52 protein-coding genes, 1 tRNA gene and 1 pseudogene (1 of these 54 running past the window's edge) are annotated in these 57,342 nt (G+C 61.6%); 23 read left to right on the forward strand and 31 right to left on the reverse strand.

Annotation, left to right across the window (positions count from 1 at the left end; translation table 11 throughout):
- Nucleotides 1-152: 152 nt before the first annotated feature.
- From HX815_RS22295 to HX815_RS22310, 4 genes and pseudogenes are all read right to left on the reverse strand, one after another.
- A pseudogene (locus HX815_RS22295) lies at nt 153-1,097 on the reverse strand (aldo/keto reductase).
- 12 nt (nt 1,098-1,109) lie between these two features.
- A complete protein-coding gene (locus HX815_RS22300; RefSeq protein ID WP_177028930.1) occupies nt 1,110-2,489 on the reverse strand; it encodes an efflux transporter outer membrane subunit in 1,380 nt (459 codons plus the stop codon).
- Nucleotides 2,490-2,507: 18 nt separating this feature from the next.
- Complete coding sequence (locus HX815_RS22305) at nt 2,508-3,962, reverse strand: MFS transporter (RefSeq protein WP_177028898.1); 1,455 nt, start codon at nt 3,960-3,962, stop codon at nt 2,508-2,510.
- Complete coding sequence (locus HX815_RS22310) at nt 3,959-4,990, reverse strand: HlyD family secretion protein (protein WP_102368473.1); 1,032 nt, start codon at nt 4,988-4,990, stop codon at nt 3,959-3,961. Before HX815_RS22310 ends, HX815_RS22305 begins: the two co-directional genes overlap by 4 nt.
- Nucleotides 4,991-5,094: 104 nt before the next feature.
- Between HX815_RS22310 and HX815_RS22315 the strand changes: the two genes are divergently transcribed.
- The gene (locus tag HX815_RS22315; protein ID WP_177022143.1) at nt 5,095-5,718 is read left to right on the forward strand and encodes a TetR/AcrR family transcriptional regulator; all 624 of its coding nucleotides are present in this window, start codon (nt 5,095-5,097) and stop codon (nt 5,716-5,718) included.
- Nucleotides 5,715-6,230, forward strand: coding sequence for a G/U mismatch-specific DNA glycosylase (gene mug, locus HX815_RS22320; RefSeq protein WP_102368472.1), 516 nt, complete (start codon nt 5,715-5,717; stop codon nt 6,228-6,230). Before HX815_RS22315 ends, mug begins: the two co-directional genes overlap by 4 nt.
- Here mug and HX815_RS22325 read toward each other — a convergent pair.
- Complete coding sequence (locus HX815_RS22325) at nt 6,217-8,262, reverse strand: prolyl oligopeptidase family protein (protein WP_177028899.1); 2,046 nt, start codon at nt 8,260-8,262, stop codon at nt 6,217-6,219. The two genes, mug and HX815_RS22325, sit on opposite strands and share 14 nt — an antisense overlap.
- A 152-nt stretch (nt 8,263-8,414) precedes the next feature.
- On the opposite strand from HX815_RS22325, the gene HX815_RS22330 reads away from it, so the two are divergent.
- Nucleotides 8,415-8,678 carry an Ada metal-binding domain-containing protein gene (locus HX815_RS22330; RefSeq protein WP_177028900.1) on the forward strand — a complete coding sequence of 88 codons (264 nt, stop codon included), beginning with the start codon at nt 8,415-8,417 and terminating at the stop codon, nt 8,676-8,678.
- 65 nt (nt 8,679-8,743) lie between these two features.
- Here HX815_RS22330 and HX815_RS22335 read toward each other — a convergent pair.
- Nucleotides 8,744-8,819, reverse strand: a tRNA-Asn gene (locus tag HX815_RS22335).
- Between the two features lie 176 nt (nt 8,820-8,995).
- Here HX815_RS22335 and HX815_RS22340 point away from each other — a divergent pair.
- Nucleotides 8,996-10,378: a glycerophosphodiester phosphodiesterase family protein gene (locus HX815_RS22340; RefSeq protein WP_177028901.1), complete on the forward strand. Its 1,383-nt coding sequence runs from the start codon at nt 8,996-8,998 to the stop codon at nt 10,376-10,378.
- 42 nt (nt 10,379-10,420) lie between these two features.
- Here HX815_RS22340 and HX815_RS22345 read toward each other — a convergent pair whose 3' ends face one another.
- The 3 genes from HX815_RS22345 to HX815_RS22355 are packed head-to-tail and all read right to left on the reverse strand — an operon-like array spanning nt 10,421 to nt 13,997.
- The gene (locus tag HX815_RS22345) at nt 10,421-11,653 is read right to left on the reverse strand and encodes a CaiB/BaiF CoA-transferase family protein (protein WP_003216714.1); all 1,233 of its coding nucleotides are present in this window, start codon (nt 11,651-11,653) and stop codon (nt 10,421-10,423) included.
- A 26-nt stretch (nt 11,654-11,679) separates the two neighbouring features.
- Nucleotides 11,680-13,209, reverse strand: a complete 1,530-nt coding sequence (locus tag HX815_RS22350) for a 3-hydroxyacyl-CoA dehydrogenase (RefSeq protein WP_177028902.1) — start codon at nt 13,207-13,209, stop codon at nt 11,680-11,682.
- Nucleotides 13,210-13,211: 2 nt separating this feature from the next.
- Complete coding sequence (locus tag HX815_RS22355; protein ID WP_010175990.1) at nt 13,212-13,997, reverse strand: enoyl-CoA hydratase; 786 nt, start codon at nt 13,995-13,997, stop codon at nt 13,212-13,214.
- 263 nt (nt 13,998-14,260) lie between these two features.
- Here HX815_RS22355 and HX815_RS22360 point away from each other — a divergent pair, with 263 nt between their 5' ends.
- The 4 genes from HX815_RS22360 to HX815_RS22375 all read left to right on the forward strand — a co-directional run bounded on the left by HX815_RS22360 (nt 14,261) and on the right by HX815_RS22375 (nt 18,895).
- Entirely contained in the window at nt 14,261-15,118 is an 858-nt protein-coding gene (locus tag HX815_RS22360; protein ID WP_008433245.1) for an IclR family transcriptional regulator, read from the forward strand.
- Nucleotides 15,119-15,187: 69 nt separating this feature from the next.
- Nucleotides 15,188-16,342 (forward strand): acyl-CoA dehydrogenase family protein, encoded by a 1,155-nt coding sequence (locus tag HX815_RS22365; RefSeq protein WP_102605272.1) that lies wholly within the window; start codon nt 15,188-15,190, stop codon nt 16,340-16,342.
- Nucleotides 16,343-16,524: 182 nt separating this feature from the next.
- Complete coding sequence (locus tag HX815_RS22370) at nt 16,525-17,799, forward strand: MFS transporter (RefSeq protein WP_177028903.1); 1,275 nt, start codon at nt 16,525-16,527, stop codon at nt 17,797-17,799.
- 169 nt (nt 17,800-17,968) lie between these two features.
- Nucleotides 17,969-18,895 (forward strand): GGDEF domain-containing protein, encoded by a 927-nt coding sequence (locus HX815_RS22375; protein ID WP_003216729.1) that lies wholly within the window; start codon nt 17,969-17,971, stop codon nt 18,893-18,895.
- Nucleotides 18,896-18,916: 21 nt separating this feature from the next.
- On the opposite strand, the gene HX815_RS22380 is transcribed toward HX815_RS22375, so the two are convergent.
- The 7 genes from HX815_RS22380 to HX815_RS22410 form a co-directional block, all read right to left on the reverse strand.
- Nucleotides 18,917-19,678, reverse strand: a complete 762-nt coding sequence (locus HX815_RS22380; RefSeq protein ID WP_218166164.1) for a TenA family transcriptional regulator — start codon at nt 19,676-19,678, stop codon at nt 18,917-18,919.
- Between the two features lie 79 nt (nt 19,679-19,757).
- Nucleotides 19,758-22,220, reverse strand: coding sequence for an EAL domain-containing protein (locus HX815_RS22385; protein WP_008433239.1), 2,463 nt, complete (start codon nt 22,218-22,220; stop codon nt 19,758-19,760).
- A gap of 75 nt (nt 22,221-22,295) precedes the next feature.
- Nucleotides 22,296-24,116, reverse strand: coding sequence for an ABC transporter ATP-binding protein (locus HX815_RS22390; protein WP_177028904.1), 1,821 nt, complete (start codon nt 24,114-24,116; stop codon nt 22,296-22,298).
- Nucleotides 24,109-24,744 carry a DsbA family protein gene (locus HX815_RS22395; RefSeq protein ID WP_008433236.1) on the reverse strand — a complete coding sequence of 212 codons (636 nt, stop codon included), beginning with the start codon at nt 24,742-24,744 and terminating at the stop codon, nt 24,109-24,111. The genes HX815_RS22390 and HX815_RS22395 overlap by 8 nt, the downstream gene beginning before the upstream one ends.
- A 3-nt stretch (nt 24,745-24,747) precedes the next feature.
- The gene (locus tag HX815_RS22400) at nt 24,748-25,692 is read right to left on the reverse strand and encodes a rhodanese-related sulfurtransferase (RefSeq protein ID WP_003216738.1); all 945 of its coding nucleotides are present in this window, start codon (nt 25,690-25,692) and stop codon (nt 24,748-24,750) included.
- A 274-nt stretch (nt 25,693-25,966) separates the two neighbouring features.
- Entirely contained in the window at nt 25,967-26,260 is a 294-nt protein-coding gene (locus HX815_RS22405; RefSeq protein WP_003216739.1) for a BolA family transcriptional regulator, read from the reverse strand.
- Between the two features lie 6 nt (nt 26,261-26,266).
- On the reverse strand, nt 26,267-26,785 hold the full coding sequence (locus tag HX815_RS22410; protein WP_003216742.1) for a DUF2059 domain-containing protein: 519 nt from the start codon (nt 26,783-26,785) through the stop codon (nt 26,267-26,269).
- A gap of 193 nt (nt 26,786-26,978) precedes the next feature.
- Here HX815_RS22410 and HX815_RS22415 point away from each other — a divergent pair, with 193 nt between their 5' ends.
- Nucleotides 26,979-28,367: a class II fumarate hydratase gene (locus HX815_RS22415; protein WP_003216744.1), complete on the forward strand. Its 1,389-nt coding sequence runs from the start codon at nt 26,979-26,981 to the stop codon at nt 28,365-28,367.
- Here the strand turns inward: HX815_RS22415 and HX815_RS22420 are convergent.
- The 3 genes from HX815_RS22420 to pap all read right to left on the reverse strand — a co-directional run bounded on the left by HX815_RS22420 (nt 28,364) and on the right by pap (nt 32,312).
- A complete protein-coding gene (locus tag HX815_RS22420) occupies nt 28,364-29,320 on the reverse strand; it encodes a DMT family transporter (protein ID WP_003216745.1) in 957 nt (318 codons plus the stop codon). The two genes, HX815_RS22415 and HX815_RS22420, sit on opposite strands and share 4 nt — an antisense overlap.
- A gap of 187 nt (nt 29,321-29,507) precedes the next feature.
- Entirely contained in the window at nt 29,508-30,692 is a 1,185-nt protein-coding gene (locus tag HX815_RS22425; protein ID WP_177028905.1) for a thiolase family protein, read from the reverse strand.
- A gap of 102 nt (nt 30,693-30,794) precedes the next feature.
- Entirely contained in the window at nt 30,795-32,312 is a 1,518-nt protein-coding gene (pap, locus tag HX815_RS22430; RefSeq protein WP_177028906.1) for a polyphosphate:AMP phosphotransferase, read from the reverse strand.
- Between the two features lie 141 nt (nt 32,313-32,453).
- On the opposite strand from pap, the gene mnmC reads away from it, so the two are divergent.
- From mnmC to HX815_RS22455, 5 genes are all read left to right on the forward strand, one after another.
- Nucleotides 32,454-34,442, forward strand: a complete 1,989-nt coding sequence (gene mnmC / locus HX815_RS22435; RefSeq protein ID WP_177028907.1) for a bifunctional tRNA (5-methylaminomethyl-2-thiouridine)(34)-methyltransferase MnmD/FAD-dependent 5-carboxymethylaminomethyl-2-thiouridine(34) oxidoreductase MnmC — start codon at nt 32,454-32,456, stop codon at nt 34,440-34,442.
- 154 nt (nt 34,443-34,596) lie between these two features.
- On the forward strand, nt 34,597-36,369 hold the full coding sequence (locus HX815_RS22440) for an N-acetylglutaminylglutamine amidotransferase (protein ID WP_177028908.1): 1,773 nt from the start codon (nt 34,597-34,599) through the stop codon (nt 36,367-36,369).
- A gap of 3 nt (nt 36,370-36,372) precedes the next feature.
- On the forward strand, nt 36,373-38,118 hold the full coding sequence (ngg, locus tag HX815_RS22445; RefSeq protein WP_177028909.1) for an N-acetylglutaminylglutamine synthetase: 1,746 nt from the start codon (nt 36,373-36,375) through the stop codon (nt 38,116-38,118).
- Between the two features lie 170 nt (nt 38,119-38,288).
- The gene (locus HX815_RS22450; protein ID WP_003216760.1) at nt 38,289-39,473 is read left to right on the forward strand and encodes an osmoprotectant NAGGN system M42 family peptidase; all 1,185 of its coding nucleotides are present in this window, start codon (nt 38,289-38,291) and stop codon (nt 39,471-39,473) included.
- Nucleotides 39,474-39,532: 59 nt separating this feature from the next.
- A complete protein-coding gene (locus tag HX815_RS22455; protein ID WP_003192759.1) occupies nt 39,533-39,760 on the forward strand; it encodes a YheU family protein in 228 nt (75 codons plus the stop codon).
- A 3-nt stretch (nt 39,761-39,763) separates the two neighbouring features.
- On the opposite strand, the gene csrA is transcribed toward HX815_RS22455, so the two are convergent.
- Together csrA and HX815_RS22465 are read right to left on the reverse strand one after the other, a co-directional pair.
- Nucleotides 39,764-39,973 carry a carbon storage regulator CsrA gene (gene csrA, locus HX815_RS22460; RefSeq protein WP_134326019.1) on the reverse strand — a complete coding sequence of 70 codons (210 nt, stop codon included), beginning with the start codon at nt 39,971-39,973 and terminating at the stop codon, nt 39,764-39,766.
- A gap of 250 nt (nt 39,974-40,223) precedes the next feature.
- Nucleotides 40,224-41,045 (reverse strand): SDR family oxidoreductase, encoded by an 822-nt coding sequence (locus tag HX815_RS22465; RefSeq protein ID WP_177028910.1) that lies wholly within the window; start codon nt 41,043-41,045, stop codon nt 40,224-40,226.
- Nucleotides 41,046-41,374: 329 nt separating this feature from the next.
- Here HX815_RS22465 and HX815_RS22470 point away from each other — a divergent pair, with 329 nt between their 5' ends.
- A complete protein-coding gene (locus tag HX815_RS22470; RefSeq protein WP_003216767.1) occupies nt 41,375-41,527 on the forward strand; it encodes a DUF3309 family protein in 153 nt (50 codons plus the stop codon).
- 60 nt (nt 41,528-41,587) lie between these two features.
- On the opposite strand, the gene HX815_RS22475 is transcribed toward HX815_RS22470, so the two are convergent.
- From HX815_RS22475 to HX815_RS22495, 5 genes are all read right to left on the reverse strand, one after another.
- Nucleotides 41,588-43,675 carry an LTA synthase family protein gene (locus tag HX815_RS22475; RefSeq protein ID WP_003216769.1) on the reverse strand — a complete coding sequence of 696 codons (2,088 nt, stop codon included), beginning with the start codon at nt 43,673-43,675 and terminating at the stop codon, nt 41,588-41,590.
- Between the two features lie 396 nt (nt 43,676-44,071).
- The gene (locus tag HX815_RS22480; RefSeq protein ID WP_003172956.1) at nt 44,072-44,263 is read right to left on the reverse strand and encodes a PLDc N-terminal domain-containing protein; all 192 of its coding nucleotides are present in this window, start codon (nt 44,261-44,263) and stop codon (nt 44,072-44,074) included.
- A 68-nt stretch (nt 44,264-44,331) separates the two neighbouring features.
- The gene (locus HX815_RS22485; protein ID WP_177028911.1) at nt 44,332-44,862 is read right to left on the reverse strand and encodes a hypothetical protein; all 531 of its coding nucleotides are present in this window, start codon (nt 44,860-44,862) and stop codon (nt 44,332-44,334) included.
- Between the two features lie 41 nt (nt 44,863-44,903).
- Entirely contained in the window at nt 44,904-45,419 is a 516-nt protein-coding gene (locus HX815_RS22490; RefSeq protein ID WP_177028912.1) for an ankyrin repeat domain-containing protein, read from the reverse strand.
- Nucleotides 45,420-45,515: 96 nt separating this feature from the next.
- A complete protein-coding gene (locus tag HX815_RS22495; protein WP_102605281.1) occupies nt 45,516-47,342 on the reverse strand; it encodes a long-chain-acyl-CoA synthetase in 1,827 nt (608 codons plus the stop codon).
- Nucleotides 47,343-47,740: 398 nt separating this feature from the next.
- Between HX815_RS22495 and HX815_RS22500 the strand changes: the two genes are divergently transcribed.
- Nucleotides 47,741-48,019 carry a DUF3509 domain-containing protein gene (locus tag HX815_RS22500; protein ID WP_003216777.1) on the forward strand — a complete coding sequence of 93 codons (279 nt, stop codon included), beginning with the start codon at nt 47,741-47,743 and terminating at the stop codon, nt 48,017-48,019.
- A 54-nt stretch (nt 48,020-48,073) separates the two neighbouring features.
- Here HX815_RS22500 and HX815_RS22505 read toward each other — a convergent pair whose 3' ends face one another.
- The 4 genes from HX815_RS22505 to aroC form a co-directional block, all read right to left on the reverse strand.
- A complete protein-coding gene (locus HX815_RS22505; protein ID WP_003216779.1) occupies nt 48,074-48,358 on the reverse strand; it encodes a response regulator transcription factor in 285 nt (94 codons plus the stop codon).
- 235 nt (nt 48,359-48,593) lie between these two features.
- Complete coding sequence (locus HX815_RS22510) at nt 48,594-49,139, reverse strand: acireductone dioxygenase (protein WP_177028913.1); 546 nt, start codon at nt 49,137-49,139, stop codon at nt 48,594-48,596.
- Nucleotides 49,140-49,167: 28 nt separating this feature from the next.
- A complete protein-coding gene (locus tag HX815_RS22515; protein ID WP_168197526.1) occupies nt 49,168-50,319 on the reverse strand; it encodes an MFS transporter in 1,152 nt (383 codons plus the stop codon).
- Nucleotides 50,320-50,467: 148 nt separating this feature from the next.
- Complete coding sequence (aroC, locus tag HX815_RS22520) at nt 50,468-51,559, reverse strand: chorismate synthase (protein WP_003213122.1); 1,092 nt, start codon at nt 51,557-51,559, stop codon at nt 50,468-50,470.
- Between the two features lie 143 nt (nt 51,560-51,702).
- Between aroC and HX815_RS22525 the strand changes: the two genes are divergently transcribed.
- Complete coding sequence (locus HX815_RS22525) at nt 51,703-52,665, forward strand: alpha/beta hydrolase (protein ID WP_003213124.1); 963 nt, start codon at nt 51,703-51,705, stop codon at nt 52,663-52,665.
- 100 nt (nt 52,666-52,765) lie between these two features.
- On the forward strand, nt 52,766-53,569 hold the full coding sequence (locus HX815_RS22530; protein WP_003213127.1) for a hypothetical protein: 804 nt from the start codon (nt 52,766-52,768) through the stop codon (nt 53,567-53,569).
- A 147-nt stretch (nt 53,570-53,716) separates the two neighbouring features.
- On the opposite strand, the gene prmB is transcribed toward HX815_RS22530, so the two are convergent.
- Nucleotides 53,717-54,625 (reverse strand): 50S ribosomal protein L3 N(5)-glutamine methyltransferase, encoded by a 909-nt coding sequence (gene prmB / locus HX815_RS22535; protein ID WP_177028914.1) that lies wholly within the window; start codon nt 54,623-54,625, stop codon nt 53,717-53,719.
- A 240-nt stretch (nt 54,626-54,865) separates the two neighbouring features.
- On the opposite strand from prmB, the gene HX815_RS22540 reads away from it, so the two are divergent.
- From HX815_RS22540 to HX815_RS22560, 5 genes are all read left to right on the forward strand, one after another.
- Nucleotides 54,866-55,456: a cysteine hydrolase family protein gene (locus HX815_RS22540; protein ID WP_008433198.1), complete on the forward strand. Its 591-nt coding sequence runs from the start codon at nt 54,866-54,868 to the stop codon at nt 55,454-55,456.
- A 130-nt stretch (nt 55,457-55,586) separates the two neighbouring features.
- Nucleotides 55,587-55,907, forward strand: a complete 321-nt coding sequence (locus HX815_RS22545; protein WP_003213133.1) for a hypothetical protein — start codon at nt 55,587-55,589, stop codon at nt 55,905-55,907.
- Between the two features lie 75 nt (nt 55,908-55,982).
- Nucleotides 55,983-56,540, forward strand: a complete 558-nt coding sequence (locus HX815_RS22550) for a Smr/MutS family protein (protein WP_003213135.1) — start codon at nt 55,983-55,985, stop codon at nt 56,538-56,540.
- Between the two features lie 79 nt (nt 56,541-56,619).
- Entirely contained in the window at nt 56,620-57,165 is a 546-nt protein-coding gene (gene folE, locus HX815_RS22555) for a GTP cyclohydrolase I FolE (RefSeq protein ID WP_003204506.1), read from the forward strand.
- A 103-nt stretch (nt 57,166-57,268) separates the two neighbouring features.
- On the forward strand, nt 57,269-57,342 hold the 5' end (the start) of the coding sequence (locus tag HX815_RS22560; protein WP_063031984.1) for a glutathione S-transferase N-terminal domain-containing protein. Its footprint extends 298 nt past the window's final position; 74 of the gene's 372 nt are visible here — the first part of the coding sequence; its start codon is at nt 57,269-57,271; its stop codon lies off the right edge, out of view.

Consider the following 57,342-nt stretch of genomic DNA (forward strand, 5'->3'; position numbering starts at 1 on the left):
CACTCAGGTCGGCTCTCAGGCAGCCGTGCTCTTACTTTTGATCTTGATCTAACTGCCCCCTGCCGCTTTTGCAAAGTGACTCGCTGTAAGAGCGAAACCATAAGTAGCCATAACCTAAATAACGGATATGTACCCCCCTCCTCCGGCCAAACTCAACACTTCTCCCGCGAAATAAACCCCAACACCCCAGTATCCATCACCGGATTAAAACGAACCCGGGTCGTAATGTCCTGCTAAATCTCACGCATCGCCACCTGCGGCAACGTAGAAATATCCGCATCCTCCCGTATCCGCGCCGGCGTCACCGACGAGGTCAAAAACGCCACCCCACGCTGCACCGACCACGCCAACGCAACCTGAGCCGGCGTCTTCCGCACCCGCCGTGCAATCCCGGTAATCACCGGTTCATCCAGCACCCGCGGCCTCATCCCATGCCCCAACGGCGCAAACGCCAACACCACAATCCCATGCTGCCTGCAAAACTCCAACAGCTCCCACTCCGGCAGATAAGGGTGTGACTCAACCTGCACCACCGCAGGCTTTATCCGCGCCACCGCCACCAACTCCCGCAGCGTTTCCAGGCTGATATCCGACACCCCGATGGACTTGCAACGCCCCTCATCCACCAGACGCTCAAGCACCCGCCACGTCTCGATCAACGTCACCCCCGAGTCATACAACACATGCCCAAACGCATCCCGTGGGTGTAGCTCGTCACCCGGCAAAAACGCAAACGGCGTATGGATCATGTAGCAGTCGATCACCTCCACCTGAAGCCGGCGGCAACTGGCTTCGAACGCCGGCACCACACGCTCGGGCCGATGGTTGTTGTTCCACAGCTTGGTGGTGATGAACAGGTCCTCGCGCCGGACTTTACCGGCCGCCACCGCATCGTGAATCGCCGCGCCGACCTGCGCTTCGTTGCCATAACGCTCCGCACAATCGAAATGGCGAAAGCCCGCCTCCAACGCTTGCGTGACCGCCTGGGTGGTGGCCGTCAAATCCCTGAACAGCGTCCCGAACCCCACCGCCGGCATCGCGCCCGAACCATGCTGCAAAGGAAAACGGGTATCGCGAAGTGCATCGTAATAGCTCATGTGTTTGCTCCACTAGCGTTTGAAATCGTTGACCGAGCGACCACCGAGCGCCACGAACAACCGCACGGTGTCGAGATGTTGGGCGGTGCTCGCCCGGATCTGCCCGAGCAGGGCCTGCTCATAGGCGCGTTGTGCCTCCAGCACTTGCAACAGCCCGCTCTCCCCTGCCCCATAGGCCTGCTGGTTCAGGCGCAAACTGTTGGCGGCGGCCTGTAGCGCGGCGGTCTGTGCTTGGTACTCCTCGGCGTCGTGGTTGATCGCCTGCAAGGTGTCTGCGACCTGGCCGAAGGACTTGATGACGGTCTGCTGATAGTTGGCGAGCGCGGCGTTGTAGCCCTCCACGGCGGCCTGGCGCTCTGCCTTGAGAGTTCCGCCATCGAAGATCGGCCCCGCCAACCCGGCGGCAAAACCCCACAGCGCCGCACCACCATTGCCCGACGCGGCCTGGGCCAGTGACGCGGACAACTCCACACGGGGATAGAGATTGGCGGTGGCCACGCCGACCGCCGCGCTGGCCGCATGCAATTCGGCTTCGGCTTGCAGCACGTCCGGGCGGTCATGGGCCAGTTCGGACGGCAAGCTGACCGGCAGCGTGGTGGCCGAGGCAAATCCAGCCAGTTCAAAATCCGGTGCGCGCCAATCCGCCGGGCCCTTGCCCGCCAGGATCGACAGCGCATGCCGCGCCGCATCGCGCTGCTGGGCGAGTGGTGGCAACAGGGTGCGGTCCTGCGCCAGTCGCGTTTCGGCCAGGGAGACATCGAGCTGCGTCGTCGTGCCGCTGTGTTGCGCCGCGCGCACCAGTTCGAGGTTTTTCGCGTCGGTGGCGAGCAAGGTCTGCACCGCTTCCATCTGCGCGCTGGCCGAGGCCATCAGCAACGCCTGGCTGGCGACGTCGCCCGTCAGCGTCAGGTACGCCGCCTCGAAGCGATGCTGCTGGAAATCGGCCAATGCCTGCTGTTGCTCGACCCGGCGCTGATTGCCGCCGAATACGTCGAGGTCGAAACTGACCTGCGGCCCGACGCCATAGAAGTTCGTCACCGCTGGCCGCGCGGCGTTGTGCACGCGCTGGCGGCCCGCTTGCGCGGCGAAATCCACCTGCGGGAAAAGTGCACCCTCGGCCGCAGCCACCGAAGCGGCGGCCTGACGCAACGTCGCGTCCGCTGCCGTCAGCTCAAGATTGCCGGCAATCGCCCGGCGCATCACGCTGTCGAGCGTTCCGGAATGAAAGGTCGACCACCAGTCGACGCTGACCTTCTGACTGAAGGAAACGTGCTGCTCAGCCTGCACGTCATAGTGCGGCGAAGCGGTAACGGACGGCGCCTTATAGTCCGGGCCAACCGAACACGCGGACAGGGTCATGACGGCCGTGATAACAAGCCCATGGGATTTCATTACGCACACTCCGGAAAACTAGTGGGTCGTGACAGGTTTACGCAGCAGCAGCACCAGCGGGCTCACCACCAGCATTGCCCACAGCAGAATCTTGAATTGGCCGACCACCGCGATGAAGGCGGCCTGGCCGGTGATGGCTTCGTTCAGCGCGGCGAATCCCGCCAGGGGCGTCGATGCGGGGACCGAATGCACAGTCAGGTGGCCGGCCAGCGCCACGTGCATCGCCTGGGTGTTGTTGAAGAAGAACCACTGCACCACCGCCACACCCAGGGTGCTGCCGTAGACGCGGGACAGGTTGAACAGCCCGCTGCCTTCGGGGCGCAACGTCGGGTCGAGGGTGCTGAACGCCACCCGGGAAAGCGCCGGCATCAGCAGGCCCAGGCCCGCGCCCTGGATTGCGCCAGCCACTGCCACCGGCCAGCCGTCCATCAAGGGTGAATAGCCGAGCATCGAGTGGTTGGCGTAGATCACCACGGCGATCCCGGCGACCACAAATGGGCGGCCGTCGAGATGCGCAGGCACCTTGTTCATCAGCCAGAACGCACCCAGCAGCCCCACGCCACGGGGGATGGTGAGGAAGCCTGTGGTGTCGGGCGGGAAGCCCAGCAGTTCATCCAGCATCGGCGAGGTCATCGCCATGGTCGGCAGCAGCACGAAACCGACGGCGAAGAACAGGATGGTCGACAGCACGAAGTTGCGGTCGCGCAATAACCCCTTGCTGATGAAGTGTATGCTCGAGGTGAACCGGTGCATTGCGAACAGGTAGAACCCCAGGGCACTGGTGGCGGCTTCCAGCCAGATCTCGGGCGAGTCGAACCACTCCAGGCGCTGGCCACGGTCGAGGACCATTTGCAGGCCGATCACGCCGAGGGTGAAGCTGGCGAAGCCTGCGAAATCAAACGCAGCAGCGCTGTTGGCTTTCTTTTCCTGCTGCAACATCGCCACGATCAAGAAGGTGTACGCCAACAGCGGCAGGCTGGCGTAGAACATCCAGCGCCAGCCGAAATGCTCGCTGATCCAGCCACCAATCGCCGGGCCGCTGACAATCCCCAGCAACCCGATCGCCGTCCATAACGGGCCGAATTTTGGCCGTTGCAACGGGGCCAATGTCTCCAGGGCGATGGCCATCGACAGCGGCGCCAATACGCCGCTGGCAGCCCCCTGGATGATCCGCGCGCCGACGAATTGCAGTGAGGTGGTGGCCTGTGTCGCGAGCAGCAGGCCGAGGGCGAAGATCAGCATCGCCGCCTGGTAAACCGCCTTCACGCCGAAGCGCGCAGCAAGCCACTGAGCCACCGGCAATGTAATCGCGCTGGCCGCCAGGTACGACGTGAAGATCCACCCCGCCTCGTCATCCGTCATCGACAAACTGCCCTGCACAAACCGCAGGGCCGAGTTCGGCAGCGACACGTTGACCGCCTGCAACCAGGTCACCAGCAACGCCGCAAACCGGAGAGTACGTGCGCCGTTCATGGGCCGGTCCTGATATCAACCGTCACCGTGGCGCTGGTGCCGGAGAACAGCGGCAAGTCCGCGTTGGCATCGTCCAGTTCCAGGCGCACCGGCACCCGCTGCACCACCTTGACCCAGTTGCCGGTGGCGTTTTCCGGCGGCAGCAGCGCGAAGTCGGCACCGGCGCCCGGGCTCAGGCTGGTGATGTGCGCCTTGAAAGGATGATCCGGGTAAGTGTCGAGCTTGATGGTTGCCTGCTGACCGGCTCGCATATGGGTCATCTGGGTTTCGCGAAAGTTGGCTTCGACCCAGGTGCGACGGGGCGACAGCAAGGCGAAGGCCGGCGCGCCGCTGTTCAGGTAATCGCCGACCTGCACGTCATCCACCTTGGCCACCACGCCGTCGTCGGGGGCATAGACCGTCGCGTACGAGAGGTAGAGTTGCGCCTCGTCGAGCTGCGCCTGGGCCTCGCGAATCGCCGGGTGTCGGTCGATTTCGATATCGGGATTGCCGTTCAGCGCCACCACCGTATTGGCGATCTGCTGCTCGACGGACGCCACGCGTTGCCGGGCGACTTTCAGGTCGGTATCGGCCCGTTCGAACACGGCCTGGGACACGAACTCGGTGGCCACCAGGGCCTTTTTGCGGGCGAATTCCTTCTGGTCGAAACCCGCCGATTCCTTGGCCGCCTGCAACTCTGCCTGCTGTTGCCGGTAGCTGGCCTTGAGGCCTTCAATCCGCAGGCGCGCCACGCTCAATTGCGCCTGCGCACGCTCGACCGCGACCTGGAACGGCTCGGGGTTGATACGCAGCAGTACCTGCCCCTTGTGTACCGACTGGTTGTCTTCCACGGCGATCTCCACGACCTGCCCGGATACCCGCGCATTGATCGACGCCTTCGCCACTCGGGCATACGCGTTATCGGTGGATACGTACGGCGCATCCTTGAGGTAATACACATACCCGGCCGCTGCAATGAGTACCGGAAAGCCCACCATCAACAGTGAACGCCAGGGGGTGCGGGTCGTGTTTTCCAACGCATTGCTCATGATCGAATCACCTTTGCTGAGCCCGGGATTTCTGAGGCCTTAATTTTGTGCGATGATGTAAGAATATCGACCCACCCACCTCTACTCAAGGATTTTTGTACGCCATGGCACAAAAAAAGATCACAGAGGCAAAAGGCCGTGGCCGCCCACGGGCCTACGACCCCGAAACGGCAATGCAAAAAGCCCTCGGGGTGTTCTGGAGCACCGGCTATTCCGGCGCCTCACTGGACAGCATCGCCACCGCCGCCGGGATGAACCGGCCAAGCCTGTACGCCGCGTTCGGCGACAAACACGCGATCTACCTCAAGGCACTTGAGCAGTATTGGGGTCTCGCTTCTGCCGCCATCGACGAGGCGCTGGACGACCCGAGCCTGACCCTCGCAGAGGCGTTGATGCGCTTATATGAAGGCCAGTTGTCGATCTACTTTTCGGGGGATGGCGAGCCACGGGGCTGCTTTATCATCGGCACCGCGACCACTGAAGCGGTGGAGGATGCGGAGATTCGCGCCGTGCTTTTGCAGCGCCTCGACGCACTCGACGCCCATCTCGAAAACCGCTTGCGCACGGCCATCGAGGCCGGTGAGTTGAAAGGTGGTGCAGACCCGGCAGCCGTCGCCGTCCTCGCCGCGTCTTTGGTGCACAGCCTTTCGATTCGTGCACGGGCGGGCAAGCCCCACGCCGAATTGATCACCCTGGCGCGCAACGCCGTGCAGGTCATCTGCGGATGAGTGAAGGACTGGAAGACATTCTGGCCGAGCACCTGGCCGTGATTTTCTGCGGCATAAACCCGGGGCTGAAGGCCGCCACCACCGGGCATCACTTCATGGGCAGGAGCAATCGGTTCTGGCGCACGCTGCACCTGGCCGGGTTTACGCCCCATGAAGTGCAGCCGGAGAACGACCGCACGATCCTGCAATACCAGTGTGGACTGACCACGGTGGTGGAGCGGCCTACGGCCCGGGCGGACCAGTTGTCGGCGGATGAATTCAGGGCGGCGGCGGCTAGTTTTGAACGCAAGATCGCACGCTACGCGCCACGGTATGTGGCGTTTCTGGGAAAGGCCGCCTATAGCGCGTTGAGCGGGCAGAAGCAGATTGCCTGGGGGCTTCAACCGCACACCCTGGGGTGTGCGGCGGTGTGGGTTCTGCCCAATCCCAGCGGCAGAAACCTTGGGTTTACGCTCGACCAATTGGTGCAGGCATACCAGCAATTAAGGCTGGCAACACTCAGTCCCGATTAGAACTCAACTTCTCCCACAAAAAGCTGTAGACCAGCGCACTCATATGCGCAGCCTGCGCATTGTCTGCCGCCCCGCCGTGCCCACCTTCGATATTTTCGTAGTACGTCACGTCCTTGCCGGCCTCGATCATCTTCGCCGCCAGCTTGCGGGCGTGGGCTGGATGCACCCGGTCATCGCGGGTCGAGGTCAGGAAAAACACCGGTGGGTAGGCCTTCGCCGGATCGAACAGGTGGTATGGAGAAAATGTCTGGATGTACGCCCACTCTTCAGGTACATCCGGGTTGCCGTATTCCCCCATCCACGACGCCCCGGCCAACAGGAGGTGATAGCGCTGCATGTCGAGCAAGGGCACCTGGGAGACGATTGCACCGAACAGTTCCGGGTATTGAGTAAGCATATTGCCGACCAACAGACCACCGTTGCTGCCACCCTCCGCGCCCAGGTGTCGGGGCGAAGTAATCCCGCGGTCGATCAGGTCACGGGCCACTGCGGCAAAATCTTCGTAGGCACGCGGACGGTTCTGCTTGAGTGCGGCCTGGTGCCAGCGCGGGCCGTATTCACCGCCACCGCGAATGTTGGCAACCACGTACACCCCGCCCTTCGAAAGCCAGGCGCGGCCTGCCTTACCGGAGTAATACGGGGTCAGGGAGTATTCAAAGCCGCCGTAACCATAGAGCAAGGTCGGCGCCGTGCCGTTGCGCGGCAGGTCTTTGCCGAGCACCAGGAAATACGGCACACGAGTGCCGTCCCTGGAGACCGCAAAGTGCTGCTCGATCACGTGCTGGCTGGAATCGAAAAAGGCCGGCAGGGTTTTCAGTACCTCGGGCGGATCACCGATCTCGGCCAGCGACAAGGTGGTCGGCGTCAGGTAGTCAGTGGTCACCAGCCAGACGGCATCACTGTCGTCGCTGTCCACTGCGCTGGCATCCACCGTCCCCATGCTCGGCGCCCCGGTGAACGGGCTGTGCTGCCAGCCGTTCGCGCCGGGAGTGAGGACGCTGAGGCGGTTCTTGACGTGATCCAGTACGTTCAGCACCAGGTGATTCAACGTCCAGAAAAACCCTGCCAGCGAGGTGCTGTCCGTAGGGGTGAACAGCACCTCGAAATCCCGCTGGCCTGCCATGAAGCGATCAAACCGGATCGCCAGCAACGAGCCGGCCACAAACACTTCATCAAGCGTCCAGTCCTCCCGCAGTTCCAGCAGCAGCCAGTCTTTGTACACCGACTTTTCCGCTGAGTTCGGCGCGTCGATTTTGCTTAATTGGTTGTCGCTGCCCCGCAGGTACAGCTCGTTGTTGTAGAACGCCAGCGTGCGGCTGACGAAGTCACGCTCGTAGCCGGGCGTGTCGTCGTGCATCGCCGCGATGTACATATCATCCAGCGCGCCTTCATAGACAAGACTGGCGGCACTCAACGGCGTACCGCGCTGCCACTGCTTGACGATGCGCGGGTAACCGGAACGGGTCATCGACCCTTCACCAAAATCGGTATAGACATAGACGTTGTCACGGTCGATCCAGCCCAGGCCGCCCTTGGACTCGGGCAACTGGAAGCCGTCTTCGACCCAGGTCTTGCTGGCCAGATCAAACTCGCGGGTGACATTCGCATCGGCGCCGCCACGGGACAGCGCCAGCAGGCAGCGCTGGTAGTCCGGGCGCAAGAAATCAGCACCGTGCCACACCCAGTTTTCGCCCTCGGCGGCGTTCAGTGCGTCAAGGTCCAGCAACGTTTCCCAGGCAGGTTGAGGCTTGCGGTACTCCGCCAGCGTGGTGCGACGCCACAGGCCCCGCGGGTGGGCGGCGTCCATCCAGAAGTTGTAGTAATAGGCGCCGACCTTATCGACGTAGGGGATGTTGCTGTCCGAGTCCAGTATCTCCAGCACATCGGCCTTGATCTGCTTGAAGCTGTCGGAGCGGGCGAGCCGGTCTTCGGTCCTGAGGTTCTGGGCGCGTACCCAGTCCAGTGAACGCGTGCCGTCGACGTCTTCAAGCCATTGGTAGGGATCGTTGGACGTTTCGGGAAGTTTTGACATGTTCGAATCCTGTCGAAAAGCAGAAATGGATAGCGTGCCCGACTTTGAGCCTTTTTGAGTGATAAAAAAAGCAAGAAACCGGGTGTGTTACCCGATCTGATCGGCGATACATGGCGGAGGTACCGCAGGCTGCTACGGCAGGAGGACAGGCGATGGCTGACAAAAACGTGTGGATGCTGATGGGCGCAGATGCAAAACCCTACCCAAGCCTCGAGCCGGGAACGCTGGGCGGCCACCGTCGCGGCAAGCGCTATGGAAAGCTCGACTGTCGTGCGGCGCTGCGAGCCATTGCGCGTGGCGGCTACGTGAAAAATCGCGTGTTTTTTCTCGATGAAGCGACGGCTGTCGCCGCGGGATTTCGTCCTTGTGCGGTGTGCATGCCTGCCGAATATCGTCTGTTTCGAGGGCACGCCTGAATCGAGTGTCCGGGACAAATTCCAGGCAAAAAAAAGCCTGCATCGCTGCAGGCTTTTTTACTATCTGGCTCCACGACCTGGACTCGAACCAGGGACCCAATGATTAACAGTCATTTGCTCTACCAACTGAGCTATCGCGGAATGCGCCGTATGTTACTGATTGAAAAGGAGAAGTCAAGCATTCAGTGAGATTTTTGCTCCACCCCAGGTGCGCCGCGCTGGAAAATCACCACGCCACTTCCTGTCACGACGCTGTCATACGTCAACGCCAACATCCGCAGATACCCCGCCCCTACCCTCTTCTTGAAGGACGACACATGCACACTCGCTCAGGCCCGCCAGCGGTAAAAACCCTGCTTGCCCGTTTTATCGTTATCGGATGCAGCCTGACGGTGAGCGCGTGTGACAGTGTGACCAGGAGCGCGCCTGTCGCGCCTGCTTCGTTCAAAACCCTGGACGGTGCACCGCCGCTGGTTATCGGCCATCGCGGCCTGCCAGGACTGTACCCGGAAGAAACCCGGGCCTCCTACGAGCATGCAGCCGACGCTGGTGCGGATTCGCTGGAGCTGGACCTGCACATGACCAAGGACTGTGTATTGGTGGCCCGGCACAATCCCTGGTTGAGCGACAACACCAACATCAGCGACGTCGCGAAGACCAATCCCGAAGTTGCACGCCGCAAGCGCACGGTGCCGGGTGTACTGGTTAACGTCAGGTATCCGGCCACTGCAGAAAATGGCCCGGCCCAGTACCTGAGTGATCTGACTGACCCCAACGATCCAAAATCCGTGTTGAAGTCCTTGATCGTGGATGGCGAAGACCATACCAACGACTGGTCAATCAGCGATTTCACCCTGGCCGAACTCAAGCAATGGATCGGCGGCACGACGTATGATGCCCGCGACGAGCGCCCGACCGAACTCAACGGCAAGCTGCCGATCCTGAGTTTCCAGGAAGTGATCGACATCGCGAAAGCCAAAAGCGCCGCCACTGGCCGCGTGATTACCACCTACCCGGAAAGCAAGAACCCGATCTGGAACAATGCCCAGGCCATCGCCAACGGCTGCGGCGCGCCGGGCAGTCATCCGTTCGAAGCGGCGTTTCTCAAGACCCTTGAAGACAACAACCTCAATCGCAAAGATGCGCCGGTGTTCGTGCAGAGCTTCGACCCGAACAGCCTGAAATACCTGCGCTCCATCGGCCTGCAAACCAGGGCGGTTCAACTGGTGGATGGGAACGGGGTGAACTTCAAGACCGGCGAGACCATTTTCATCACCGACAAACCCAACACCTTCGTCAGCGGCCGCCCCTACAGCTGGACCGTCGCCGGCGACCCACGCGCCTTTGGTGCGATGCTGACCCCGGCCGGGCTGGCCGAGGTCAAGACCTACGCCGACGGCATCGGGCCGTGGAAGCCGCAAGCGATGTTGCTGACCACCGCTTCAGCGCAAAACCCCGGCTTGCCCGAGGTCGACACTGTCAAGCCCACCAGCCTGATCAGCGATGCGCACAAGGCCGGCCTGTTCGTGCATATTTTCACCTTCCGCAACGAAGCCAAATACCTGGCAGGTGCCTACAAGGGCAGCCCGGCGGCGGAATACATGGCCTTTTTCCGCGCCGGTGTTGACGGTGTGTTTACGGATTTCACGCCGACTGCCGTTGCGGCCCGAACTGCCTACCTTAAAGAAGTCGCGCGCTAAAAAGTCGTGCGCAAAGATGGCGGCCTTATGGGCCGCCATCCTTCAGTCAAGTTGCTCAATCACCCCTCCTGCCTTGAGCTGCCCCAGCTGCTCTGCCGACAACCCGAGGCGCTCGCCCAGTACCTCATCGGTATGCTGCCCCAACATCGGCGCCGGCCTTACATACTCTACCGGCGTGCCTGACATCTTGATCGGGCTGCCGACCATCTCGAACTGCGGATTCCTGGGATGCGGGATCTTCACCATCAACCCACGGGCAATCACCTGCGGCTCTTCCAGGGATTGCGCGATGTTGTTGATCGCCCCCACCGGTACTTTCGAGGCGTGAATACTCGCCACCCACTCGTCCGCCGTGCGCCCCAGGAAGTGCGCCGACAACAGTTCGACAATCTCCGCCCGATGCGCAACCCGATCGGCATTGCGCCGAAAGCGCGGGTCTTCCGGCAGGTGCGGCAAACCGATGCTGTGGCACAGCGCTACAAACTGGCTGTCGTTGCCGCAGGCAATAATGAAGTCGCGGTCGGCGGCGCGGAAGACCTGGTACGGCACGATGTTGGCGTGGGCGTTGCCGAAACGCTGCGGCACCTTGCCCGAGGCCAGGTAGTTCATGCTCTGGTTGGCCAGGGTTGCCACTTGTACGTCCAGCAGCGCCATGTCGATGTGTTGGCCAACGCCGGTGCGTTCGCGGCTGAGCAGTGCGGCCTGGATCGCGACGGTGGAATACAGGCCGGTCATCAGGTCGGAGAACGCCACGCCGACTTTTTGCGGGCCGCCGCCGGGCAGGTCGTCGCGTTCGCCGGTGATGCTCATCAGGCCGCCGATGCCCTGGATAATGAAGTCGTAGCCGGGTTCTTCGGCGCGCGGGCCGGTCTGGCCGAAGCCGGTGATGGAGCAGTACACCAACCGTGGATTGATCTCGGCCAGGGTCGCGTAATCCAGGCCATAACGCGCCAGGGAACCGGCCTTGTAGTTTTCGATCAGTACGTCGGAGCTGGCCGCCAGGGCCCGCACCAGTTCCTGGCCTTCGCTGGTGGCCAGGTCAATGGCCACGGATAGTTTGCCGCGGTTGGTGGACTGGTAATAAGACGCCTGCCCGGATGACTCGCCGGTGTCGGTCTTCATCCACGGCGGGCCCCAGCCGCGGGTATCGTCGCCACTCTGTGGCCGTTCGATCTTGATCACTTCCGCGCCCAGGTCGGCCAACACCTGGCCACACCAGGGCCCGGCCAATACACGGCTTAAGTCCAGCACCCGCAAACCTGTCAATGCACCCATTATTCTTGTCCTGTGATGAATCGAAATCAGCCGACTGCCGGCTCTTCATGACGCAGGGAAATCCCCAGCACGGCACGCCGCCGCAGCCAGGGGCTGGGGCGATAACGTGGGTCGTGGGTGAGTTCGCTCATGCGTTGCAAAATCGTGAGGATGCGCCGTGGCCCGAGGGCATCGCCCCAGGCGAGCGGGCCTTGTGGATAACCCAGGCCGAGTTGTACGGCCTGGTCAATGTCGTCGACGCTGGCGATGCGTTGCTGGGCAATGTCGCAGGCCAGGTTGACCACCATCGCCAGGGTGCGCTGGGCAACGAAGCCGACGCTGTCGCTGATCACTGTCACACCTACACCGTCATTGGCGAGCAACGCGTGGGCGGCATCGCGGGTGGCGGTGGACGTCAGCGGGTTTTGCATCAGGGTGCGGTGGCGAGACAGGTCGGTCAGCAGGTCGATGCACAGGGTGCGCGCCGGGTCGGTATGGAAGCGCTCGCTGGCCGAGGTGGCGTCGAGACCGTAGGGCGCCAGCAGGCACAACGCTTCAGGCGAAGGCTGCGCCGCGCTTTCAAGGTGTGCGCCCAACTCGATCACCAGGGCGCTGAGGCGCTCGTAGTCTTCGGCGTTTTCGGTGGCGATCCATACCGGCGGGAATTGCTTGATGGAAGGCACCGGCTGCGGCTGCGGGCCGTCCACCACCTGGCCATTTTCATAGCGGTAGAAGCCCTGCCCGCTCTTGCGCCCGAAGCGTCCGCCCACCAGCATCTGGCGGGTCAGGGGCGATGGTTTGTAGCGCGGGTCCTGATAGAACTGGTTGTAGATCGACTCCATCACCGGGTGGGAAACGTCGAGCCCGGTGAGGTCCAGCAGTTCCAGCGGCCCCATGCGAAAGCCTGCGCCTTCACGCAGGATACGGTCGATGTCGCCGCGCTCGGCAATGCCTTCATCGAGCATCTTCAAGGCTTCGGTGCCGTACGCACGGCCGGCGTGGTTGACAATAAAACCCGGAGTATCCTTGGCGCGCACGCCGCGATGGCCGGTACGGGCGACGAAGGCCAACAGGTCATCGCCGACCTTCGGTGCAGTGGCCAGGCCGTCGATTACTTCGACGACGCGCATCAACGGTACCGGGTTGAAAAAGTGCAGCCCGGCTACCCGTCCAGGGTGTTGGCAGCCGGTGGCGATGGCCGTGACCGACAACGACGAGGTGTTGGTGGCGAGGATGCACGCCGCGCTGACCACACCTTCCAGCTGCTGCAACAGGCCGCGCTTGGCGTCGAGGTTTTCGACAATGGCTTCCACCACCAGGTCGCAGTCGTGCAGCGCCTCAATGGTGGCGGCAACTTGCAGGTTCGCAAGCGCAGCGTCCACCGCTGCCTGGGTGATCTTGCCCTTGGCGGCCAGCTTCGAGAGCGTGGCGCCGAGGTTATCCCGAGCGGTTTGCGCCGCTCCGTCGCGGGCATCGAACAAGCGCACCAACACGCCCGCCTGAGCGGCAATCTGTGCAATCCCGGCGCCCATCACGCCGGTGCCTACCAGGCCCATGATCTTGATTGAATCAGCCATTGTCATTCCCCCAGGTAGTTCGCGGTGCGTTTTTCGAAGAACGCCGCGGCGCCCTCCTTCTGGTCTGCCGAATCGAACAGCAGTTGAAAGGCCTTGCGCTCCAACACCAGCGCGCTTTCCAGCGGCAGGTCGGCGCCGGCCAGCATTACTTCCTTGATCTGTTCCACCGCCAGTGGCGGCAAGGCGGCGATCTGCGCGGCCAGTTCCAGGGCGCGGGGGATGGTCTGGTCGTCGGCCACCACTTCGCTGAGCATGCCCATGGCCAGGGCTTCCGGGGCCTTGACCATGCAGCCGGTCAACGCGATGCGCATGGCCTGGAACTTACCCACGGCGCGCACCAGGCGCTGGGTGCCACCGGCGCCCGGCATCAGGCCCAGCTTGACCTCGGGCTGGGCGAAGCGCGCCGATTCCCCGGCGACGATCAGGTCGCAATGCATGGCCAGCTCACAACCGCCGCCCAGGGCAAACCCGTTCACCGCGGCGATCACCGGCTTGGGGCAGCGGCTGATGGCTTCCCACAGGTATTCAGTGTGGCGGCGATACATCTCGATCGGGCTGGCGCTGGCGAATTCCTTGATGTCGGCACCGGCCACGAAGAACTGGTCGCCGCCGGTGAGCACGATGGCGCGCACATCACGGCGCTTGGCCAGAGCACGAAAGTGCTCGGCCAGCTCTTCGCGAACCTGGGCGTTCAAGGCGTTTTTCACTTCGGGACGGTGGATGCGTACCACGGCGACGCCATTGTCCTGGACGTCGAGGTGCACTACGGGTTGGTCGAGGCTGGCCACAAATTCTCCTGCTGCAATGTTCTTGTTAGTTCGGACATCGCCAGTTTCGCTATGCGAAACAACATTCCGTATTTAGCGATAATCATAAGGACCGAGTCGCCGTGATGTAAACGTAAAAACCTGACCCTCCGATAAATCGGGCTATAACTCGTTGTTTAGACGAGTTTTATTAAACAAAAAGACAACGCCACGCAAAGTTGATTAGTTTCGCTGTGCGGAATACAATTTTGTTTTGTTGATTTTCTAAAAAAAGGGGGACTAACATGCGCCGTCGAAACCTGGACCCGAACACACCCGAAACACCTGCCGGCAACCACGCCTTCGAGCACTTGCTGATCGATCCGATGAATGCCGACGAGGAAGAAGACAAGGACCGCCAGTTCGTCACCGCCCTGGCCCGTGGCCTGGAATTGCTGCGCTGCTTCACCCCCAGCGAAAGCGTGCTGGGTAACCAGGAGCTGGCGCGCAAGACCGGGCTGCCAAAGCCGACGATTACGCGGATGACCCATACGCTGACCCGCTTGGGCTATCTCAAGCACCTGCCGCAGTCAGGCCGGTATCAGCTGGATGTGGGCGTGATGGCGTTCGGTTACGCAATGCTGTCGAACCTGTCGGTGCGGGCCGTGGCCCATCCGCTGATGGAGACGATGGCCAAGTACGCCCAGGCCGCGGTGGCGATGGCCACGCGGGACCGCCTGGACATGGTTTACCTGGACGTGGTCCAGGGTGAAGCCAACATGACCATGCGCCGCCAGGTCGGCACACGGTTGCCGTTGCACTTGAGTTCCGCAGGCCGCGCCTGCCTGGCAGCGATGCCGGAAAACGAGCGGGAATTTATCCTCGACCATATCCGCCAGCGTCATCTGGAGGACTGGCCGGGCATCAGGAAGGGTCTGGAACGTGCCTTCCGGGATTACACCGACTTCGGCTACTGCATGTCGATCGGTGAGTGGCACCGCGATGTAAACGCCATCGCCGTACCGCTGCTGCATGCACAACATGGGCTGCTGACGTTCAACTGTGGCGGACCGAGTTTTCACCTTTCCCGGGAGAAACTCGAGGACGACATCGGGCCCCGTCTCAAGCACATGGTGAACAACATCGAGGCCGCCGCCCGCTAGACAGATCGGTGCAAGGCCTCGGCAGATTGACGACAACAGGCCCGCCGAACGGGCCGCTGAGGAATGCACATGATCCGAGACCCCGAAACGCTTCATCTGTTGCTGGAAACCCTCCAGCAGTTCGTCAACGAGGCGCTGATCCCCCGGGAAAACGAACTGGCCGAGACCGATGACGTCCCGGCGGATATCGTCAGCCAGTTCCGCGAGCTGGGCCTGTTTGGCCTGACCCTGCCCGAAGCCTACGGCGGCCTCGGGCTGACCATGGAAGAAGAGGTCAACGTGGCCTTCGAACTGGGCCGCACCTCGCCGGCATTCCGCTCCTACTTCGGCACCAACAACGGCATCGGCTCCATCGGCATCCTGCTGGACGGCACCGAGGCGCAGAAGCAGCACTACCTGCCGAAACTCGCCAGCGGTGAACTGCTCAGTTCGTTCTGCCTGACCGAGCCGGACTCCGGCTCCGACGCCGCCTCGCTGAAAACCACGGCGGTGCGCGACGGTGACCACTATGTCATCAACGGCACCAAGCGCTTTATCACCAACGCCCCCCACGCCGGGATCTACACGGTGATGGCCCGTACCAACCCGGACATCAAGGGCGCGGGCGGCATCAGTGCATTCATTGTCGAGCGCAACACCCCCGGCCTGTCCCTGGGCAAGCGCGACCACAAGATGGGCCAGAAAGGCGCCCACACGTGCGACGTGATTTTCGACAACGTGCGCGTACCGGCCGACCAACTGATCGGCGGCGTCGAAGGCGTGGGGTTCAAGACGGCGATGAAGGTGCTCGACAAGGGCCGCCTGCACATCGCCGCCGTCAGCGTCGGGGCCGCCGAGCGCATGCTCGACGATGCCCTGAACTACGCCCTGGAGCGCAAGCAGTTCGGCCAGCCGATCGCCGAGTTCCAGCTGATCCAGGCGATGCTCGCCGACAGCAAGGCCGAGATCTACGCCGCCCGCTGCATGGTGGTGGACGCCGCGCGCAAGCGTGACGAAGGCCTGAACATCGGCACCGAAGCGTCCTGCTCGAAAATGTTCGCCACGGAGATGTGCGGTCGGGTGGCCGACCGTTGTGTGCAGATTCACGGCGGTGCCGGGTATGTGAGCGAGTACGCCATCGAGCGGTTCTATCGCGATGTGCGCTTGTTCCGCCTGTATGAAGGCACTACACAGATCCAGCAATTGGTGATCGCCCGCAACATGATTCGCGAGGCCAAGCACTGAACCCCGGGAACAACACAAAACCCATGTGGGAGCTGGCTTGCCTGCGATGCAGACAACTCGGTCTGGCAGTAACACCGCGGCGATGCCATCGCAGGCAAGCCAGCTCCTACAGTGACCGTGTTCCAACCGCATTACCGCAACACCCATAACTTGTGCCCTAACAACTACAACAAGGTATCGCTATGGAAGTCGCCGCTTCGGCGGGTGCGTTGTCGCCCGCGCAAAACAAACTGTGGATCATCGTATTCATCTTCTGCTTCCTCGGCCTGCTGATCGACGGTGCCGACTTGATGCTGCTGTCCTACAGCCTCAGCAGCCTCAAGGCCGAGTTCGGCCTGACCAGCGTCGAAGCCGGCAGCCTGGGCAGCTTCACCCTGGCCGGGATGGCCATCGGCGGGATTTACGGCGGTTGGGCCTGTGACCGTTTTGGCCGGGTGAAAACCGTGGTCTGGAGCATCGTGCTGTTCTCCGCCGGCACGGCGATCCTGGGCATGACCCACAGCTATTGGCAGTTCGCGAGCACCCGTTTCTTCGCGTCCCTGGGCCTCGGCGCGCTGTATGTCGCGTGCAACACCCTGATGGCCGAATACGTGCCGACCCGCTATCGCACCACCGTGCTCGGCACCTTGCAGGCCGGTTGGTCGGTGGGCTACATCGTCGCCACCCTGCTCGCCGGCTGGATCCTGCCGAACCACGGCTGGCGCTGGTTGTTCTACGTGGCGATCATCCCGGTGATCCTCGCCGTACTGATGCAACGCCTGGTGCCGGAGCCGCAAGCCTGGATCAAGGCCCAGGCCCAACGTGCCCGGGAAAAGGCCGAAGGCATCAAGCGCGTGTCGGCGAAGAAACCCGACGGCATGTTCAAGCTGATCTTCAGCGACCCGAAAGCCAGCCGCATGTTTATCCTCTGGGCACTGACCGCAGGCTTCCTGCAGTTCGGCTACTACGGCGTGAACAACTGGATGCCGTCGTACCTGGAAGGCGAGCTGGGGATGAACTTCAAGTCGATGACCAGCTACATGGTCGGCACCTACGCGGCGATGATTTTCGGCAAGATCCTCGCCGGGCTCGCGGCAGACCGCCTGGGCCGGCGCCTGGTGTTCGCCGTCGGCGCGCTGGGCACGGCGATTTTCCTGCCGGTGATCGTGCTGTTCCAGAGCCCTGACAACATCCTGTGGATGCTGATTGTGTTCGGCTTCCTGTACGGCATCCCCTATGGCGTGAATGCGACCTACATGACCGAAAGCTTCGAAGCGAAATTTCGCGGCTCGGCAGTGGGCGGCGCCTACAACATTGGCCGAATCGGCGCGGCGGTGGCACCGGCAGCCATTGGTTTCCTGGCGTCCCATGGCTCGATTGGCGTGGGATTCCTGGTCATGGGCGGCGCGTACTTTATCTGCGGCGTAATCCCAGCGCTGTTTATCCGCGACAAGCAGTTCGACCCGCAAAAACAATAAGCCCTAACCCGGGGCCCGCGGCGACGCGGCCCCGGCTATAAGACGTGCGGCAGTTATACCCTTAGACAAACCGGGCTAGACTGTACGTCAGTCCTACGGAACTGAAGGAACAGTACGACGCTCTCACCCAGCCTGTAAGACAGTTTTGTGCTTAGAGGCTCATTCGCTTATGAAAACACCGACCCAGACCAACGCAATTGACTTCGACAGCGCCAAATTGCAACGCCTGGGCTTTGGTCAGCCTTCCCTTCTTACACGACGCCCCGCGACGGTTGAGCAACTTCGCCAGCAACTGGGCATGCAATTGCAAACCAGCCTGGAGCCGGAGCATATCCTTGCGTTGTTCTTCCGCGAGATCCAACGCCTGGTGCCGCTGGACGCCCTGCAATACCGCCACGAAGCCAGCGACCTGCGCCTGGAGTACGGTCACCGCGGCCATCATTCGGTGAGCTATGCCCTCAGCCATGAAGGCGAGCACCTTGGCGAACTGGTGTTTCGGCGCAACCAACGCTTTCTCGAAGACGAACTGGCCAACCTGGAATCGCTGCTGGCCACCTTGCTCTACCCGATGCGCAATGCCCTGCTCTACCGTGCGGCGACTCGCAGTGCCCTGCGCGACCCACTGACCGAAACCGGTAACCGCATCGCCATGGACCAGACCCTGCAACGGGAAATCGACATGGCTCGCCGGCACCTGCAACCCCTGTCCTTGCTGATGCTGGACATCGACCACTTCAAACACATCAACGACAGCCACGGCCATGCCACGGGCGACAAGGTGCTCAAGGCGGTCGCCGCCTCGATCAAGAGCCAGCTGCGCAATGTGGACATGGTGTTCCGGTTTGGCGGGGAAGAGTTTCTGATCCTGCTGTCCAACACCGGCCGGGACGCGGCGTCGATGGTCGGCGAGCGCCTGCGCCAGGCGGCACAGGCCCAGGATTATTGGGCGGATGATGAGCGGATCGAATTGACGGTGAGCCTGGGCTGCTCGACCTTGCTGGCGGGAGAGTCCGCCGAGAGCCTGTTGCGCCGGGCGGACAGTGCCTTGTATGTGGCCAAGCGTGAAGGCCGCAATCGGCTGGCAATGGCGGGGTAATTTACCCCGCCATCACCCCGTTTACGCCTCGCTGGCAACCAGGGCCGGTTGTTTGCGGGGGGCGGCCACCGACTTTTCCAGCTGCATGCAACGTTCCAGGAACAGGTACATGTAGTCGTAGCTCTTGCAGACCGCCTGGCGCAGCTCTACCTGCAGTTCCTTGGTCGGGTTCATGCCGGCCAGGGTGCAGATGATTTCCAGGGCTTCCCAGGGATGTGCGTCATCGTACTGGGCATGCATCTTCAGCCACTTCATCGCGCGCTTGCGGTCTTCCTCAGGGAAAGCCGCGGCATAGACGCCGGTGGAACACACCACAGCGGACCACTCCCCAGTGGCCCCCTCGATGGCGTAGTTGGTGGCGGCAATCGCGACAATCAGCGAATCGGCCGAGCTGGTGTGCCAGCACCAGTGGCTCAGTGCATGCAGCTCCGGCGGCACTTCCTGTGCCTGCAATTCTTCCAGGCTGACACCATGGGCGCGGGCCCAATGCACCCAATAATCGGCGTGGTTGAGTTCCACGCGAATATTGCGCATCAGCCAGCGGCGCGCCATGTCCTCCCCAGGATGGCGGGCAAATTTGGTCTTGGTGAGGTTCTGTGCCATGTACAACGCAAACTGTTCAACCACCGGCCAGCCACCAATCAGGTAGTGGCGCATGGTCTTGGCGCTGAGCTTGTTATCGCGCATGCGCTGGTACAGTTCGTGTTCGACAACGCGACGCTTGCTCTCGCTACAGTCCTGGATCAGCTGTTGCGCCCAGGCGGGGTAACTTGAGGCTTCCATAAGCGGGCCGGTTCTGTTGAATGTGTCGATCACTGTCGGGCTCCTTTTGATTTGTGATATGTACAGACCAGCAAATGTTTCATCGGAACGTGCCAGGCGCCTTGAATAACAGAGGCTGCGGTCGCACAGGTCGACACTGCAAACTATCAAAGGTAAACAACTGCGGTCGCTCGATCAGGTATCCCTGAGCGTAGTCGACCCCGATCTCAAGCAAGGCTTGTTCGATCTGGGGTGTCTCGACAAATTCGGCAATTGTGCGCTTACCCATGACATGACCGATGTGATTGATCACTTCGACCATAGCGCGGTTAATCGGGTCGTCCAGCATATCCTTTACGAAACTTCCATCGATCTTCAAGAAGTCTACAGGTAAATGTTTAAGATATGCGAACGAGGACATCCCGGCGCAGAAGTCATCCAGGGAGAAATGGCACCCTAACTCTTTGAGCTCGTTGATAAAACGAATCGCACTACCCAAATTCGCTATAGCGCTGGTTTCTGTAATTTCAAAACAAATCATTTCCGGTGGAATGCCATAGGCAATGAATTGCTCACGCAGGAACCCAAGAAAGTCCTCATCGCCGATGGTAGTGCCTGACAGATTGATCGCACACATGGCCATGGGCCGGCCCGGGCGCTCACGCATGCAGCCCGCGATGATCTTGAACACGTTCTCCACCACCCAACGGTCCAGGGAGGTCATCAAGCCGTAACGCTCGGCGGCCGGGATAAAACTGTCCGGCAGGATGATCCGCCCCGCCTCGTCATGCAGGCGCAGCAGGATTTCGATATGCCCATCCCCCTGTTCGGTGTGCCCAAGGGGCGCGATTTCCTGGGCGTACAGGCAAAAACGATTCTCTTCCAGCGCCATGTGCAGGCGTTGCACCCAGGCCATCTCGCCAAAGCGCAGGGACAATTCCGAGTCATCGGCGTGATACACCTGCACCCGGTTGCGGCCCTTTTCCTTGGCCATGTAGCACGCCATGTCGGCGGCTCGCAGGGAAGTCTCCAGGGTGGTCGGGGCGTGCGTGATGTGCACCAGGCCAATACTCACGGTGGTGACAAACGGCCTGCCCTTCCACACAAAGTGCAGGCTCTGCACGGTGTGGCGCAGGCTTTCGGCGATTTTTTCCGCCACCGGCGCCGGGCAGTTCTCCAGCAGGATGCCGAACTCGTCGCCCCCCAGCCGGGCCAGGGTGTCACCTTCACGCAGGTCGGACTGCAAGAGCGCGCAGATATGCCGCAACAGTTCATCCCCCGCGGCATGCCCGCAGGTGTCGTTGACCAGCTTGAACTGGTCCAGGTCGAGGAACATCAAGGCATGGCGCCCGGTTTGCTGGCGCCCGACGTTGTGCAGCACCTGCTCCAGGCGGAACTCGAACTCGCGGCGGTTGGCCAGGCCGGTCAAGGCGTCGTGGGTGGCCTGCCAGGACAGGTTGGCGATGTACTGGCGTTCCTGTGTCATGTCGTGCAACACCAGCACCGCGCCGACGACTTTGCCGGCACTGCGGATCGGCGCGCCCACCAGGGTGACGGACACGGTGGTACCATCCAGGCGCTGGATCAGCTTGGAGTGCTCGCTGCCCCCACCGAGCTGGCCGCCCAATATGTGTTCGATCAGGGTAAAGCCGTCGGCCTGGGCATTTTCGTCCAGCAGGTTGAACAGCGCCGCCAGCGGCAGCCCCTGGGCCTGGGCGGCTTTCCAATGGGTCAGGGCTTCGGCGGCCGGGTTCATATACGCAATGGCGCCGTCGACATCGGTGGTGATCACTCCGTCGCCAATCGACTCCAGGGTGATCTGCGCCCGCTCCTTCTCCAACTGGAGCGCGTCGGCAAACGCATGCCGCTGGGCCAGCAGCTTGTGGGTGCGCAACAGCGCCAGCACGATCAAGCCCAGTGCCGTGGCCAGGTTGGTCACCAGCAGCAGGCGCAGAATCATCCGCGAGCCTTCACCCAGGGCATCGCTGAAGGCTTTCGCGGCCGGCGTCACCCCGTCGTTGATCGCGAAGATCCGCTGCTTCCAGCGGTGTACGTCGCTGCCGCTGACCTGATTGGCCATGATCGCTCGGTGCATCTCCTGGGCCAGGTCGTCCAGTTGCACCAGGTAGCCATCGCCCACCGTCCACAGTTCAATGGCTTTTTCCAGGTAACTGAAATGGCGGAAGTTGAGGTACAGCCAGATCAGGCTGGAAACGTCGTCAGGGTGGTTACCGCCCTTGAGGATGCCCTGGCGCGCGGCAGGCAGGTCCGGCGTCGGGCGGTCCAGGGCCAGCCGCAGCTCATGCCCGCCCTGGGGTACGGCAATCGCGTTCTGGTATTTGAGGTAGGTGGCTTCGTCGCGGCTGTCGGCGTAGAGCGTCAGGTAAAAGATCGCGTCTTTCTGGCCCTTGGACCACAGGCTTTCGCCCGCCACATAACCGCGCACCGCCGAGAGTACGTAGAGACTGACGCAGCCTAACAATGCCTGGAACAGCACGACGGCGATAAAAGGCCACACAATGCCCAATAACCGAGGGGTTCCGAGAGTCTGCTTTTGCTTCATGAGGTCCCTTGCACATGCACAACTAAAATACGCACGCGAGTGAAAACCGCTCCTGATAGCTCAGCGTAGGCTAAATCACCGCACTTGTTGCAAGTGTCCGTAAAGTTTGGCGTACAAGCCACCATCAGCAATCAACTGCTGATGGTCGCCATCTTCGGCAATATGGCCGCCATCGAACACCAATACCCGATCCGCCTGTTTCACCGCCGACAGCCTGTGGGCGATGATCAACGTGGTACGGCCACTGAGAAACCGCGCCAGCGCCTGGTGCAGGTTGTATTCGGTTGCCGCATCCAGGGCCGAGGTGGCCTCGTCGAGTATTACCACTTTCGGCTCCGCCAGCACCATCCGTGCAATGGCCAGGCGTTGACGCTGCCCACCGGAAAAGCGCACGCCGGAGCGTCCGACCACGCTGTCCAGGCCCAGCGGCAGCGCCTTGACGGTCGCATCCAGCTGGGCAATTTCCAGCGCCTGCCAACAGGCCTGGTCGCTGCGCTCGCGGCCCATGGTCAGGTTGGCGCGCACCGTATCATTGAACAGTGCCGGGTGCTGCAGCACCACGGAGACATTCTCGCGAATCGTCTCCAGGCCGATTTCCTGCTGGGTCGAACCACCGAAGCGAATGCTGCCGGCCTGCGGCGTATACAGCCCCAGCAACAGTTGCACCAGGGTACTTTTGCCGCCGCCGCTGGCGCCGACAATCGCGACTTTTTCACCCGGGGCGACGTTCAGGTTCAACTGGTCCAGCACCAGTTCCTCGCCGTAGCCGAAATTCAGGCCGCGCACTTCGATGCCGACGGTCTCGCGTCCGGTAAACGGATCGGCACCGCCCGCGTATTGCGGTTCATCGGCGCGGGCCAGCAGTTCGTTGATCCGCGTCAGCGCCCCGCCCGCCGCGTAGTAGGCGTATTGCAGGTTCAGCAACTGTTCCACCGGGCTGATCATGAACCACAGGTAACTGAACACCGCGAGCATCTGGCCGATGGACAGGTCGGAAAACAGCACCGTCAGCATCGCCGCCGCACGGAAGATGTCGATACCGAACTGGAACAGCAAGCCACTGGCGCGGCTGGAGGCATCGCTTTTCCACTGGGAATTGACCGCAAAATCCCGCACTTCCTGGGCCCGCTGGCCCAGGCGACCGAGGAAAAAGCCCTGGCGATTGCCGGCACGCACTTCCTGGATCGCATCGAGGGTTTCGGTGAGCGCCTGGGTGAAACGCGATGTGCTGTCGTTTTCCAGCTTCTTCAGGTGCTTGACCCGCTTGCCCAACTGCACCGTGGCGTAGATCACCAGCGGGTTGAACAGCAGGATCAACAGTGCCAGCTTCCAGTGCATCCACATCAGGATCCCGGAGGTGCCTACCAGGGTGAGCATCGCCACCAGGAACCGGCTGAGGGTTTCACCGACGAATTTGTCCACCGTGTCCAGGTCGGTGACCAGGTGCGTGGTCACCGTGCCGCTGCCCAGGCTTTCGTATTCACTGAGGGAAATGCGCTTGAGGCGCTCGATCAGCCGCACGCGAATGCGATAGACGATGTCCTTGGCCAGTCGCGCAAACAACCGCGCCTGCAGCACGTTGAACACCAGGGCGCCGCAACGCAGCAGCAAGGTCACCAGCAGCATCAGGCCGATATAGCCGGCGGCCCTCTGCCAACCCAGGGGCAATGCGTGGTTCATCACCTTCAGTGCCGCATCGCCATGGCCCAGCAGCACTTCGTCCACCAGCAACGGCAGCAGCAATGGAATCGGCACGCTGCACAAGGTTGCCAGCACGGCGACGCCATTGGCGATCCACAGGGATTTCTTGTGATGCAGCGCCAGGCGGCGGACTTCCGCCCAGGTCAGCCGGTCGACACGCTTGGGTTGCTCAACGGGATCGGGCTGATCATGCACAGGCAGCTCGCTCCAGCCAACGGCTCAGCAGCGGCGCCAATTCGGACAGCGGCTGGTAGCCGTTGGTCAGCAGAGCCAGTTGCCCATTACGCTCCGCCAGCAAGGTCGGGAAACCGGCGATGCCCAGGTCCTGGACCCAGGTGAAATCCGCCGCGGTGGCCGCGTGCTGGTCGGCGCGGTCGAAAGCTTCGGCGAACTCGATACGCGGCACGCCGGCGGTCTCGGCCAGTTCCACCAATACGTCGGCGCGGGTCACGTCGCGCCCTTCGACGTAGAACGCCTGCTGGATCAGGCCCAGCAGTTTCCAGGCGCAATCCGGCGCCAGGCTGCGGGCAGTGACCACGGCGCGGCAAGCCGGCTCGGTGTCGTAGACAAAACCATCAGGCAGTGCACCTTCACGCTTGAACGGCTGGCCGGTGGCGTCGGTCACGGCCTGCCAATGCTCAAGAATATAGCGCCGGGTCGTCGGCTCCAGCGCCGCGCCACTGCCGGTGCGCAAGCCGCCCACCACCAGGTGCAGCTCCACGCCTGCGGCCTGGGCCTGCTCAACCAGCGCCTTGGCCACCGGGGCGAAACCCCAGCACCAGGAGCACATCGGATCCATTACATAGAGCAGGCGTGCGGACATGGCTCAGGCCTCGGAGGATGGGGATTGCTTGTAGTTGTAGCCAATCGGGTGCGGCATATTGCGGGCCTTGGCCAGTTCAATCTGCTTTTGCCGGTCGATCGCGCTGCGACGGGTCTTCTCTGAAAGCTTATCCCAGCAATGCGGGCAACTGATGCCAGCTACATAGTGTTCGGATGCACGGTCCTCGACGCTGACCGGTGTGCGGCAGGCATGACATTGATCGTAGTCGCCTTCGCTCAAGTCGTGGCGCACGGTCACGCGATTGTCGAACACAAAGCAGTCGCCCTGCCACTTGGTTTCTTCCTGCGGCACCTCTTCGAGGTACTTCAGGATGCCGCCCTTGAGGTGATACACCTCGTCGAAACCCTCGCTGAGCATATAGCTCGAGGCTTTCTCACAACGAATGCCGCCGGTGCAGAACATGGCGACTTTCTTGTGTTTGGCCGGGTCGAAGTTGGCTTTGATGTAGTCGGGAAATTCGCGAAAGCTGGTGGTCTTCGGGTCGATCGCGCCTTCAAAGGTGCCGATGGACACTTCGTAGTCGTTGCGGGTATCGATCAGCAGCACTTCAGGGTCGCTGATCAGCGCATTCCAGTCCTGCGGCTCCACGTAGGTGCCGACTTTCTTGTTCGGGTCGACGCCTTCGACGCCCAGGGTCACGATCTCTTTCTTGAGCTTGACCTTGGTGCGGTAGAACGGCTGCTCGTCGCAGTACGACTCTTTATGGTCGATGTCGTCCATGCGCGGGTCGTTCTTGAGCCAGGCCATCAAGCCATCAATGCCTTCGCGGCTGCCGGAAACGGTGCCGTTGATGCCTTCTTCGGCAATCAGCAAGGTGCCTTTGATGCCGTTGTCGACCATCGCCTGCAGCAGTGGCTCGCGCAGGGCGACGTAATCTTCGAGGGTGACGAACTTATACAGTGCCGCCACGACAATCGGTTGAGTCATGGGTGTTCTCTCCAGGTGGCTACCCTCGTAAAGGGTGAACCGGATGCAAAAAAAACGCGCCGACTGAGCGGCGCGTTGCGGATTCTAACAAAAATGGCGACGATTATGGACCGCCTCTTACTGTGGCGAGGGAGCTTGCTCCCGCTGGGCTGCGGAGCGGCCCCAACCAGGCAGTTGCAACCCTTCAGAAAGATCGCGGTGATTGGCAGAAGGGCTGCTGCGCAGCCCAGCGGGAGCAAGCTCCCTCGCCACATCAAGCTGATGTGCCACAGTGTCAGTGACCGCCGGCGCAGGTTGGCGAGGCCGGGGCTGCGTCGATTTTCGCCCATTCTTCAGGCGTGTAGGTATGCAGCGCCAACGCATGGAATTCGCTCATCAGGTCACCCAACGTGGCATAGACCTTCTGGTGGCGCTTGACGCGGTTGAGGCCCTCGAACTGCTGGCTGACCAGCACGGCCTTGAAGTGGGTCTGCAACCCACGGCTGTGCATATGGCTTTCATCCAGCACGCTCAAGTGTTCCGGGCTCAGGGCGACGAGTGCCGATTCGATACGCTGTTGCATGGTCATTCCTGTTTACTTCTTCTTGGCCGGGGCCGGGGCTTTTGGCGTCAGCTCGTTGGTCATGTCTTCCAGCAGCTTGTTCACCACAGGTACCGCGCTTTCCAGCTTGGCCTGGGTCATCTGGGCCGATTGCTGGGTCAGCTGGGGCATTTTCTCCAGGACTTTCTTGCCCAGTGGCGACTGGTAGAACGCAACCAGGTCCTTGAGCTCGGATTCGCTGAAGTTGTCGGTGTAGAGCTTGATCATGTCCGGCTTGAGCTTGTTCCAGCCGATGGCCTGGTCCAGGGCGGTGTTGGCCTTGGCCTGGTAGGTGTCCAGGACGGTTTGCTTGGAAGCAGGCGCCTTGGTCTGCTCGAAACGCTGGGCGAACATTTGTTGCACTTGCATGTACACCGGGGTACCCAGCTTGTCGGCATGGGCCAGGGTAAGGAAGGCTTCGGCACTGGCGTTGTGGCTGGCGGTATCGGCAAAAACCTGGCCGCTGGCACATACCAGAGCAACCGCGGTACAGATGGCACGAAGACGAGTCATCGAGTTTCCTTTTCTAGCAGGCGAGGTAAGACCCCAAGGGCGCCCATTCTGCGCCTAAAAAACGCCGCGGCTCAACCCCACGCCTTGTGGGGCCTGGTTTTGCGGGGCTTAATCCGATGAAAAGTCTTTTAAGGGAACCCCACCGGGCGATCAGGGCCTAAACTGCGCAAACGAACCTGAAGGAGTGTGCCCGATGAGCCGTATCGAAACCGACAGCCTGGGAGAAGTGCAAGTCCCGGATGACGCTTACTGGGGCGCGCAGACCCAACGCTCGCTGGTGAACTTCGCCATCGGCGACCAGCGCATGCCCCTGGCTGTGTTGCACGCCCTGGCCCTGATCAAGAAGGCTGCGGCCCGGGTCAACGACCGCAATGGCGACCTGCCCGCCGACATCGCCCGGCTGATCGAACAGGCCGCCGACGAAGTGCTCGCCGGCGAACACGACGACCAGTTTCCCCTGGTGGTGTGGCAGACCGGCAGCGGCACCCAGAGCAACATGAACGCCAACGAAGTGATCGCCGGCCGTGCCAACGAGCTGGCGGGCAAGCCCCGTGGCGGCAAGAGCCCGGTGCATCCCAACGACCACGTCAACCGTTCCCAGAGCTCCAACGACTGCTTCCCCACCGCCATGAGCATCGCCGCCGTGCAGGCCGTCACCGAGAAGCTGTTGCCGGCGATCCGTGAACTGTCTGGTGGTTTGGCAGAGTTGTCGGCGCGCCACATGAAGCTGGTGAAAACCGGCCGCACCCACATGATGGATGCGACGCCCATCACCTTCGGCCAGGAAGTCTCGGCCTTTATAGCGCAACTCGACTACGCCGAACGCGCGATCCGCAGCGCCCTGCCCGCCGTGTGTGAACTGGCCCAGGGTGGTACTGCCGTCGGCACCGGGCTCAATTCTCCCCACGGTTTTGGCGAGGCGATTGCCTCGGAATTGGCCGCGCTGTCGGGCCTGCCGTTTGTCACCGCACCGAACAAATTCGCCGCGCTGTCGGGCCATGAGCCATTGACCACCCTGCACGGCGCCTTGAAGACCCTGGCCGTGGCCCTGATGAAAATCGCCAACGACCTGCGCCTGCTGGGCTCCGGCCCGCGTGCCGGGCTGGCGGAAGTCAAGTTGCCGGCGAATGAACCGGGCAGCTCGATCATGCCCGGCAAGGTCAACCCGACCCAGTGCGAAGCGCTGTCGATGCTGGCCTGCCAGGTGCTGGGCAATGACGTGACCATTGGCTTCGCCGCCAGCCAGGGCCACTTGCAGTTGAACGTGTACAAGCCGGTGATCATCCACAACCTGCTGGAATCGATCCGCCTGCTGGCCGACGGTTGCAGCAACTTCCAGGAGCACTGCATCGCCGGCCTGGAACCCGACGCCGAGCAAATGGCCGCGCACCTTGAGCGTGGCCTGATGCTGGTGACTGCGCTGAACCCGCACATCGGCTACGACAAGTCCGCCGAGATTGCCAAGAAGGCCTATGCCGAAGGGCTGACCCTACGGGAAGCGGCGCTGAAGCTGGGCTATCTCACGGACGAAGAGTTCGACCAGTGGGTGCGTCCGGAAAACATGCTGGAAGCCGGTCATTAAGACGCCAATCGTGCACGCCGGGCCCTGAGCCCGGCGAACAACGACGGCGCCAACGCCACGGTCGCGGACCCCAGCACCACCAACACGGCCCCGCCGTAGCCGAGGGCATTGATGTCTTCGGCGTGCACATACTCGGGCCACATCCAGGCGGCCAGCGCTACCGCGACGAAGGTCACCAATGGCGTCAGCGCCAGGGTGGCGCTGACGCGCGAGGCTTCCCAGTGGGCCAGGGCTTCAGCGAATGCGCCGTAGGCAATCAGCGTATTGAAACAGCAGGCCAGCAGCAGCCAGCCTTGCAGCGGGCTCAGTTGCAGCGCTTCCATCGGGTGCGCCCATGGCGTCAGCAAGAGCGCGCAGGACAGGTAGATCACCATCATCACCTGCAACGAATTCCATACCGTCAGCAACTGCTTCTGGCCCAGGGCGTAGAAGGTCCAGATGGTGGTGGCCAGGAGAATCGTCAGCACCCCGGCGGTGTAGCTGCCCAGGGAGGTCAACAACTCGGTCAGGCGCTGGTTGAAGAACAGGCCGAAGCCGATGATCAGCACCAGCAGGCCCATGCCCTGCCCGAGGCTGAAGCGTTCCTTGAACACGAAGACGCTGGCGATCATCAGGAAGATCGGGCCCACCTGTACCACGAGTTGCGCGGTGCCGGGGCTCAGCAGTTTGAGGCCGACCAGGTAGAGCACGTAGTTGCCCATCAGGCCGCACACGGCGATCGCTACCAGCCAGCCACCTTTTGGTCCGAGGGAACGCCAGCTGGGCAGGCGCCTTACGGCGGCGAGATAGATAAACAGACAACTGCCGGAGACGACCAGGCGAAACCAGGTGACGGTGACGGGGTCCATCACCTGCAAGACCTGTTTGAGTTTGATCGGCAGAATGCCCCAGAGCAGCGCGGTCAGCAGGGCCAGGGATAAACCGTAGACCCAACGGCCCGATGAGATGTGCATGAGTGCCCCGAATGCCTGAGGTGGAGGAGGTGCATTCTAGGGGGATGTGAACGGATTGGGATACGGTGCTGATCAAATGTGGGAGCGGGCTTGCTCGCGAAGGCGGTCTATCAGCCAACATTTTCATCGACTGCCCCGCCGCATTCGCGAGCAAGTCGAATCGTCGCACCGCCACTCCCACACTGAGTCAGCGTACGGCTTCGAACAAGCCGGTGGCCCCCATGCCGCCGCCCACACACATAGTGACAATGCCGTAACGCAACTTGCGCCGCTGCAACTCACGCACCAGATGCCCCACCTGCCGCGACCCCGTCATCCCAAACGGATGCCCGATGGAAATCGACCCACCGTTGACGTTGTACTTGGCGTTATCAATTTCCAGCCGATTACGCGCATAAAGGCACTGCGAGGCAAACGCCTCATTCAACTCCCACAAATCAATATCCGCCACCGCCAGCCCACGGGCCTTGAGCAACTTGGGCACCGAAAACACCGGCCCGATCCCCATCTCATCCGGCTCACACCCCGCCACCGTAAACCCGCGAAAAAACGCCTTGGGCTTAAGCCCCAGTTCCAGCGCTTTTTCCAGGCTCATCACCAGTGTCATGGAAGCCCCATCAGACAACTGCGACGAATTCCCCGCCGTCACCGACCCATCCTCCGCAAACACCGGCTTCAATCCCGCAAGACTGGCCAACGTCGTATCCGGACGATTGCAGTCATCCCGATCCACCACCCCCTCCAACACCTGCACCGCGCCAGTGTTCTTGTCCTCAACCTTGTACTTCACCGCCATCGGCACGATTTCATCATCGAACAACCCATCAGCCTGGGCTTGAGCCGTACGCTGCTGGCTTTGCAGCGCATACAGATCCTGCTCTTCACGACTGATGTGATACCGCCGCGCAACGATTTCCGCCGTCTGCCCCATGGGAAAGTAAATGCCCGGCACCTGCTCCTTGAGCAACGGATTGATCAGGTTATCGGTGTTGACGCTCTTCATGGTCAGGCTGATGGACTCGACCCCACCGGCCACGATGATCTCGCTGCAACCGGAAGCAATCTGGTTGGCGGCGATCGCAATCGCCTGCAACCCCGAGGAACAGAAACGGTTGAGGGTCATGCCCGCCGTACCGGTACCCAGTTGCGACAACACCGCCACATTGCGGCCGATGTTGTAGCCCTGGGCACCTTCGTTGGAACCGGCGCCGACGATGCAGTCCTCGACCGTGGCCGGGTCGATGCCGTTGCGGGTCAGCAACGCGTTCACGCAATGGGCAGCCATGTCATCGGGACGGGTCTGGTTGAACTTGCCGCGAAAGGACTTGGCCAGGCCGGTTCGCACGCTGTCGACGATCACTACTTCACGCATGGGCTACCTCAATTGTTGTGGTTGTTGAGAGATGGATCGAGCATAGATCCCGCCCTCTTCAACCGCGACAATCATTCACCCCGCGTATGCAAAAGCATGGCGCTACTTTTTCTTGTCCTTCTTGTCATGCTTGTCGGTCTTGTCGAACGCTTCCTCCAGCGCCCGGTTGATGGTGCGCAGTACCTTCACCCGCGCCCAGCGCTTGTCGTTGGCTTCAACCAGCGTCCACGGCGCAATCTCGGTGCTGGTGCGGTCCACCATGTCGCCCACCGCCGCCCGGTAGTCGTCCCACTTCTCGCGGTTACGCCAGTCGTCCTCGGTGATCTTGAAGCGTTTGAACGGAATTTCCTCGCGGGCCTGGAACCGCTCCAGCTGCGTCTGCTTGTCGATCGCCAGCCAGAACTTGACCACGATCACCCCGGCGTCGCGCAGTTGCTCTTCGAAGTCGTTGATCTCGCCGTAGGCGCGCATCCAGTCCGTCGGCGTGCAGAAGCCTTCGATGCGTTCCACCAACACCCGGCCATACCAGGAGCGGTCGAACACGGTGAACATGCCCCGCGCCGGAATCTTCTGCCAGAAACGCCACAGGTAAGGCTGGGCGCGCTCGTCTTCACTGGGCGCGGCAATCGGCACGATGTGGTACTGCCGGGGATCGAGGGCTGCCGCCACACGCCGGATGGCCCCACCCTTGCCCGCCGCGTCGTTGCCTTCAAACACCGTCACCAACGCGTGCTTGCGCATGCGCTTGTCGCGCATCAGCCCGGAGAACCGCGCCTGCTCGGTAATCAGTTGTTCTTCGTAATCGTCCTTTTCAAGGCTCAGGGTCATGTCCAGGCTGTTCAGCAGGCTCATCTGGTCAACCGCCGATGGCAGCGGCGCCGGGTTCATGCCGCTGGCTTTACCCTTGGGCACTTTCAAGGCGTTTTGCAGGCCTTCGAGCAGGATCTTGCCGACGGTCAGCCCGCGGTAGTGCGCATCGACACCCTCGATCACATACCAAGGCGCATAGTCACGACTGGTGCGGCGCAGGATCCGCTCACCAAAATGCACAAACTTGTCGTAGGTCTTGGACTGCTGCCAGTCCAGCGGGCTGATGCGCCAGCTGTGCAGTGGGTCGTCCTGCAAGGCCTTGAGCCGGGATTTCATTTGCTTCTTGGAGAGGTGAAACCAGAACTTGAAGATCAGCGCGCCTTCGTCACACAGCATCTTTTCCAGGCGCTCGGCACCGGCGATGGCCTGGTCGAGCCGCGCATCCTTGATCTCGCCATGGACGCGACTCTGCAGCATCTGGCTGTACCAGTTACCAAAAAAGACCCCCATGCGACCTTTCGCCGGAAGCTGGCGCCAGTAGCGCCAGGCCGGTGGGCGGGCCAGTTCTTCGTCGGTCTGCTGGTCGAAGGTGCGCACCTCGATCAGGCGCGGGTCCATCCATTCATTGAGCAATTTGACGGTTTCACCCTTGCCCGCGCCTTCGATGCCATTGATCAGGATGATCACCGGGAAGCGCTTCTGCTGTTGCAGTTCGTACTGCACTTCCAGCAAGGCTTCACGCAGGGCCGGCACTTCGGCGTCGTAGGTGTCTTTGTCGATGGCGTGACCGATTTCGGCAGATTCGAACATGGGCGGCTCCGTTCCAGAAGTGATCAAGACTAGCGGATTGGGCAACAACACGTGGCAGGAAATTCCACAGCGGCTTGCCATGGATCAATGACAACCCTGTTGATCAGCTAGAATGGCCGCCTTGCCTTTGCCGAGCCGCTCATGAACCCCGTATCCCACGCCCAGCTTGACTGGGATGACCAAGGTCGCCCGCACTCGCGGGTCTTCGATGACGTGTACTTCTCCGACAAGTCGGGCCTTGAAGAAACCCGCTACGTATTCCTCGAACAGAACCGTTTGCAGGAACGTTTTGCGGCGCTGCCGGTGGGCGGGCGACTGGTGATCGGTGAGACGGGCTTCGGCACCGGCCTGAATTTCCTGTGCGCCTGGCAGTTGTTCGAACAACACGCGGTGGCGGGCGCACGCCTGCATTTTGTCAGCGTGGAAAAGTACCCGCTGAGCCACGCCGACCTGCAGCGCGCCCTCGCCCTCTGGCCGGAACTGGCACCGTTCGCCGAGCAGCTGTTGGCGCAATACATCGCGATTCACCAAGGCTTCCAGCGGCTGGTACTGGATAACGGTCGAGTCACCCTGACGTTGCTGATCGGCGACGCCCTGGAGCAATTGCCGCAACTGGACGCACAGGTCGACGCCTGGTTCCTCGACGGTTTCGCCCCGGCCAAGAACCCCGACATGTGGACTGCCGAGCTGTTCGCCGAACTGGCGCGGCTGGCGGCGCCGGGCTCGACCATCAGCACCTTTACCAGCACCGGTTGGGTACGGCGGTTGATCAACGCCGCCGGGTTCAAGATGAAGCGCACCCCCGGCATCGGCCACAAGTGGGAAATCCTGCGGGGTGAGTTTCTCGGCTGGCCCGCTGAAACGCCTGCGCCTGCCGCGGCAAAACCCTGGTTTGCGCGCCCACCTGCGGTTTCCGGTGAACGCCATGCACTGGTCATCGGCGGTGGCCTGGCCGGTTGCGCCACGGCGGCCAGCCTGGCGGCGCGCGGCTGGCGCGTCAGTTTGCTGGAACGCCACGCAGCGCTCGCACAGGAAGCTTCCGGCAACCCGCAAGGGGTGTTGTACCTCAAGCTTTCCGCCCATGGCACGGCACTTTCGCAGTTGATTCTCAGCGGGTTCGGCCATACGCGGCGCCTGCTGGAGCATCTGCAACGTGGCGTGGACTGGGATGGCTGCGGCGTGCTGCAACTGGCCTTCAACGCCAAGGAAGCCGAGCGCCAGGCACAACTGGCCGGCGCTTTTGCCCCGGACCTGTTGCACCTGCTGGATAAAGAGCAGGCACAGGTGCGCGCCGGGATAACGCTGGAGCACGGCGGCTTGTTCTTCCCCGAGGGCGGCTGGGTTCACCCGCCGGCGCTGTGCGAATGGCAAGCCAGGCACCCGCTGATCGAAGTGCTCCAGCACCACGACGCCCTTGAGCTCAAGCAGGTCGACGGTCAGTGGCAGGCGTTGCAGGACGATACGGTTCTGGCTCAAGCCAGTGTGGTCGTGCTGGCCGGCGCCGCCGAGATCAAGCGGTTTTCCTTCAGCGCTGACTTGCCCCTCAAGCGCATCCGCGGGCAAATCACTCGCCTGCCGCAAACGGCGCAAAGCCAGGCGTTGGCCACGGTGGTGTGCGCCGAGGGCTACGTCGCCCCGCCACGCCTGGGCGAGCACACCCTCGGTGCCAGCTTCGACTTCAAGAGCGATGACCTTACGCCCACGGTGGCCGAGCACGCGGGCAATCTGCAGATGCTGCGGGAAATCTCCCTCGATTTGCTGCAACGCCTGGGCGCCGACAGCCTGGCACCCGAACAGCTTGAAGGCCGCGCCGCCTTCCGTTGCACCAGCCCGGACTACCTGCCGATCGTCGGGCCGCTGGCGCAGCGAGAGGCGTTTGATCACACCTACGCCGCCCTTGGCAAAGACGCCCGGCAGGTCCCTGATGCGCCGTGCCCGTGGTTGCACGGCGTGTATATCAACAGTGGCCATGGCTCACGGGGGCTGGTCACCGCGCCACTCTGTGCAGAGCTGCTGGCCGCCTGGCTCGACAATGAGCCCCTGCCGCTGCCGCGCAATGTCAGCGAAGCCTGTCACCCCAATCGGTTCGCGCTGCGTGCCCTGATCCGCGGTAACCCAGGCAAATCCTGAGGGCCACGACGGGCTTGCAACCCGTCAAGGCTCTTTGCCTTATAACGTATTGTTCTAAAACTCCCACAATTTACCCGGGTCAGTCTCTGGGTACCCGCCGTTTTGGCGGGCTGCATTTCTATCCCTCCCCAACGGAAAAACCGGTAAGGAATTTATGTGCGGATTAGCTGGAGAGTTACGTTTCGATCACCAACCTGCCGACCTGGCAGCGGTGGAACGAATCACCCATCACTTGGCGCCACGCGGTCCTGACGCGTGGGGCTTTCATGCCCAGGGGCCGATTGCCCTGGGCCATCGACGCCTGAAAATCATGGACCTGTCGGATGGCTCCGCCCAACCGATGGTCGACGCCCAACTGGGCCTGTCCCTGGCGTTCAACGGCGCGATCTATAACTTCCCGGAATTGCGTGAAGAGCTGGAAGCCCTGGGCTACGCCTTCTATTCCGGTGGCGACACCGAAGTGCTGCTCAAGGGCTACCACGCCTGGGGCGAAGCCCTGCTGCCCAAGCTCAACGGGATGTTCGCCTTCGCCATCTGGGAGCGCGATGCCCAGCGCCTGTTTATCGCCCGTGACCGCCTCGGCGTGAAGCCGCTGTACCTGTCGCGCACCGGCCAACGCCTGCGTTTTGCCTCGGCCCTGCCGGCGCTGCTCAAGGGTGGCGATATCAACCCGATCCTCGATCCGGTGGCCCTCAATCACTACCTGAACTTCCACGCCGTGGTGCCGGCGCCGCGCACCCTGCTGGCGGGCATTGAAAAGCTGCCGCCCGCCTCCTGGATGCGCATCGACGCCAATGGCAAGACTGAACAGAAAACCTGGTGGACCCTGCCCTACGGCCCCCACGCCGATGAAGCCAACCTGACCCTGGAAGACTGGACCGACCGCGTGCTCGACAGCACCCGCGAAGCCGTGGCGATTCGTCAGCGGGCGGCGGTGGATGTGGGCGTGCTGCTTTCCGGCGGTGTCGATTCCAGCATGCTGGTGGGTCTGTTGCGGGAAGTCGGCGTGCAGGACCTGTCGACCTTCTCCATCGGTTTTGAAGACGCTGGAGGCGAGCGCGGCGACGAGTTCCAGTATTCAGACTTGATCGCCAAGCATTACGGCACCCGTCACCACCAACTGCGTATCGCCGAAAGCGAAATCATCGAGCAATTGCCGGCGGCGTTCCGCGCCATGAGCGAGCCGATGGTCAGCCATGACTGCATTGCCTTCTACCTGCTGTCCCGGGAAGTGGCCAAGCATTGCAAGGTGGTGCAAAGCGGCCAGGGCGCCGATGAACTGTTCGCCGGTTACCACTGGTACCCGCAGGTGGATGGCGCAAGCGACCCGTACGCGGCCTACCGCGACGCATTTTTCGACCGCAGCTACGACGACTATGCCGCTACCGTCGCGCCGAAATGGTTGACCGCGAATGACGCCGCCGGTGACTTCGTGCGCGAGCATTTCGCCCAGCCCGGCGCCGATGCGGCGGTGGACAAAGCCCTGCGCCTGGACAGCACCGTGATGCTGGTGGATGACCCGGTCAAGCGCGTCGACAACATGACCATGGCCTGGGGCCTGGAAGCGCGCACGCCGTTTCTCGACTATCGCCTGGTAGAACTGTCGGCCCGCGTGCCGGGCAAATTCAAACTGCCGGACGGCGGCAAGCAAGTGCTCAAGGAAGCGGCGCGCCGGGTGATCCCGAGCGAGGTCATCGACCGTAAGAAAGGCTACTTCCCGGTGCCCGGCCTCAAGCATTTGCAGGGTGACACCTTGAACTGGGTGCGTGAGCTGCTGCTGGACCCAAGCCAGGACCGCGGCCTGTTCAACCCGGCCATGCTCGACCGCCTGCTCACCGATCCCCAAGGCCAACTGACCCCGTTGCGCGGCTCCAAGCTGTGGCAACTGGCGGCGCTGAACCTGTGGCTCAGCGAACAAGGAATCTGATTCATGAAACCTCATGCCACGGCTTACAGCCAACGCTTGCTGCGAGGCCAGGCGCCCTCCTACGAGCGCCTGCAAGCCCGCTTCGCCGAAGACGGCAGCGAACTGGACCCCACGCCGATTGCCGTGCATTGCGGTTGGGGCCGGTTGTTGATCGGCCACACCTTCCCGGACCCGGCGAGCCTGGCCCTGGAGTTGCTCAACGAGCAGCCCGGCGAGCGGGATATCGCGCTGTATGTGGCGGCGCCGCAGCAGATCCTCGGGATTGATCCCCAGCAGTTGTTTCTCGACCCGTCCGATACCCTGCGCCTGTGGTTCACCGACTATCGTCCGGCGACCCGGGTGTTTCGCGGGTTCCGGATTCGCCGGGTACAAACCGAGGCGGACTGGCAGGCGGTGAACCAGCTGTACCAGGGGCGCGGCATGTTGCCGGTGGACCCGGCACTGCTGACGCCACGTCATCAAGGCGGCCCGGTGTATTGGCTCGCCGAGGATGAAGACAGCGGCGCGGTGATCGGCAGCGTGATGGGCCTGAACCACCAGAAGGCCTTTCACGATCCGGAGAACGGCTGCAGCCTCTGGTGCCTGGCGGTCGACCCGCAATGCACCCGCCCCGGGGTGGGTGAAGTGCTGGTGCGCCACTTGATCGAACACTTCATGAGCCGTGGCCTGAGCTACCTCGACCTGTCGGTGCTGCACGACAACCGCCAGGCAAAAAGTCTCTACGCCAAGCTTGGCTTTCGCGCGCTGACCACCTTCGCCATCAAGCGCAAGAACGGGATCAACCAGCCGCTGTTCCTCGGCCCTGGCCCACAGGCGGAGTTCAATCCCTACGCGCGGATCATCGTCGAGGAAGCCCATCGGCGCGGGATCGACGTGCAGGTGGACGATGCCGATGCCGGCTTGTTCACCCTGAGCCACGGTGGCCGCCGGGTGCGCTGCCGCGAATCCCTCAGCGACCTGACCAGCGCCATCAGCATGACTTTGTGCCAGGACAAGAGCCTGACCCACAAGGTGTTCAAGGCCGCAGGCCTGAACCTTCCGGCCCAGCAATTGGCCGGCAGTGCCGACGACAACCTGGAGTTTCTCGACGAGCACCAGCGTATTGTGGTCAAGCCGCTGGATGGCGAACAAGGCCAGGGTGTGGCGGTGGATTTGCAGACCATTGAAGACGTGCAAAAAGCCATTGAGGCGGCCCGCCAATTCGACACCCGTGTACTGCTGGAAAGCTTCCACGAAGGCCTCGACCTGCGCATTCTGGTGATCGGCTTTGAAGTGGTTGCCGCCGCCATTCGCCGCCCGGCGGAAGTCACCGGCGATGGTCAGCATTCCATTGGCGCGTTGATCGAAGCCCAGAGCCGCCGACGCCAGGCCGCCACCGATGGCGAAAGCAAAATCCCCCTGGACCATGAAACCCAACGCACCCTGCAGGCGGCCGGCTACGACTACAACAGCATCCTGCCCCGTGGCGAACGCCTGACAGTGCGGCGTACCGCCAACCTGCACACCGGCGGTTGCCTGGAAGACGTCACCGCCATCCTCCACCCGACCCTGGTGGACGCCGCCGTGCGCGCCGCCCGTGCCCTCGACATTCCCATGGTGGGCCTGGACCTGATGGTGCCGGCCGCCGACCAACCGGACTACGTGTTTATCGAAGCCAACGAACGGGCCGGGCTGGCCAACCATGAACCGCAGCCGACGGCTGAAAAGTTCGTGGACCTGTTGTTTCCCCATAGCCAACCGACGGCTTGAGAAAGGTGTTGCCTTGACTGGCGCTTTCGCGAGCAAGCCCGCTCCCACAGGGGAATGCATTCCAAATGTGGGAGCGGGCTTGCTCGCGAAGACGCCGGTACAGCCAACACAATCTCTGAGGCGCCCCTTTCATCGAAACCATCGATGCCCTCAACTCATCAGGAGTTTCCATGACCCGAACCATCCCCGAACCGGATCTCGCTTACCTGCAAAAAGTGCTGCTGGAAATGCTCGCTATTCCCAGCCCCACCGGGTTTACCGACACCATCGTGCGCTACGTTGCCGAGCGCCTTGAGGAACTGGGCATTCCCTTTGAAATGACCCGGCGCGGCACCATCCGCGCCACCCTCAAGGGCCAGAAAAACAGCCCCGACCGCGCCGTTTCCGCGCACCTGGACACCATCGGCGCCGCCGTGCGGGCGATCAAGGACAATGGCCGCCTGACCCTCGCGCCGGTGGGCTGCTGGTCCAGCCGTTTTGCCGAAGGCAGTCGCGTCAGCCTGTTCACCGATAACGGAGTGATCCGTGGCAGCGTGTTGCCGTTGATGGCCTCCGGTCACGCGTTCAATACGGCCGTGGATGAAATGCCCATCAGTTGGGACCACATCGAACTGCGCCTGGATGCCTACTGCGCCACCCGCGCCGACTGTGACTCCCTGGGTATCAGCGTCGGCGATTTCGTCGCCTTCGACCCGCTGCCGGAGTTCACCGAGAGCGGGCATATCAGCGCCCGCCACCTGGACGATAAAGCCGGGGTTGCCGCGCTGCTGGCAGCGCTCAAGGCGATTGTCGACAGCGGCCAGCCGCTGCTGATCGACTGCCATCCGCTGTTCACCATCACCGAAGAAACCGGCAGTGGTGCGGCGGCGGCATTGCCGTGGGATGTGAGTGAGTTCGTCGGCATCGACATTGCGCCGGTGGCCCACGAGCAGCACTCCAGCGAGCACGCGGTGAGTGTGGCGATGCAGGATTCCGGCGGGCCGTATGACTATCACCTGTCCCGCCACCTGCTGCGCCTGGCGGCGGAAAATGAGCTACCGGTGCGTCGCGACCTGTTTCGCTACTACTTCAGCGACGCGCATTCGGCGGTGACCGCCGGCCACGACATTCGCACCGCACTGCTGGCATTCGGTTGCGATGCCACCCATGGTTATGAGCGCACGCACATCGACAGCCTCGCCGCGCTGAGTCGCCTGCTGGGCGCGTACATCCTCAGCCCGCCGGTGTTCGCCAGCGATGCACAGCCGGCCAAGGGCTCCCTCGACCGGTTCAGTCACCAGATCGAACACGACACACAAATGGAGAGTGATACCCGCGTGCCGTCGGTGGACAGCCTGGTGGGCCAAAAAACCTGAGACTGGCAACTCGGATCCCGGCGCAGTAGCATCGCCGGGATTCCCTAGCCGAGGCTTGTATGCTGATTCCCTACGATGCACTTGAAGTCGACACCCTGACACGCCTCATCGAAGACTTCGTGACCCGCGACGGCACCGACAACGGTGACGACACACCCCTGGAAACACGGGTGCTGCGGGTACGCCAGGCGCTGACCAAGGGCCAGGCGCTGATTGTTTTCGACCCCGAAAGCGAGCAGTGCCAGTTGATGCTCAAGCACGATGTGCCCAAGCACCTGTTCGACTGAGACTCAAGGATTGGGCACAGGCACTGGATGGATATTGGTCTGCTGCCCGTGGCGACTGAGGATCTTCTGATAGACCTCCGCCCGGTGCACATTGACCCCCACCGGCGCTTCCACACCCAGCTTCACTTGGGTGCCGTTCACTTCCAGAATGCGCAAGGTGATCTGGTCACCCACCGAAATTATTTCACCTACCGCGCGGCTTAATACCAGCATGGGGTTCGTCCTTTTTAAGTTACCGAACCCCGACCATGCGCTCCCTGCCTGGCACCATCAATGGCCTTCAGGTTAAACAGGCATGCCTTACACATCAGGGTAAATTACCCTACAGACAGGCAGTGAATAATCTCGAATTACACCCAAGAACCAAACGATATGTTCAAATTTGCAGGCGCTCTCTGTGGCTAGAGAGCTTGTTGTGGCGAGGGAGCTTGCTCCCTCGCCACATCAGGTGCTCACCTGAAATTCAACCTTTTACCGCCTGCGACTGGGCTTTCGCCCGCATCTTGTCCGCCATCACGGTCATCTCGTCATACAGCAGTTGCGGGTTCTTCTGTTTCAATGCCCAGGCCATGCGCCCCTGCTCGTGGGGCAGAATCATGAATTGCCCTTGCGCCACTTGCTGGTAAATGTAGTCGGCGATTTCTGCGGCGGTAATCGGCGAGCTTTCCAGCAGCTTGCCCACCTGGGCCTTCATCGCGGGCGTCGGCCCGCGGAACGAGTCCAGCAGGTTGGTCTGGAAGAAGGATGGGCACACCACATGCACGCCGACTTCCTGTTGCTTGAGTTCCACCAGCAGGCTTTCCGAAAGTGCCACCACGCCGGCCTTGGCCACGTTGTAGTTGCTCATGGCCGGGCCCTGCATCAGGGCGGCCATGGACGCGATGTTGATGATGCGGCCCTTGCTCTTTTCCAGCAGCGGCAGGAATGCCTTGCAGCCCTTGACCACGCCCATCAGGTTGATCGCGATCTGCCAGTCCCAGTCTTCCAGGGACAGTTCGCTGAAGAACCCGCCCGATGCGACACCGGCGTTGTTGACGATCACGTCGATGCCACCGAACTTTTCCTCACAGGCCTGTGCGAACGCGGTGAGCTGGCTGTAGTCGCGCACGTCGCAGCGCTGGGTGAAACCGTCACCGCCGGCCTGGCGTACAAGCTTGAGGGTTTCTTGCAGGCCCGCTTCGCTGACGTCCGACAAGGCCAGTTGCCAACCCTCGCGGGCCCAGCGCAGAGCGATTTCGCGACCCAGGCCAGAACCGGCGCCGGTGATCATCATGCGATTTTGCATAGGAAAGTAGCCTTGTGGTTCACGGAAGAAGTGAGCCGCAGTGTAGCGAAGGTTTTTCCCGCACCCACGCACCATCAGACTGCTGAATGCCCCAGGCAAACCGTGGGCCGGGTCGGATAGCGGGAAACCCGCCAAGTTCCATTTATTTGAACTAAGGACAGTTATTTGCAACGGGGTTAAAGGAAATAAGCAAGTTAGCGAAAAGCTTTAAAAAAACACGGAATTTTCTGCCAAACACATGGGTCGGAGTTATTAAGGCGTCCGTATCAGTTGTCGGGCCTATCCGTTAAATACCAGGTCTTTTCAGAAGACAATAAGGAAAACAAAACATGAGCCTCATTCTTATCATTATTCTGATCCTCCTGCTGGTCGGCGGTCTTCCAGTGTTCCCTCACTCACGCAATTGGGGTTACGGGCCATCGGGTATTCTCGGTACTGTGTTGGTAGTGCTGTTGATTCTGTTGTTGCTCGGCAAGATATAACGCGTTCCAGCGTGCAAAAAAAAGAGGCCTTGAAAGGCCTCTTTTTTTATGCGCGGGTATTTAGTCCGGCTTGCCGTCCACTACACCGGCGGTGTTGTCCAGCAGGCTCTTGGTAGCGGTCTGCAGGAACGATTCGAGCTTCTGCTTCAACGCAGCCTCGTCCGGCGACTCTGGAATCACTTTCCCGGTCGGGTTGGCGCCCAGTTCGTATTCCCACAACTTCGGCGGCATTTCCTTGGGCAGTACCAGCACGCGGTCACCGGTAAGCAAGGCGACGGTCTGGTCGCTGCCCGACGGCTTGATCACGCCAAAGCCCTTGTCGCCTTCCGGCAGGTTGAGCAGGTCGCGGCCCCAGCACTGGTGCAGGGTGTCACCGCCCAGGCGGCCCATGATGGTCGGCACGATGTCGATCTGGGTGCCCACGGTGTGGTCACGCTCGCCGAACTTCTCCTGCATGCCCGGTGCGATCATCAGCATCGGCACGTTGAAGCGGCCCAGGTCCATTTCGGTGATCTGCTGCTCGTTGCCGAAGCCGTGGTCGCCCACGATCACGAACAGGGTTTCCTTGAAGTACGGCTCCTTGCGGGCCTTTTCAAAGAACTGGCCCAAGGCCCAGTCGGAGTAGCGCATGGCCGTCAAATGCTCGTTGAGGCTGCCACGGTCGGTGACCTTCTCGACCGGCAATGGCGTCGGCAACGCGTACGGCGTGTGGTTGGACAGGGTTTGCAGCAGCGCATAGAACGGCTTGCCGCCTTCACGGGCCTTCAACTCTTCCAGGCCACGGTTGAACATGTCCTGGTCGGACACGCCCCAGGTCGGGTCCGAGAACACCGGGTTGACGAAGTCATTACGCCCGATGAAGTTGGTCATGCCCTGGTTGCTGAAGAAGCCCGACTGGTTATCCCAGGCGAAGTCGCCGTTGTAGACGTACACGTCATCGAAATCGCGATGGCTGAGCAACTGCGGCAGGCCCGACAGCTTGTGGCTGCCTTCCGGAGTCTGCATCAGGTATTCGAAACCCGGCAGGTTCGGGAAGCAGGCCATGGTGGCGAACATACCCTGGTGGGTGTGGGTGCCGTTGGAGAAGAAGCGGTCGAACAGCAGGCCTTCCTTGGACAGTTTGTCGAAGTACGGCGTGATGTTGCCCGGGCGGCCCAGGGCGCCCACCGAGTGACCGGCGAAGCTTTCCATCAGGATAACCACGACGTTCTTGATCGGCAGGGTCTTCTCGGCCGGCGGCGTGAAGTCACGGCGTACCGCGGCGGTGTCGGTGTCGACCAGTTTCTCGCTCGGCAATACCAGCATGTCGCGCACGGTCTGGGTGGCCAGCGGCTGCTCCAGGGTGGCTTTCCAGATGTTCGAACGCTCCTCGGAGAAGCGCGATTTCGCCGCCGCAATCAGCGACAAGGTACCGTTGAGGCCCAACTGGTTGGCGAAGTTCGAGTCGGTGGTGTACACGTCGCCCCAACGCAGTGGCGGGCCCTGGCGCAGGGTGCCACGGATGGCGACCACGGCGACCAGCAGGCAGACCACGAACACCGCGATGCGCGTGTACCACGGCGCTACCTGGCGAGTGCCGATGCTGCCACCGCTGAACGGGCCGCGTGGGCGCGTTGCACGGTCGGCGCCTTTGAAGGCGATGCTCAGGATCAGCGTACCCACGGCCCAGGCCAGCAGGTAGCGCACCACCGGGAAACCGTACCAGAGCATGCTCATCACGGTTTTCGGGTCTTCCTTCACGTACTGGAAGACCAGGCCGTTGAGGCGCTGGTGGAACTCGCGGTAGAAGTCCATTTCCATCAGGCCCAGGAACAGCGCGATGCTGGACGCGACCGTCAGCCACAAGCGGAAGAACCCGCGCGCCGCCATGGCCCGTACGCTGAACAACGCCAGCAGCAACGGCACCAGCACGTACATCACCAGGCGGATATCCAGGCGCAGGCCGTTGGCGAACGCTTCAAGGAAAGTCGAGGCCGGTGTGTCGAGGATCATCTCGCGGTTGTAGACCAGCAGCGCCAGGCGCAGCAGGGAGAACATCACCATCATGATCAAGGCACAAAGCAGCGTGTACGCCAGATGGGATTTGACGGTCGGTTGCAGCAAGCGATTAGAAGCTCGCTGCTGATTCAGGGCGTCCGGGTTTGCCATGTCGTTTTAGGACCCATTGGAAGTTTAAGTTGCGAATGAATACAGCGGCGCCCCGCCCTCGCCCAGGCAGGCTGGGGTAGACGGTGAACGCAATGGCGCAAATGGTGCCCGATCAACGCCGGCAACGCCATTGATTACTCACTCCTGCAGTAGGTGGGCACTCGTTTTAGAGCACTCGACAGGGGAAATAGCCGGCGAATTGTCTTGGATGGAATGTGAAAATTTTGTACAGCGAATATCTCGAAACACAATAACGGGCGTACGGAAACAGATGTGGGAGCGGGCTTGCTCGCGAATACGGTAAATCAGTCAATACATCAGGTGACTGTTACACCGTATTCGCGAGCAAGCCCGCTCCCACACTTACTGTGCCCGCTCTGGATAGCGTTGTTTGGATCAGATCCGCACGTTACCGCGCGGCCCGGCGATCGCCCAGATGATCAAGCCCAGTACCGGCAGCAGCAGGATCAACAGGATCCACAACACTTTGGCGCCGGTACTCGCGCCGCTTTTGAAGACGTTGATGATCGCCCAGATATCCAGCGCGAGGATGATCAACCCGATCAGACCATTAAAAGTGGAACCCATGGTGTCGCTCCTAAGTGAGGGCTTGCCTGCTTAGGATAGTCAGCCGTGGCCGGGGGTTCCGTTTTATTTCAGACGTGTACCGCAACCCGCAGGGCTTCCAGCGATGGTTCGCCCTTTATGCCGGTTTCGGCACACAACTCCAACACCCGTGGCACGTCGTCGCCGTAGACCAGCACAGCCTGGATCTCGTCGTCCAGCAACTGGCTGAAGTTCATCAGCACGTAGCCGCCGTTCTCCGGGTTGAGGGCGCTCATCTGGATCTGGATGCGGTTCAGCGCGGTCAGGGCTTCGGTCTTGGCCAGTTGCTTGGGCTTGAGGTTGAACGCCACGCCGGGGCCAAAGGAGGCGACGATCTGGGCGAACAGGTCCTGGTAAGTGTCGGCCTGGAACAGCACGGTGTCGGGAAGGCTGCCGACAACGATCCACTCGCCCAGGGGAATCGGGAAAGTGTCGTCGTAGTTGATGTCCGGGTTGGCGGCCAGGAAAGCGTCGGGATCGGCGTAGGCCTGGGCCGCCTCGTCAGCCACCCTGGCGATCTCGGGTTCGCTCATGCAGCCGGAGCTGATTTTGCTGATGAGTTCGACGAGTGCGGTTTTCATGGGGTGGTCCTGTGGCGGGGCTGATTTTGAGGGCGCAAAGCCTACACCAGTTTTTGCAACTGCGCCGCCGTATCCACCGCCCCCATGGTCTGGGCCGCTGCCAGCGCGGTCACGCCCTGGGCATCGGTGGCCTTGGGATTGGCGCCCTGGCTGATCAGGTAGTCCACCATTTCGGTACGGTTGAACATCGCCGCCATCATCAAGGCGGTGCGACCATCAGAGGATGCGCCTTCGACCAACGCTCCGCCTTCGATCAACGCCTTGACCACCGGCAAGTTGCCCTTGAACGCCGCGCCGGCAATCGGCAGCTGGTTCTTGTCGTTGGGAATCTGGGGGTCGGCCTTGAATTCCAGCAGCACTTTCACCGCGTCCACATGACCATGGTAGGCCGACAGCATCAACAGCGTATCGCCATTGTGGTTACGCAGGTTCGGCGGCAAGCCCTTGGCCAGCAACGCAGCCAGCATCGCGGCATCGCCCTTGCGCGCCACGTCGAACACCTGCTCGGCAAATTCGGCGGCTTCGTCTTCGGTCATTTGTTTGGCTTGGTCTGACATGTGGGGCTCCTTGTCTGGTGTTTCATAAGGCGCCCAGTCTCGCGATGGAGTTCCCCACTGTCATGCCTTTTTTCCCAAAAGCGGCGATAGGCAGAATCAATAACGGAACTTGCCCGCCTGAATATCCGCCAACAGTTGCCCGGTGACCGGCACATAACTGTCCGACCCAGGCAGCCAGGCAAAGATCGGATCATCACCGGCCTTGCCCGGGTCGAACGCTTCCTCCTTGAGTTTCACCTTCTGGTATTTAAAGGTACCCGTGGTTTCCATCTTCACCTTGATCCGCAGGAACAACGGCACCGCATACGCGGGCAATTGCCCGTGGGCAAAGGTCAGCAACTCGCGCATGTCCAGGGAAGCCAGGGATTCGGCAGGCGTAATGGCCGCCATGCCCGCGCGGCCGTTGGTGTTTTCAATCTCCACGCCGTAGGCCACCACTTCGGAAATCTGCGGGTGCTGCAGGAAGATGTTCTCGACTTCGGTGGTGGAGACGTTTTCACCTTTCCAGCGGTAGGTGTCCCCCAGCCGGTCAACGAATTGGGCGTGGCCGAAGCCGATATTGCGCAACAGGTCGCCGGTGTTGAAATAACGGTCGCCCTTCTCGAACACGTCGCTGAGCACCACCTTGCGGTTCTTCTCGGGGTCGGTGTAGCCGTCGAACGGTGCCTTGTCATCGATCCTGGCCAGCAGCAGCCCCTGGCCCCCCTTGGGCACTTCGCGCATGAAACCGTCGGCGCCGCGAATCGGCTCACAGCTGTCATGGGCGTAGTCCACCAGTGCCCAGTGCATCAGGGAAAAGCCAATGGTGTTGTCGAAGTTCAGCACATTGGTGAAGCCGATGTTGCCGTCACTGGCGGCGTACAGCTCGCAGATATGATCAACGCCAAAGCGCTGCTTGAACTCAGCCCAAACCCCTGGGCGCAGGCCGTTGCCGATCATCTTCGTCACCCGGTTGTCCAGGTCGCGCCCATGGGCAGGCTGGTCGATCAGGTAGCGGCACAGCTCGCCGACATAACCCAGGGTGGTCGCATTGAATTTGCGCACATCGTCCCAGAACTGGCTGGCGCTGAACTTGCGGCGAATCGCGAACCCCGACGCCCCGGCAATCGCCGAACCCCAGCACACGCACAGGCCAGTGGCGTGATACAGCGGCAAGGTGCAATAGACGACATCCTCGGGCCCCATATCCAGGGCGATGGTGCCGAAACTGGCCGAGGACTTCATCCAGCGGCCATGCTTGAAAATGCCGGCCTTGGGCAAGCCGGTGGTGCCGGAGGTGTAGATATAGAAGCAAGGGTCGTTGAAAAAAATCTGCTGGGTGCTGGCGGGGTTTTCCACCGGGCAGTCGGCGCTGGCAGCCATCAGGTCGACGTAATCCGGCGGCACATGGCTGTGCTGCTGATCGGCAATAAACCAGGTTTTATCCGCCTCGATGGCCACCTGGCTGCGCACGGCCTCGTAGGCCCCTACCAACTCGGCTCCCACCACGATGGCCGCCGGTGCCACCAGGTTGAGGCTATGTACCAGCGCCGACTGGGTTTGCGAGGTATTGAGCATCGCGCAAATGCCGCCCACCTTGGCCACGGCCAGTACGCTGAGCAACAACTCGGGGCGGTTCTCGATAAACAACGCCACCACGTCGCCCTTGCCGATCCCCTGCTGCTGCAGGTAGTGAGCCATGCGGTTGGCCTGCTGGTTGGCCTGGCGGTAGCTCAGCACCGTGTCGCCATACAGCAGCGCGGCGCCGTCGGGGTTGCGTTGGGTGGCTTGTTCAAAGGTCCAGCCCAGGCCGCACGGCTGGTCGGGATCGGTGATGTTGGCAACGCGGATTCCGCGCACCAGGCGCGGCAGTGCACGGACAATGGTGGGCACCTTACGCAGCATCATGCCCCAGGTGATCATGTCACTTGGCGGGTGGTTCATGGCGGGAACGTCCTTTTTCTTATTGTTCGTATGACCCTCAAGGCACCCATCGCACTGTAAGACCCGCGCCGAATGCCTTGCAGGAAAATACGCCAGCCGTTCTTCGGCTGTACACGCAGGATTTGAAAAGTTTTGTATCCCGAAAGGAAAAGGAATTTTGCGCACCGCCAGGTGGTCACTATGGAAGACCTGCCTTGCGTGCCAGCTGTGAAACACTTGGCAAAACCCCGCAAAATGCAGGATGCACGATGGCCATTCATGCAAATTGCACGAAACTGGAAATCTTAAAATTTTATAACTGATTGATTTATAACGATTTTTTAAGATAGTCAGTACTGGCACAATCACTGCACCTATCACTCCACGCTGCAAAACATGAGCTAACGGAGCTGATAGACATGAGCCTGATCCAAGATAAATTTTCTTCTGTGTTCTCCAATTTCGACGTCACCACCCAGGCGCGTCCTGATGGCGGCATCCTGCTGACCTTGCGTAACAGCGAAGGCAAGCAGATCAAACGTTCGATCTCTTATCAGCAACTGCACACGGCCGACCAACTGACGTGGGTCATCAGCGCCATTCGCCGCGACCTGGCTGAACAAGCCAGCGACCTGCCACAGATTTCGATGCTGCAAAGCCAGAACCGCTTTGCCCTGCCGACCTACCATTCGGCTTGACCGTCATGCAGGACCCGAACAGGTCGTGGTGCCGTTGCGCACCACGGCCTTTTTTTATTTGCACAATCCCTGTTTCACCGCCTCGTTCACGGCCTGGACCCGGTTAGTCACCTGCAACTTGCCGTAGATGTTGCGCAGGTGAAACTTCACCGTGGCCTGGGAGATGGAGCGAATCCTGCTGATTTCCCACACCGTCTTGCCCTCGACCGCCCAATGCAGGATTTCCCGTTCCTTTGGGGTCAGGGGTTTACCCGACAACATCGCACGCGCCTTGCGGTTGGCAACCGGCGCGCTGTCCGTTTGCGTGGACGGTTGTTCCTGTGGCTCCGAACCGCTCATGCAGGCCTCTCTCTTCATATAGGTCTTGTAACGCCCGAAGTCGGATTACTCCTATTGACAGGCGAATAAATATTGAGACCAGAGAGAGTTACACAAAGAGTGGAAGTAACAAGTAAGGTCAACGATAAACAGCTGTTACCCACAAACTTTCAAGTTTATTCCTACAGCGATTTCCAACCTGAAGGAATTGAAGTTAAAAAAATGCCCCCTGTTCAGGAGGCATTGCCGGACGAACTTAGTCATCAAGCCGGGGAAAACCCTCGGCGATCGCGTCGCCGGTCAGCATGACCGCCAGCCCTTCAGGGTCACTGAACAGGCGGATCGCCACAAAGTGCGGGTTCTCCCCCATATCAAACCAGTGCGGGATGCCGCTCGGCACCAAGATCAGGTCGTTTTTCTCGCAGAACACCGCGTACACATAATCTTCGATGTGCAAGGTAAACAGCCCACGACCCGCTACGAAAAAACGCACGTGGTCTTGGGCCATGCGGTGTTCGTCGAGTCGCTCGGCGCGCAATTGGGCTTTCTGCGGGTGATCGTTGCTGACGCGGAGCACATCAACGGTGGTGTAGCCGCGCTCGGTCATCAGCTTGTCGATGGGCGCCTGGTAGGCGGCGATAATCTCAACCTCGCTGGCCCCGGGCTCAAGTCGGGTAGCCGCCTGCCAGCGATCGAACCCCACACCCAGCTCGGCCAGGGTCGAGGCGATATCGTCCTGGTGAGTCAGGACCTTGTTCGGGGTGTCGGGGGTGCAGATGTGGTAAACCGCGAGATAGCTCATCAAACTCTTCCTCTGTCACGGGAGCCGCTCATGGCCGCTCCTCTTGCAATCGAATGCCAATGATTAGGGCGGCGGCCAGGGCCGCGACGCTGGCAATGCTGAAGGTCAGGGTCGGCCCCAGCAGGTTCCAGCTGTAACCTGAATAGAGTGCGCCCAGCGCACCGCCGGTACCGGCCAGTGCCGCATACAGTGCCTGGCCCTGCCCTTGCTGGCGAGCACCAAAGCTGCGTTGCACGAACTGGATGGCCGCCGCGTGGAAGCTGCCGAAGGTCGCCGCGTGCATCACCTGCGCCAGCAACAGCACCCAGAAGAATTCGGCAAACGAGCCCAGCAGCAACCAGCGCAGTGCGGCCAGCAGGAAACTCGCCATCAATACCCGGCGTACCGAAAAGCGCGTGAGAATCCGGCTCATGGCCAGGAACATCAAGACTTCCGCCACCACGCCCAGCGCCCACAACATGCCGATCACGCCACGGCTGTAACCGAGGTGTTCAAGGTGCAGGGTGAGGAAGGTGTAGTACGGGCCGTGGCTCATTTGCATCAGCGCCACGCAGGCATAAAACGCGAGGACGCCGGGGCTGCGCAGTTGCCGCAAAAAGCCGTCACCGGCCAGGCGGTTACCCTGGGCCGGCGGCTGCGCATTCGGCACCCAGAGGCTCGCGCCGATGATGCCGGCCATGATCACCACGACCACCACCGGGTAGATATCCAGGCTCAGCCAGTCGAACAAGCGGCCCATGATCACCACGGTGAGGATAAAACCGATGGAGCCCCACAACCGCACCTGGCTGTAGCGCGAGGTCTGGCCTTGCAGGTGCGCGAGGGTGATGACTTCAAACTGCGGCAGGACCGCGTGCCAGAAGAACGCGTGCAAGGCCATCACCAGCGCCAGCCAGGCGTAGGTCTTGCTGACAAAGATCAACGAGAAACTCACCAGGGTGCACACCGCGCCAAAGCGCACGATGGCCAGGCGCCGGCCGGTGTAGTCCCCCAGCCAGCCCCACAGGTTGGGCGCCACGCAGCGCATCAGCATGGGGATGGCCACCAGCTCGCCGATGCGCGCGCTGGAGAACCCAAGGTGATCGAAGTACAGCGCCAGGAACGGCGCCGTCGCCCCCAGCAGGGCGAAATAGAACAGGTAGAAGCTGGAGAGTCGCCAGTATGGAAGGGCTTGCGTCAGCATAAGTGACTTGTGGCGAGCGAGCTTGCTCGCGCTGGGGCGAGAAGCGCCCCCACTAGAAGCGCCGCAGTTCTCCAGGTCCTACCGGGTTGCAGGCTTTGGGGCCGCTGCGCAGCCCAGCGCGAGCAAGCTCGCTCGCCACCCACGGTCACAGCTGGCCCAATACCGGAGTACTGACTTTTACGTCGGCGTTTTGCCCACGATGACGCAGCAGGTGGTCCATCAACACGATGGCCATCATCGCCTCGGCAATCGGCGTGGCGCGGATGCCGACGCACGGGTCGTGACGGCCCTTGGTGATCACGTCCACCGGGTTGCCGTGCACATCGATCGAGCGGCCTGGCGTCGTGATGCTGGACGTCGGCTTGAGGGCCAGGTGCGCAACGATTGGCTGGCCGGAGGAAATGCCGCCGAGAATGCCGCCGGCGTTGTTGCTGAGGAAACCTTCCGGGGTCAGCTCGTCACGGTGCTCGGTGCCACGCTGGGCCACACAATCGAACCCGGCGCCGATTTCCACGCCCTTGACCGCGTTGATGCTCATCAGCGCGTGGGCCAGTTCGGCATCGAGGCGGTCGAAGATCGGCTCGCCCAGGCCCGGCATCACGCCTTCGGCGACCACGGTGATCTTGGCGCCGACGGAATCCTGGTCGCGGCGCAACTGGTCCATATAGGCTTCCAGCTCCGGCACTTTGTCCGGGTCTGGGCAGAAAAAGGCGTTGTCTTCGACGCTGTCCCAGGTCTTGAACGGGATTTCGATCGGGCCCAGCTGGCTCATGTAGCCGCGGATCACGATGCCCTGGGTCGCCAGGAACTTCTTCGCAATCGCCCCGGCCGCCACGCGCATCGCGGTTTCCCGCGCCGAGCTGCGGCCACCGCCACGGTAGTCGCGCTCGCCGTATTTGTGGTGGTAGGTGTAGTCGGCGTGGGCCGGGCGGAACAGGTCCTTGATCGCCGAGTAGTCCTTGGACTTCTGGTCAGTGTTGCGAATCAGCAGGCCAATGGCGCAGCCGGTGGTGCGGCCTTCGAACACGCCGGAGAGGATTTCGACTTCGTCGGCTTCCTGGCGCTGGGTGGTGTGGCGGCTGGTGCCGGGCTTGCGGCGGTCGAGGTCACGCTGCAGGTCTTCCAGGGACAACTCGAGGCCCGGCGGGCAGCCGTCGACAATGGCGACCAACGCCGGGCCATGGCTTTCGCCCGCGGTGGTAACAGTGAACAGCTTGCCGTAGGTATTGCCGGACATGCAGGGCGCTCCGTGAAATCAGTTGAATCAAGTCAACCGTAATAACTTAAGGCGGCCAGTATACGCAGGCTAACCGACTAGTTCATCCTCGAAACCTTACCGGTAGACGTTGGTCCAACCGGCACCTTCCTCATGATGGCGCGATGATGCTGCGAGTTCTGCTTTTGACCCTCACTCTGTTTTCCAGCCTTGGCTTCGCCGCCTCCCCTGTCGTGCTGCAACGGCCCATCAGCCTGGACACCGGCAGTGGCGAGCTGTTTGGTTCGCTGTTGTTGCCCAAATCCGACAAGCCGGTGCCGGTGGTGCTGATCATCGCCGGCTCCGGGCCCACCGACCGCAACGGCAACAGCGCCGACGGCGCACGCAACGACAGCCTCAAGCGCCTGGCCTGGGTGCTGGCCAGGCACAACATCGCCAGCGTGCGCTACGACAAGCGCGGCGTGGCCGCCAGCCTTGCCGCCACCCCCGATGAACGCAACCTGACCCTGGATGCCTACGTGTCCGACGCCGTGGCCTGGGGCAAGTTGCTCAAGGCCGACCCACGCATGGGCCCGCTGATTGTGCTGGGCCACAGCGAAGGTGCACTGGTGGCCGCCCTCGCCGCCCCGCAGCTCAACCCGGCCGGGGTGATCTCCCTGTCGGGCAGTGCGCGCCCGGTGGACCAGGTGATCCGCCAGCAACTGGCCGACCATATGCCTCCAGCGCTGTTACTGCGCAGCAACCAGATTCTCGATCACCTCAAGGCCGGCCAGGTGGACGCCGATGTGCCCACCCCCCTTGAGGGCATTTTCCGCCCCAGCGTGCAGCCCTATCTGATCAGCCTGTTCCGCGCCGACCCTTCGGCGGCCTTTGCCAAATTGACCATGCCGGCGCTGATCGTCCAGGGCACCAATGACCTGCAGGTCGGCGTGGCCGATGCGCAACAATTGCAGAAGGCCAAGCCCGACGCCGAGCTGACGGTGATCGAAGGCATGAACCACGTGATGCGCATCGTGCCCAACAACGTGAAGCAGCAACTGGAGTCCTATAACGACCCGCAGTTGCCGCTGGCGGCTGAACTGGGCACCCGCCTGGTTCGCTTTATCGACGGACTTCGCGCCAGTTAAGCGAGTATTGCCCCTCCAGTCCTGAGCAAAACGGCCGATAAGCCATGGGTCGACAGCAAAAAGCCTGTCGGCCCGCAGAGCTTGGACAGGATCGCGCCGAATGACGAACACCGAAGCAACACCCGAACCTACCGCCGACACCACGGCTGACACCGAGGCCGCCGCATCGGCCGCGTTACCGTGGGCGGAGGTGCAGGCCGAACACTTCAAGATGCTGCGCCTGGCCCCTTTGGCCACCGACCGTGCCACGGGCGTGCGGCCCCTGCGCTTTGTGCAGTTTGGCTGGGCCGAACGCAACAACAAGGACCACAGCCTGCTGCGCATGGTCATTCAGTTGCCGGGCCAGCGGGTGCGCCGGGAACAGAACCATTTGGATATCTGGGTCGATCACGCGACCCATCGGGTGCACTTTGGCCCGGGCAACAGCCTGGAGATCGAGCCGGCTAACCGCGGCATCGGCCGTTTCCTGGTAGCCCAGGGCGCCGCCTGGGCGAAAAAGAAGTGGTCGCACTACCGCGTCGACGGCGTCGACCTGGCCAACAAGGACGCCCTCAACGAAGCCACGCGCCTGCGCCGGGATCACTTCCTGCGTATCCAGGGCTTTGATGTGGCGTACGCCGATGTCCAGCATTTGAAGGGCAACGTGCAGCCGGGCAAGGTCAGCGATGTGCTGGACAGCTGGAACACCGAAAAGCTGCAGTTCGTGGAGATTCTGGAAGCGGCGCAGATGCTGCAACAGGCCGAGCAGAACCTGGCGGAACAGGAAGTGAAACTGCGCAAGGAAGAGGAAAAAGTCACCAAGTTCAAGCGCGAAGACAGCGGGTTGCGCTTCACGATTACGTGCCTGGTGGCGTTTACCGTGTTTCAGGCGGGGTTGTTGATCTGGATTGCGACGCATCGGTAATCCGGTTTATCAATTGAAACCGGATCAAAATGTGGGAGCGGGCTTGCTCGCGAATGCGGTGTGTCAGTCACCGGATATCTTGACTGAGCCACCGCATTCGCGAGCAAGCCCGCTCCCACACTGACCGCGTTACCCACTTGGAAGCGGTTAAATCCTGGCGTCAAACACCGCCTGATGCGCCCGGCACTGCTCGGCCGTCAACATGAACACGCCATGCCCGCCGCGCTGGAACTCCAGCCAGGCGAAGTCCACTTCGGGGTACAACGCCTCGACGTGAACCTGGCTGTTGCCCACTTCGACAATCAGCAAGCCCTTCTCGGTCAAGTGATCTGCCGCCTCGGCCAGCATCCGCCGAACCAGGTTCAAGCCGTCGTCACCGCAGGCCAGGCCCAGCTCCGGCTCGTGCTGGTATTCATCCGGCATGTCGGCAAAGTCTTCGGCGTCGACATACGGCGGGTTGGACACGATCAGGTCAAAACGCTGGCCCGGCAAACCATCAAAGCCGTCGCCCTGAACGGTATACACGCGCTCATCGACGCCATGGCGCTCGATGTTCTGGTTGGCCACCTCCAGCGCTTCGAAGGACAGGTCGCCCAGTACCACTTCGGCGTCCTGGAACTCGTAGGCGCAGGCAATACCGATGCAACCGGAACCGGTGCACAGGTCCAGAATGCGTGCCGGCGGTGTGCCCAGCCACGGTTCGAAGCGGTTTTCGATCAGTTCGCCAATCGGTGAGCGTGGAATCAATACACGCTCATCAACGATAAACGACATGCCGCAGAACCAGGCTTCCTTCAACAGGTAAGCGGTCGGCACACGCTCGTGGATACGGCGGTGCAGCAACCGTTGCACGTGGGAGATTTCCTCTTCTTCCAGGTTGCAATCCAGGTAACTGTCGGCAATTTCCCATGGCAGGTGCAAGGCGCCGAGCACCAGTTGCCGGGCTTCGTCCCAGGCGTTGTCGGTGCCATGGCCAAAAAACAGGTCTTCCCCATGGAAACGGCTGACGGCCCATCGGATGTGGTCGCGCAAGGTGCGCAGGCGGGAAGTGATCACGGGGGCAAGCTCCTGGAAAAAACGACCGGCGATTCTAACAGTCTTAAGCTGTACCGACGATGTACGAAAAAACCCTTTGCCGCACGTCGGATTTCATCTTAAACGTGGTTTTTGCCTAAACGTAGTGCCCTATTGACATCGCTGCACGCCAACAACGGCGTACCTTACGATGGTAGCGATTCACAGAAGCGCTCAGCCAGAGGACAATGTCACAAAAGCCCCACTCACAGGAGCCCCAGAATGTCCGTTCCAAAGACGATGTTTCAACTCAGCGGTCGTGGTTACGCAGCGGCGAACCTGAACCATGCGACCCTCGTGATCATCGACGCCCAGAAGGAATACCTCAGTGGTCCCCTCGCCCTCTCGGGCATGGACGCTGCTGTCGAAAATATCAAGCAACTGGCGGCTGCCGCGCGCAACGCCGGGCGCCCGATCGTGCATGTGCGCCACCTGGGCACTGTCGGCGGGTTGTTTGACCCTCAGGGCGAGCGCGGTGAGTTCATTCCTGGCCTTGAGCCACAGGCCGACGAAACCATCATCGGCAAGCTGCTGCCCAGCGCCTTCCACGGCACCGGCCTGGAGAAACACCTGCAAGACCTCGGTTCCCTGGACCTGATCGTCTGCGGCTTCATGAGCCACTCCAGCGTCAGCACCACGGTGCGTGCGGCAAAAAACCTGGGCTTTCGCTGCACCCTGGTGGAAGACGCCTGCGCCACCCGCGACCTGCCTTACAAGGGCGGCATCCTCAGCGCCGACCACGTGCAGCAGACTGAAATGGCCATCATGGCTGACAACTTCGCCACCCTCGCCTTGACCAAAGATCTGATCTGATCGACCTTCGATGAGCGGGTAGCCGCCCGCTCATCCGCAAATACCTGTCATTTGCTGCAATTGCCTCTGTACCCGGAACAACCTGTGTATCTTCCGGTCGAAGGGCCGATACCCTGGAGGAAAGGTCGGAATGAAGATATCCGATGGTTTTGATGCTCGTCGCTTGCGCCCCAAGGGCCCGAGCAACTGGCGTCTGCGCATCGGCGCCGGCTTTGCCGCGCTGTTGGCGATAGGTGGCGTACTACTGGCAATTGCTGGCGGCGCTGGTTTGGTTGGACACTCACCGGCCCTGGGCGAGCTGAATGCCAGCCCTGGCGGTTCTGCAATACTCTTGGTCATCGGCCTGCTGGTGCTGTGGTTCGGCGTATGGCTGTGGCGCCGTTGCCGTCGGCGCATGCGCCAACCGCTGTCACTGAACATCGCTTCGCACCTGATGAAAAAGCACGACTGATGGCGTACAGATAGCGTTTGTTGCGCATCAAGCCGCCGCGATTAGGTAAACTGCCCGCCCTTCGCGGAGGCTGACATGCAAGACGACGATTTTTCCCTATTCAAGAACGAGCTGCGCGGCGTCAAGCCGATCAAGCATGATCGCGCCGACACCGGCAAACCCAAGACCGATCGCGCCCAGATCGCCAAGCTGCGCCAGGCCGCGACCGTGCGCACGGACGCCACCACCGTGGACGGCCTGTCGGATCAATTCGTTATCGATGTAGGTCCCGAAGACGAGTTGATGTGGGCCCGCGACGGCGTGCAGGAAAGCCAGATGCGCAAGCTCAAGGTCGGCCAGATCCCGTTCGAGGGTAGTCTCGACCTGCACGGCATGACCGTCGAAAAAGCCCGCGAAACCCTCTGGGCGTTCCTCGCCGAAGCCACCAAATTCGAAATCCGCTGCGTGCGCGTCACCCACGGCAAGGCCGTGCGCCTGGACGGCAAGCGGCCGATGATCAAAAGCCACGTCAACACCTGGTTGCGCCAGCACTCCCAGGTGCTGGGTTTTACCTCATGCCAGCCACGTCACGGCGGCGCTGGCGCGGTGTATGTGATGCTCAAGCGCACCATGATGGAAGGCCGCGACGAGTAACAAGTGCCATCGTCAGGCTTGCAGCGATGTGTTGGCCGCCGTACCCTTGCCCTTTGCGAAAATCCCACTAGGTAGTTTCATGTCCCTGGAACAGAATTACACCGCGATTCTCGGCCAACTCGGCGAGGACGTTTCCCGCGAGGGCCTGCTCGACACGCCAAAACGTGCCGCCAAGGCCATGCAGTATCTCTGCCGCGGTTATGAACAGACCCTCGAAGAAGTCACCAACGGTGCCTTGTTCAGCTCTGACAACAGCGAAATGGTGCTGGTCAAGGACATCGAGTTGTACTCGCTGTGCGAACACCACCTGCTGCCGTTCATCGGCAAGGCTCACGTCGCGTATATCCCGAGCGGCAAAGTGCTGGGCCTGTCGAAGGTCGCGCGTATCGTCGATATGTATGCCCGCCGCCTGCAGATCCAGGAAAACCTCAGCCGCCAGATCGCCGATGCGGTCCAGCAGGTCACCGGCGCCCTGGGCGTTGCAGTGGTGATCGAGGCCAAGCACATGTGCATGATGATGCGCGGTGTGGAGAAGCAGAATTCGTCGATGATCACGTCGGTGATGCTGGGTGAGTTCCGCGAAAACGCGGCGACCCGCAGCGAGTTTCTCAGCCTGATCAAGTAATACGCGGCACCTGGAAAAACCGGCGTTCATCGCCGGTTTTTTTTCGCCTGTGAAAAATCAGGTAAGCTGCGCCCCCTTAAGTCTAGGGCAAGAGGTTTCAGCCATGTTCGTCAAAGCACTTCGAGTGGGCCTCGGCCACGTCATCATCGCCGGCGACTTCCTGACCCGTCCGCGCAA

Origin of the sequence: Pseudomonas sp. E6002, from assembly GCF_013385565.1 — a bacterium.
Classification (GTDB): Bacteria; Pseudomonadota; Gammaproteobacteria; order Pseudomonadales; family Pseudomonadaceae; genus Aquipseudomonas.

Coding starts and splice junctions, on each gene's coding strand:
- HX815_RS22300 (WP_177028930.1), bottom strand. CDS start 2,489: ATGAAATCCCATGGGCTTGTTATCACGGCCGTCATGACCCTGTCCGCG.
- HX815_RS22305 (WP_177028898.1), bottom strand. CDS start 3,962: ATGAACGGCGCACGTACTCTCCGGTTTGCGGCGTTGCTGGTGACCTGG.
- HX815_RS22310 (WP_102368473.1), bottom strand. CDS start 4,990: ATGAGCAATGCGTTGGAAAACACGACCCGCACCCCCTGGCGTTCACTG.
- HX815_RS22315 (WP_177022143.1), top strand. CDS start 5,095: ATGGCACAAAAAAAGATCACAGAGGCAAAAGGCCGTGGCCGCCCACGG.
- mug (WP_102368472.1), top strand. CDS start 5,715: ATGAGTGAAGGACTGGAAGACATTCTGGCCGAGCACCTGGCCGTGATT.
- HX815_RS22325 (WP_177028899.1), bottom strand. CDS start 8,262: ATGTCAAAACTTCCCGAAACGTCCAACGATCCCTACCAATGGCTTGAA.
- HX815_RS22330 (WP_177028900.1), top strand. CDS start 8,415: ATGGCTGACAAAAACGTGTGGATGCTGATGGGCGCAGATGCAAAACCC.
- HX815_RS22340 (WP_177028901.1), top strand. CDS start 8,996: ATGCACACTCGCTCAGGCCCGCCAGCGGTAAAAACCCTGCTTGCCCGT.
- HX815_RS22345 (WP_003216714.1), bottom strand. CDS start 11,653: ATGGGTGCATTGACAGGTTTGCGGGTGCTGGACTTAAGCCGTGTATTG.
- HX815_RS22350 (WP_177028902.1), bottom strand. CDS start 13,209: ATGGCTGATTCAATCAAGATCATGGGCCTGGTAGGCACCGGCGTGATG.
- HX815_RS22360 (WP_008433245.1), top strand. CDS start 14,261: ATGCGCCGTCGAAACCTGGACCCGAACACACCCGAAACACCTGCCGGC.
- HX815_RS22365 (WP_102605272.1), top strand. CDS start 15,188: ATGATCCGAGACCCCGAAACGCTTCATCTGTTGCTGGAAACCCTCCAG.
- HX815_RS22370 (WP_177028903.1), top strand. CDS start 16,525: ATGGAAGTCGCCGCTTCGGCGGGTGCGTTGTCGCCCGCGCAAAACAAA.
- HX815_RS22375 (WP_003216729.1), top strand. CDS start 17,969: ATGAAAACACCGACCCAGACCAACGCAATTGACTTCGACAGCGCCAAA.
- HX815_RS22380 (WP_218166164.1), bottom strand. CDS start 19,678: ATGGAAGCCTCAAGTTACCCCGCCTGGGCGCAACAGCTGATCCAGGAC.
- HX815_RS22385 (WP_008433239.1), bottom strand. CDS start 22,220: ATGAAGCAAAAGCAGACTCTCGGAACCCCTCGGTTATTGGGCATTGTG.
- HX815_RS22395 (WP_008433236.1), bottom strand. CDS start 24,744: ATGTCCGCACGCCTGCTCTATGTAATGGATCCGATGTGCTCCTGGTGC.
- HX815_RS22400 (WP_003216738.1), bottom strand. CDS start 25,692: ATGACTCAACCGATTGTCGTGGCGGCACTGTATAAGTTCGTCACCCTC.
- HX815_RS22405 (WP_003216739.1), bottom strand. CDS start 26,260: ATGACCATGCAACAGCGTATCGAATCGGCACTCGTCGCCCTGAGCCCG.
- HX815_RS22410 (WP_003216742.1), bottom strand. CDS start 26,785: ATGACTCGTCTTCGTGCCATCTGTACCGCGGTTGCTCTGGTATGTGCC.
- HX815_RS22415 (WP_003216744.1), top strand. CDS start 26,979: ATGAGCCGTATCGAAACCGACAGCCTGGGAGAAGTGCAAGTCCCGGAT.
- HX815_RS22420 (WP_003216745.1), bottom strand. CDS start 29,320: ATGCACATCTCATCGGGCCGTTGGGTCTACGGTTTATCCCTGGCCCTG.
- HX815_RS22425 (WP_177028905.1), bottom strand. CDS start 30,692: ATGCGTGAAGTAGTGATCGTCGACAGCGTGCGAACCGGCCTGGCCAAG.
- pap (WP_177028906.1), bottom strand. CDS start 32,312: ATGTTCGAATCTGCCGAAATCGGTCACGCCATCGACAAAGACACCTAC.
- mnmC (WP_177028907.1), top strand. CDS start 32,454: ATGAACCCCGTATCCCACGCCCAGCTTGACTGGGATGACCAAGGTCGC.
- HX815_RS22440 (WP_177028908.1), top strand. CDS start 34,597: ATGTGCGGATTAGCTGGAGAGTTACGTTTCGATCACCAACCTGCCGAC.
- ngg (WP_177028909.1), top strand. CDS start 36,373: ATGAAACCTCATGCCACGGCTTACAGCCAACGCTTGCTGCGAGGCCAG.
- HX815_RS22450 (WP_003216760.1), top strand. CDS start 38,289: ATGACCCGAACCATCCCCGAACCGGATCTCGCTTACCTGCAAAAAGTG.
- HX815_RS22455 (WP_003192759.1), top strand. CDS start 39,533: ATGCTGATTCCCTACGATGCACTTGAAGTCGACACCCTGACACGCCTC.
- csrA (WP_134326019.1), bottom strand. CDS start 39,973: ATGCTGGTATTAAGCCGCGCGGTAGGTGAAATAATTTCGGTGGGTGAC.
- HX815_RS22465 (WP_177028910.1), bottom strand. CDS start 41,045: ATGCAAAATCGCATGATGATCACCGGCGCCGGTTCTGGCCTGGGTCGC.
- HX815_RS22470 (WP_003216767.1), top strand. CDS start 41,375: ATGAGCCTCATTCTTATCATTATTCTGATCCTCCTGCTGGTCGGCGGT.
- HX815_RS22475 (WP_003216769.1), bottom strand. CDS start 43,675: ATGGCAAACCCGGACGCCCTGAATCAGCAGCGAGCTTCTAATCGCTTG.
- HX815_RS22480 (WP_003172956.1), bottom strand. CDS start 44,263: ATGGGTTCCACTTTTAATGGTCTGATCGGGTTGATCATCCTCGCGCTG.
- HX815_RS22485 (WP_177028911.1), bottom strand. CDS start 44,862: ATGAAAACCGCACTCGTCGAACTCATCAGCAAAATCAGCTCCGGCTGC.
- HX815_RS22490 (WP_177028912.1), bottom strand. CDS start 45,419: ATGTCAGACCAAGCCAAACAAATGACCGAAGACGAAGCCGCCGAATTT.
- HX815_RS22495 (WP_102605281.1), bottom strand. CDS start 47,342: ATGAACCACCCGCCAAGTGACATGATCACCTGGGGCATGATGCTGCGT.
- HX815_RS22500 (WP_003216777.1), top strand. CDS start 47,741: ATGAGCCTGATCCAAGATAAATTTTCTTCTGTGTTCTCCAATTTCGAC.
- HX815_RS22505 (WP_003216779.1), bottom strand. CDS start 48,358: ATGAGCGGTTCGGAGCCACAGGAACAACCGTCCACGCAAACGGACAGC.
- HX815_RS22510 (WP_177028913.1), bottom strand. CDS start 49,139: ATGAGCTATCTCGCGGTTTACCACATCTGCACCCCCGACACCCCGAAC.
- aroC (WP_003213122.1), bottom strand. CDS start 51,559: ATGTCCGGCAATACCTACGGCAAGCTGTTCACTGTTACCACCGCGGGC.
- HX815_RS22525 (WP_003213124.1), top strand. CDS start 51,703: ATGATGCTGCGAGTTCTGCTTTTGACCCTCACTCTGTTTTCCAGCCTT.
- HX815_RS22530 (WP_003213127.1), top strand. CDS start 52,766: ATGACGAACACCGAAGCAACACCCGAACCTACCGCCGACACCACGGCT.
- HX815_RS22540 (WP_008433198.1), top strand. CDS start 54,866: ATGTCCGTTCCAAAGACGATGTTTCAACTCAGCGGTCGTGGTTACGCA.
- HX815_RS22545 (WP_003213133.1), top strand. CDS start 55,587: ATGAAGATATCCGATGGTTTTGATGCTCGTCGCTTGCGCCCCAAGGGC.
- HX815_RS22550 (WP_003213135.1), top strand. CDS start 55,983: ATGCAAGACGACGATTTTTCCCTATTCAAGAACGAGCTGCGCGGCGTC.
- folE (WP_003204506.1), top strand. CDS start 56,620: ATGTCCCTGGAACAGAATTACACCGCGATTCTCGGCCAACTCGGCGAG.